This window comes from Glutamicibacter sp. AGC46, from assembly GCF_053543715.1.
Map to the genome: position 1 here is coordinate 298,336 of NZ_JBLVOJ010000024.1, position 55,818 is coordinate 354,153.

A 55,818-nucleotide genomic window follows, 5' to 3' on the forward strand; every position below is an offset into this window, starting at 1 on the left:
GAGCGTTGAGCTGGCCGCTTTGCTGACCAATGATGTAAAAATACCGAGCCTTGGGCATTCCGCTTATTTGATGGCGCCAGCTGTCAGGCCTGCTTTCCAGAAGCGTTGCAGGAACAGGAATAGCAACAGCAACGGAATCACGGAAACCAGTGCTCCAACGACTACCAGCGACATTGGCACCTTGCCATTGGAAGCAAACCAAGCCACCAAACCCACTGTCACGGGCTGCAATGAGGAGTCATTGATGACCATTGCAGGCAACAGATAGTTATTCCAGATTTCTACAAAATTGATCAAGAAGATGGTCACCAGAGCGGGCGTCATCATGCGCACACCCACGCGGAAGAAGATCCCAACCTCACTTACCCCGTCAAGACGCGCTGCTTCAATTACTTCGTCAGGTACGGACTGCGCGGCGAAGACTCGCGAAAGGTATACACCGAAGGGGCTGACGATACTGGGCAGCAGGACAGCCAATGGATTATTGATCAATCCCAGCTCTGAAAACATGAGGTACAGGGGCAAAGTGAAAAGAATCTTGGGAATTAGTACCGCTGCTAGCACCACACTGAAAACTACTTCGCGTCCACGAAAGCGGTATTTGGCCATGGCATAGCCAGCCATCGATACCAGTAACGTCCCAACCAGGGCACCGATCCCGGCATAAAATACGGAATTCATAATCCACCGCAGGAAAATTCCGTCGCGTGCCGCCAACAACTCGGCGATGTTGTTCCCCAGGTGCATTCCGTTGAACCAAAAACCTGGAGCAGCAAACTGCTCGCCCATCGGTTTTGAAGCCGACACCAGTAACCACCATATTGGTGCTAGGAAATAAATCGCAAAGCATCCCAACACGATAGTGACAATCAGCCGACTCAACAACGTAGTTTCACGATTTGATTGAACCGGTTTCACGGATACGAGCTTTCCCAGTCTGGATTTAGCAATCGTCGAGCCCGTCTCAGACTGATTGCGGTCCTGCGCGGTAGAAGTACTTATTTTCGAATCTACATGGACGCTCATGAATCGGATCCTCGACGCGGGCGCTCCGTCGCCAGGTAGGGTAAAGGCTGAGCGGATCCAACCTCTCCCAGCGTACGTCACCTCTTTGAGACAAAGCGCGCCCAGATTCACGGCCTTTGAACTTTGTACATTGTGCGCCTAAAACCAAACACGTTCAAACACCAGCCGTGCCGTAGCTCTGACAGTCCGGTTACACCAAAGTTTCATTCTTCAGTCACCTTGATAGTATGGCTTCAAATGGTTAAACGTCTTTCTCCGGTCATCATGCCAACTGTCCTTATTATCGGGTTGGCCTCTTGCTCGTCGATGCCTGAAGTCGATTGGAATCAGTCACAAAACGAGGCAAGTATGTTCCTGGAGGCAGCCACGTCTGCAAAGGGATCCCTCGGTGGGGGCACCCTGCGCGTTGGCCAAGGTACTCCGGGAGATACTGATTCGGGCATCGTTCTCAACTATGACTCCGGCGCCCGGATCACGGGGATCCGCGTCAGTTGCTTCGGAGAGGGAACGCTTCGACTCGGATTCGCCACCCAGACTGGGTCCAGTTGGAGCGGCAACGATACTGTCGAAGTCATCTGCAATGGCGAGGAGAACAACGTATCGGTTTCAGAGATCCTGTCTACGGCACAGGTCGATGCGGTGCAATTCAACGGCATCCTCGGTGAGGGAACGGGTGGAGTCCTCGCCGTGGCTATCTCCGGGGTGGCGAACTAACGCCCGCTGCAGTTGCAAGTTCGGCATTCGAAATCTCCAAAGGCGAACTTACGGCGCTGATAGGCATGATTCTCAAGCAAGTACGCGCCGTTGCGTTCTCCAACCGTGACTGCGGCAGAAAAAAATTTGCCGTACCAGCAGGATGCCGAACCGGAGACAGCACGCGTCGCCGATCTGTCTCCATTTGACTGTATAGCTGGCCGACGGGCGAAACATGATTTCTACCTACATTTTTCCGCAGAGCATTGATCAATGGAAACTGTACGATCCGCCGTATAGCTGTATCAGACGCATAGTCGTCCGTCACTCCATAATGCTTGTGGCCAGCCGGCGCCAGTGCAGAAAGTCCGCATCCGAACAAATCCTCGGACTATCCAAGCCATAGATGCTGCCCGTGGCCCGATGAGGGCACAGGCAGCATCTTGGTTGTTGTCATCAAGTTAGCCGTTGAAGGTGTCCGGGTTTGGGCCGGTGCGTCCATCGCGATCAAGGGCATCAATGCTTGCCAGTTCGTCGCTGGTCAATTTGAAGCCGAACAAGTTCAAGTTGGCGATGATGCGTGATTCAGTCACAGACTTCGGGATGATCACCCGGCCCTGCTGCAGATGCCAGCGCAGGATGACCTGAGCCGCGGACACCTCATGTGCCCGAGCGATGCCCACGATGGTTTCGTCGGTGAGCATTGCACCCTGAGCCAGCGGGCTCCATGCTTCGGTGACGATACCGTGCTGCGCGTTAGCTGCAACGACTTCGCGGTTCTGCAAAGCTGGGTGGAGCTCCACCTGGTTCACGGCCGGAACGATGGTTCCTTCGGCGACCAGCTGCTCCAGGTGCTCAGGCTGGAAGTTGGAAACTCCGATGGCGCGGATCTTCTTCTCTGCATACAGCTTCTCCAGCGCCTTCCACGTCTCAACGTAGAGATTCTTTTCCGGGGCTGGCCAGTGAATCAAGTACAGGTCCAGGTAGTCCAGGCCCAAGCGCTCAAGACTTGCATCAAAGGCTTCCAGCGCCTGCTCGTAACCCATGTCCGCAATCCAAATCTTGGAGGTGATGAACAGGTCTTCTCGGGCGATGCCGGACTGGGCCAGTGCTGCGCCCACGCCTTCCTCATTGCCGTAGATGGCGGCGGTATCGATGCTGCGGTAGCCGGCCTTGAGCGCTGAACCCACTGCAGCAGTGGTCTCTTCGTTGGGAACCTGGAAGACTCCAAAACCTACCTGAGGCATTTCAACGCCATTGTTCAGCGTGATGGTTGGAATGGGGGTAGTCATGTCTAACTCCTAGAAATTGGTTGGGGACTGAACAAAACTGTGGATTAGCCAGCTGTAACCAGCTGGGGTGATGCTGCCGAAGACTTCTTGGCCAAGCCCATGGCCAGGAGAATAACGACCAGTGCGACGAGGGTGATCAGTGCGCCGATCCAGATCGGCGAGGTGTAGCCCAGGCCTGCCGCAATGCCCAGGCCGCCAGCCCATGCGCCGAGCGCGTTGCCGACATTGAACGCACCGATATTGGCGCCGGATGCCAGGGTCGGTGCATTGCCGGCGTACTGCATGATGCGGCTTTGCAAACCGGGAACGGTTCCGAACCCGAAGCCGCCCATCAGCAGCAAAGCGATAACGGTGGCGATCTGGTTGCTTGCGAAGAATCCGAAGAGGACAAGGACCACCAGCAGTGCCGAGATGAAGATGAGCAGAGTGCGGTCGATGCTCTTGTCAGCCATGCGGCCACCGATCCAGTTGCCGACGAACAGACCCACGCCGAAGAGCATCAGCAGCCATGGAACGCTGGTCTCATTGAATCCGGTGACCTCGGTCAGGGTGTAGGCGATGTATGTGAAGGCGCCGAACATGCCACCGTAGCCAAGGACCGTGACACTTAGGGACAGCCAGACCTGCAGCGAGGTGAAGGCCCCGAGTTCTCTGCGAAGGGAGATGCCTTCGGCTGCGTGCTTGATGGCTGGCACCAGCACGAGGATGCCGATCAGGGCGATAATGCCAATGCCGGAGATGGCCCAGAAAGTCGAGCGCCAGCCGGAATGCTGCCCCAGCAGGGTACCGAAGGGAACACCCAGCACATTGGCCGCGGTCAGCCCGGTGAACATGATGGCAATGGCGCCAGCCTTCTTGTTGGCCGGGACCAGGTCAGCTGCCACGACCGCGCCGATGCCGAAGAAGGCACCGTGGCACAGGGCGGCGATGACGCGGCCGATCATGGCCACTTCGTACGTTGCGGCCATCGCGGTAAGCGAGTTGCCGATGATGAAAAGTACCAGCAACCCGACGAGCACCGGCTTGCGCGGCAAGCGGACGGTGGCTGCGGTCAGGCCGAGGGCGCCGACCACCACGCTCAATGCGTATCCGGAAATGAGCCAGCCAGCTGCGGCCTCGCTGACGCCGAAGTCGGCCGCCACATCCGGCAACAAGCCCATGATGACGAATTCGGTAAGCCCGATGCCGAAGGCACCGATGGCCAACGCAATAAGACCGAGCGGCATAGCGTTACTCCTGATAGACTAGATAAATTAGTTGCACACGCTTGTTATTGCGCGATGAACACTATCGTTGCACACGCAACTAACCAGCGCAAGCAAGTACTTTTGGAGGAACCGATGGGAATCGCAGATGATGCTGTCGAAATTCGGGCAAGAGGGTGGCGCACTTTGGCGTCGTTGCACGGATTAATCGATACTGCACTTGAAAAGGACCTGACGGCGCAAGTGGGGCTCTCTGTGGTCGAGTACACACTTCTGGATGCCCTGAATCGTCAGGATGGCTGGCATATGCGCATGGCGCAGCTGGCCCGCGCCACGGCCCTGAGCCCCAGCGCAACGACGCGACTGGTTACCAGGCTCGAAGACCGCAATCTGCTCTCGCGGGTGCTGTGCGCCGATGACCGCCGCGGCATTTACACCGAGCTCACTGCCACTGGCCACGAGCTGTACCAGAAGGCCAAGCCCATTCACGATGCCACGCTGGAACGCGTGTTGAAGCAGGCAGAAGAGCAACCTGAGCTGGCGCCGCTGGCCCGCATTCTCCACGAGTTCTCTGCCGCGTAGCCAATTGCTGAATCCTTGGAAGGGACCGTCCTTGCTGCATCCGAAATTTTCCGCCGTGCTTTTCGATTGCGATGGCGTCCTGGTGGATTCCGAGTCCATCACCAATTCCGTGCTCCGCCAGATGCTCATAGAGCTGGGCTGGGAGATCAGCCCCGAGCAATGCATCGAGATCTTCATCGGCAAGGCGTTGAAAGACCAGTGGCAACCCATTCTCGACCAGACCGGATTCCGGATCGACGACCAGTGGATTAGCCAGTTCCGCGCACGCCGCGACGAAGCGCTGCGCTCGGAGCTGCAGCCGATCCCCGGAGCGCTGGAAGCAGTCAAGCAGATTTCCTCGGTCTACGGCCAGAACATTGCCTGCGCCACCGGCGCAGACCGGGCCAAGGTCGAAATGCAGCTGGCCCTGGCCGGGTTCACCGAGTACTTCGGAGACCGGGTCTTCAGCGGCATGGAATGCCCACGCAGCAAACCGGCACCGGATGTCTACCTGGCCGCAGCCGCGTCACTGGGCATTGACCCAGCTGGCGCACTGGTTATCGAGGACACTGCCACCGGGGTGGCTGCCGGGATCGCGGCCGGCGCGACGGTGTACGGCTATTCCAACGGCGGACCCACGAGCACTTCGCCCGAGCTGCTGCGCGCAGCTGGCGCAACGCAGGTGTTCACCTCCATGGATAAGCTGCCAGCTTTGGCATCCAAGCAATAAGCCAGAGCCCCGGGGAGCTGGCCGGTTCGCCTAATCTTAGCAGGCTCTGCCTGCTCAGAACGTTGAAGCGACCGCCCAGCTGCACCAAAAATGCCAGCCCCATCGAGGTCAGCTAACGGCCGCCGCCTGCTGGTTGGCAGCGAAATACTCGGCGAGCTGTCCATCGAGCGCTGGAATTTGCAGGGCCTCTCCCTCCGCGCGCATTGAGCGGGCGCCGTAGTCGCCCACGGCCACTGCCGCGCGAGCGGCAACCGGGGAAGTATCGGTCGCTCCCCCTACGCGGGCAAAACGCAGGAACTCTGCGATCAAATTCGGATCTGCGCCGCCATGGCCTTCATCATCGCCATTGACTTCGACCTTCAAATCCGGTTCGGCGAATCCATGGGTGCTGCGGGTGTTCCACACGTGAATGAAGTCCCCGGGACCGTCGCCGAAATTCTCCAACCGCCCGGCGCTGCCGATCACTGTGTAGTTGCGCCAATAGTCAGGGGTGAAATGGCACTGCTGGTAGGAAGCCAGCACCCCGTTATCCAGCTTCATCTGCACCATTGACAAGTCTTCCACGTCCAGTTCTGGGTTCAGTTGCGTCTGCTTGGCCGGGGGCCAGTTCGACAGCGAGAACCAGTCGCGCATGCGCAGATCCGAGTTGTCCCGCCGATCGGTGACGTCCCCGTAGACGGCCAGCGCGCCAACGCCCGAAACCTGGGTGCTGTAGCCTCCGGCCAGCCAGTGAATAACGTCAATGTCATGGGCTCCCTTTTGCAGCAGCAGCGTATTCGCATAGCGCTGCTGGGCATGCCAGTCCTTGAAGTAGTAATCTCCGCCGTTGCCTACGAAGTGGCGGCACCAGACGGCCTTGACCTCGCCGATGGTCCCGGAGTCGATGAGCTGCTTCATCTGCCGAATCACCGGCATATGGCGCATATTGTGTCCAACATACAGCCGGGTGCCTGTGCGCCGAGCGGTATCCAGGATCTCGTCGGCCGCTTCCAAAGTGATATCCAGCGGCTTCTCCACGAAGGTCGGAATACCGGATTTCAAGGTGCGCACCACCACGTTCCGGTGCGTGTAGTCGGGGGTGAGCACCAGCACTGCGTCCAGCTCGAAGTCCAGCAATTCCTGCAAATCCCCGGTGACTACCGCATCAGGAAGCGCCTCAGCGGCATCCTGACGGCCGCGTTCGCTGGTGTCGCAAACAATGGACACGACGCTGCCTTCGTTTGGGCGCTGCAGGTAGCGGTGCAGGGAAGCGCGCAGCCCGAAGCCGATAATGCCAACTTTCAAATCCATGTTTCAGTCTCCTTGGGATAGTTCTGTGCTGATGGGGCCCGGATAGAAGCAGCGGGCGCGGTGGCCATCGGCCACCGGATCCAGCTCCGGCTCGCTAGTTGCGCAGTCCGGCCGGGCGACCGGGCAGCGGGTGTGGAAGCGGCAGCCGGAGGGCGGGTCGATCGGCGAAGGCGGGTCGCCTTGCAGCATGATCAACTGGCGCGCATGCGCCGGATCCTGGCGCAGTTCCGGTGCTGCCGAGAGCAATGCTTGGGTATAGGGATGGGCGCTGGCGTCATAGACCTGGGCGTAGGAGCCGGTCTCGATCACCCGTCCCAGGTACATGGTGGCCACGGAGTCGGAAATATGCCGCACGATCTGCAAGTCGTGGGCGATGAAGACGTAGCTCAGACCCAGTTCGCGCTGCAGCGAATCGAGCAGGTTCACCACTTGGGCGCGCACCGATACGTCCAGGGCCGAGACCGCTTCGTCGCAGATCAGCACCTTCGGATTCAGTGCGATGCCGCGGGCGATGCCGATGCGCTGCTGCTGGCCTCCGGAGAAGTTGTGCGGATAGCGTCCCAAATGATCGGGGTTCAGCCCGACCAATTCCATCATCTCGCCCAGATTAGCTCGGCGGGAGCCGCGCTTGGCGATGTCCGGGTGGATTTCGAAGGGCTCGGAGAGGATCTGCTCAATAGTCATGCGCGGGTTCAGCGACGCGTAGGGGTCTTGGAAGATCAGCTGGATATTCCGGCGCATCTGCGCCCGCTCCGCTCCGCGCAGCGCATTGATGTCGTGGCCCTCGAACAGCACCTGGCCAGCAGTGGGCTTTTCCAGCCCGCTGAGCACGCGGGCCATGGTGGACTTTCCACAGCCGCTTTCCCCGATGATTCCCAGGGTCTTGCCCTGTTGCACCTGCAGGTCCACCCCGTCCAGGGCCTTGACTACTTTGCGCGGCCCGATGGGCAGAGAACGGGCCACCGGGTAGTGGCGGGTAACCCCGCGCATTTCCATCAGCGGGGCGGCATCCGGTGTCGCGGTCTCTGGCAGGGTCTGCGGGCTAAGCATGGGCTAGCACCTCCTGGGAGTTGAAGCAGGCCGTGTGGCGCTGCGCGGCGATTTCGTCTAGTTCCGGGACTTCGGTGGCGCACTGCTGGTTGGCCAGAGGGCAACGCCCAGCGAAGGCGCAGCCAGCCGGCAGGTTCAGCAGGTCCGGCGGGCTGCCCGGGATTGCTGGAAGAAGCTGGCCCTTGAGCTCCTCGCTGGCCACCGATGAGGCCAGACCGCGGGTGTAGGGGTGTGCCGGTTCGGAGAGCACCTGGGCGGTGGGCCCGTTCTCCACGATCCGCCCGGCATACATCACCGCCACCTGGTCGGTGACCTCCCGGACCACCGAGATGTCGTGGGTGATCAGGATCAAGCCCATGTTGTTCTCCACCTGCTGCTCGGTCAGCAGCTCCAGGATCTGGGCCTGGACGGTGACATCCAGCGCGGTGGTCGGCTCGTCGGCGATCAGCAGTTGCGGGTCCAGGGCCAGGGCCATCGCGATCACGATGCGCTGGCGCATGCCCCCGGAGAACTGGTGAGGGTAGTCGTTCACCCGACTGGCTGCAACTGGGATGCGCACCCGGTCCATCATCTGGATGGCCGCTTTCTTGGCCTCTGCCGGGCTGTAGCCGCGGTGCACGCGGTACAGCTCGCCGATCTGGCGGCCCACCGGGTGCACGGGGTTCAAGGCGCTGAGCGCGTCTTGGAACACCATGGCCACGCTGGCCGAGTTCAGCTCCCGGCGGCGCTTGGGGGTCACTGCGAGCAGGTCTTCTCCGTCCAGCAGGATCTGCCCACCGGTGACTTTCGCCGGCGGAGTGTCCAGCAGGCCCATGATGGTTCGCGCGGTCACGGACTTCCCTGAGCCCGATTCACCCAGTATGCCCAGGGCGCGGCCGCGCTGCAGCGAGAGATCCACGCCGTTGATCGCGGTGGCAACTCCCTGCCGGGTGGCGAACTCAACGCGCAGGTCCTTGATCTCCATCAGCGGGTTTGCTGCTTCGTGCGCAGTGCTCATCACTTGCCCTTCGGGTCGAACTCGTCGCGCATGGCTTCGCCAAACAGGACGAAGCCGAGCACGGTAATGGTCAGGAATACGGCTGGGAACAGCAGCAGGTGCGGGGCGGCATCAATATAGTCGCGGGCCGCTGCCAGCTGCAGGCCCCAGGACACCGACGGCGGGGTGAGCCCGATGCCGATGAAGGTCAGGCCGGCCTCGGCAGAGATCATCCCGCCCACACCCAGGGTCTGCAGCACGAGCAGCGGGGTGATTGCATTGGGCACGATGTGCTTTGCGATGATCCGCCCATTGCTGGCGCCCAGCAGCCGGGAGGCCTGCACGTACTCGCGGTTGCGCACTTCCAGCACCGAAGAGCGCATGAAGCGCACGCCCCCGGGCCATGCGAACAGGGACAGCGCGAAGATCACGGTCCACACGTTGCGCTCGCTGAACAGCTGCAGCACCACGATCGCGGCCAGGATGAACGGTAGGCCGAAGGCCATATCGCACACCCGGGAAATCACTGCGTCCACCCAGCCTCCGAAGTATCCGGCGACGGCCCCGACCAGCGCGGCGATGCCAAAGGCGATGGCCGAGACCACGATGCCCACTAGGATCGAGGCGCGCGCCCCATATATGACATTGGTATAGTAGTCGCAGCCCTGGATATCGATGCCGAACAGGTGCGCGGCGCTAGGCGGCTGGTTGGATTTGAGGATGTCGCAGCTCTCCGTGGGCCCGGGACCAAAGCCGGTAAACAGCTGAGGGAACGCGGCCATCAGGATCATCAGCAGCACAATGGACCCGGAGATCGCGAAGCGCGGCTTCAGCCACCAGCGCCGGTGCGCGCCGCGCGACTTCTGCGGGGAGCGGTCCACCGCCTGGGCGCCATCGGCGGGATTGACTGTGCTCATGCTCGAACTCATATTCTCACCCGTGGATCGATCAGGCCGTAGGTCAGGTCAACCAGCAGGTTGAAAACCAAGTACACCAGCACCAGCAAGGTAGCGATGCCAACCACGATTGTGCCTTCCTTGTTGTTGATGGAGCTGACCATCAGTCCCCCAATGCCCGGGATGTTGAAGATGGCCTCGATGATGACCGCGCCGCCGAGCATGCCGGCTAGGCTCAGGCCCAGGTAGGTCACCACCGGGATCATGGCGTTGCGCAGTGCGTGGCCCCAGATGATCCGCCGCGGGGAAAGGCCCTTGGCCTTGGCGGTGCGCAGGTATTCAGCGCGCAGCACTTCCACCAGCGAGGTGCGAGTCAGCCGGGCCAGCCCGGCGGCGGCCTCGAAGGCCATGACCAAGGCGGGCAGAATGAAGGCCATGGGCCAGCCCGCGCGGATGCCGGCCGGGTCCACCCAGCCCAAGTGCACACCGAAGTAGGTCTGTGCGCCCAGAGCGATCACGAAGCCCGGTACACCCATGAACAGCACCGTGAACACCAGTGCGAAGTGGTCTCCCGACTGTCCGCGGCGCAGCCCTCCGTAAACGCCGATAACCAGGCCAATGAACAGCTTGAGCACCCAGGCAGTCAGCGCCAGCGCGAAAGTCACCGGCAAGCGCTCGAGGATCAAATCCAGTACCGGGCGGCCGAAGAAGTCGATGCCGAAGTCCCCGCGGAAGACCCCGAGGATGTAATTGCCGTACTGGACGAAAAACGGGTCATCCAAATGGTAGGCCTGGCGGATCTGCATCACGGTGGCCTCGGGCAGCGGGCGTTCGCCGGTGAGCGCCGAGATCGGGTCGCCCGGCATCAGAAAGGTCAGTGCGTAGATAATGAAGGTGGCGCCCAGTAGCACCGGGATCATCTGCAAGATGCGCCGCACGGTATAACCCAGCATTGGTTACCCCTTAAGAAGAATAGTGTGTACCGGCGGGAGGACCCATGACTCGTTTCATGGCCCGCCCGCCGGAGACTGGTGGTGCTAGCAGCCGTAGCCCGCGCGGTAGTACTGCAGGTCGCCCTGCACGTCGTTGAGCACGGCGCACTTGGACTGCAGGCCGTAGTCGGTCGGGATGAACAGCGGGATGGCTGGCAGATCCTTGATGATCTTCGCCTCGGCATGCTTGAACAGCTCGGTGGACTTCCCATCATCCATCTCGGCGCGGGCCGCGCGTAGCAGCTTGTCCACTTCTGGATTGGAGTAGCCGGTGGCCAGATTGCCGTCGCCACCGGTCTCATACTGGCTCAGGTACTGGTCAGGAGACATGTACGACCAGCCCCACAAGCCGAAGGCTGCGCCTTCGAGCTTCTGGTTGTTGCGGCGCTCGGACAGCTCGGTGCCCAGCATCGGCTTCATCTGCACCTTGATGCCCAGGTTGTCCTGGATCTGCTTGGCAATGGCCTGCACCAGCTGCTGGTCGGAGTTGGAGTTGCTTTCGATAGTCAGCGTGCCTTCAAAGCCGCCGTCATCAGCCAGGATCTCCTTGGCTTCCTTGGGGTCGAAGGTGCATGCTTCGCAGGATCCGGGAACGTAGGATTCCAGCGATGGCGGGACCAATGAGTCAGATGGCTCGGCGTGACCCTTGAGCAGCGAGGTGGCGATCGCTTCGCGGTCAATGGACATGGAGATCGCCTGGCGCAGAGCCGGAGAAGTCAGTTCATCGACGTAGGCAGGGACCTGCAATGTCTGCTGCTTGGAGCCGATTGCGACCTTGTACAGCGCTTCTTCGCCCAGCTGGCTGGAAGCCTTGTCCACCATGGTGGCCGGCACGTTGCGGATCATGTCCAGGTTGCCTGCGGTCATGTCGGTGTAGGCCGGATCCACGGAAGTGTAGATCTTACCAATCAGCTTCTCGGCTCCGCCACTGAAGCCCTCGGCACCCTTGAAACCGTCCCATTTCTCCATCACTACCTGCTGGTTGTGATCCCAGGAGTCGAACTTGTATGGTCCGTTAGAAACTGGTGCCTGGTCGTAACCGGTCTCGTCATCGAATGCGCTTTGCGGCATCGGGCAGGTCGGGTTGGTGCTCAGAATTGCCGGGAAGTCGCGGTTCGGCGCCTTCAGAGTGACTTCCATGTGGGTGTCGTCCACAACCTTGACTCCGGAGAGCTCGCTGGCCTTGGCTTTGCCTCCATCCAGCGGGTTCATTTTGTCATAGCCTTCGAAGGAGACGAAGGTGCCATTGCCCTGCCAGGCGTTGGATCCGGTGGCGGTGGCGTTCCAGGCATCGGCGAAGGATTGTGCCGTTACCGGGGTGCCATCGTGGAAGGTCCATCCGTCTTGCAGCTCGATATCCCAGACCTGGGCATCATCGCTGGTCACCGATTTGGCGGCCAGCGGTTCCAGCTTCTGGGTTTCGGAATTCACTTCCATCAGGTTCGCACACAGCGCCATACCGATCTGGCTTCCGGGATCCTTCTGCGGCACGATGCTCTTTGGCTCGCTGGTCATGAATGACAAGGTTGCCTCACCGGATCCATCACCGACTTGCTCCGCTTGGCTGCTGGCTGATGAGCAGCCGGTTGCGGCGAGCATCAGCGATACGACACAGGCAACGAGCGCAGTTTTCTTCTGTCGTTCCATCTTGTTCCTCCCTGAGCGGCTACCGGCACCTGTGCCGGGCTCGTGGCCGCTGTCACTTTATTTATTTTATGAAATAAAGTAAACATTGCAGAAGGTGTGACTGTCAACACTTTCCGGGGCTTATTCTGCCTCTGTCTCCGCATGCAGCCGATCAATAAAGGCCAGCGGATTGGCCAGCACTTCGTTCACCATCAAGCTGGCTGCGAAGATCGACAGCGACAGCGAATGGTCGCTGGAGTAGACTACGCGGCTTGAGGCCTGGGCGCCCTGCAGGGAATTCTCCGCGACCACCGTTTGGACCAGGGTCCGGGTTTCGGGGCGTTCGGCCGGGGTCCCGGCGATTACTAGCAGCCCCGGGTCCAGCAGGTCGAAGAGCATCGCAGCGGCCCGGGCGACAAAGGTGTCGCGATCAGCGACCAGGGCACGGATCTGTTCATCACCAGCGTCATAAAGCCGATCAATATCGCCATAATGCATCACATCAAGGCGACCGGCCTCATGCGCCCGGCGTACGGTAGCTTCGTCGGTTGCCATGACTTGCAGGCAGCCACTGCGTCCGCAATCGCAAGGGAACCCCTGGTCACTGACTTGAAGATGGGCAATGTTCCCGGCATGCTGCGACCAGCCGGCGCGGATCCGCCCGTCACTGACTAAAACCGCGCCCAAATCCGAGGTGATCACCATGAGTAGGAAATCGCGCTCCGTGGCGCCATGCCCATAGAACAGCTCGGACTGCGCCGCTGCGCGGGCATTGTTGTCCAGAATAATCGGCTGGGGCAATTCTTCGAGCATCTGCACCGCGGGAACCTGTTGCCAACGAGCACCGCGATTCTCCACAATCCGCCCGTTGATCCGGTCGACAATGCCGCCGGTGGCTACCCCGGTCCCCAAGATTGGCCTCCCCTTGGCATGCTCGTCCACCAGCTGTTTCGCTTGGTTAATGACCAGCTTGAAGGACTCTTGGGCGCCCAAGCCATCATGCGGCACGAGAACCGAGGCCTTGGCCACCCCATCCAGCCCGGTAAGCACCACGCCGGTGACTCGCGGTCCCAGGTGGATGCCCATCACCAGATTGGACTTGGTATCAACGTGCAATGGGACCCTGGGCCGCCCCTGCCCCACAGCCATTGGTTCGGCTTCGCTGATTAATGAGCTTTCCAGCAAGCTCGCCGCAATGCCGGTAACCGATGCGGCGCTGATGCCCAGGGCATCGGCGACATCCTTGCGGGAGCCGCCGGGCGAAGAGAAAATCTCCTGGAGCACCATCGAGTAGTTGCGCACCCGGGCCGGGTCGGACTTGCGGGACATGCGGAGAAGGTCCTTTCCATGACAGCAACCTGAAGGGGCTACTTGGCTTATTGTGTCACTGTGCGGGTCAACTTCGGGAACACAGGTGGCATTCAGAGGCCATGATTAAGCAGAATTACGCAGCCCAACCAGCTATTACACCAGGAACGAAGCGGACCGGTTCGTTCTGGCTGGTTCGCCATTTTCTGGGGCCGCAACATCCTTTCGGACCACTTTTCGCTGCCCCATTCGCTGGCTGCGGCATATTCCCCGTCAAGCCGCAAGTACGCCATCAACAACATGTGATGCAAGGACTCTCGCATTTCGCTTCGTTCGGCGCAGCGGGTTTCTTTGTACGGAAAACCGGTTGATCGCGCCCATTCCAACGCGCGCACTTTCAGCGGCAGAAGATCCCGTGTGGGAAGCCGCGAAGCTGGTGGGTAAAGTAGGGCGGACTGCGGGAAACAGCGCGCTTCGGAACTTGAAAAGCAATGTTGTGCCCCGTGTGCTAAACCCGGCGATATGGGATCACCTTGCCGCCGATCCACAACACCATCTGCCAGCCCATAGCCCGGTTGGACGGTGCTGCTGTTCAAGGAGCTCGGTCCCCCGCATTCGACATTTCTGCTGCTGTCGCGTAGAGCGTTCTTCTATCGCTGTGGCCGTAAGAGGCTAGCAAGTCGCTTTCATCAGCCCTCGAACCGAGCAGCTTGAAGCACACTTTTCCAGCTAAGAAATACGTCCGCCTTTGCCGAATCGGCGTGGCTGCAAAGCATGGTTGTGGGAAGGCTCAACCAAGTTCATTTTGGTCTTTACTCCTCTCCGACTGGAACCATATCAAGCGAAACGGGCTTCACTGGATTCAGCCATCGAGCCAGGGTAGTCTACGTCCATGCATACCTCGCGCTATGAAGCCGATATGCATCCAGCAGAAGCTGTCGCCAGGCTGCTGGACTAAACGGGAAACACAGTGACCTCAGTGATTCCTCTGGTTACGAATCGTATGTGCTGGTCCTCAATCCGGTCGAACTTCGAGACGGTTCAACTATCCTCCGGACGGATGTCATGGGCAGGAACGGAGTCAGCCTCGGGCATGGATCCAGTGGCCCGAGCTCGCAGTGAAAAAAGACGCCAAGTAACCGGAGGGTTACTGGCGGGTACCCGACAGGGGAAATCCACCCGCCAGTCTTGCAAGGCAACTGACCAAAACCCTCGATCCAGATCCGAGCACCCACTCTTTCGCTTCCTGGGCCGGGTATGCCATGGATTTCATGAACAGACCACGATGTTTTCTCCGTATCAAAGCGAAATGCTGCTCTACTCCGGAAAATTGACGGATCAGCGCGGAGCTTCCCTCTTGTCCACGACGTCAACGGAGCGTGTGCCGATGTACTGGTGGCCCTCGAATCTTCGCTGGTTCGTCGGTCAGGACATCTACGCGAGAAGTCTCGTAGTCGGATGCGAGCGACGGACCGCGCAAAAGATCCTCCAGGATCCTCTTCTTGATGCTTACCCCATCAACCCTTCAGATACCGTACCCTCAAATGAATATTGACCTGGGCAACATCTCTCAGTTCGACGCGCTTCCGTAACTCTTCACCCGCAAATCATCTAGACAACAGTGATGGAATCTTAGAGTAGAGAAAATAGGCTGAAAGCCCAGCTGACCACCTAAAAAGTATTCGAAGCTCATTCCCATGGCGCATTGTGTTACGGACCCGCCCATCGTTCAATTACCGGCAATCGCCGCTGATTCGGAATCGGTAAGCAGGATTCCCAATGTTTCACGGCCAATGACGCCCAAATGATCATCAGGGCCGAGGTCTGCGGTCAACATTGCATATCTCAGACCCCAGCCTCGACTACGTCGCCATAACGAGCTTCGGGGTTCTGCCCCGTACTGGTCGAATGCCTCCGAAATTGCTGCAGGGCTGAAATGCATCCAGAACATGCCAAGGTCGCTGGCTGGATCACCAATGCAGAGATCTCCGAAATCAACCAACGAAACCGTGGCATCGTCGTTGGCTGAGTCGTTGACAATCGTGTTGTGCGGATGCGGATCACCATGCAACCAAAGTGGTGCGCCTTCATGCGGTGCCGCGGCCACTGCGTCTTCCCAGAGTGCAAGGGCCGGTTCGTGCAATGTAGGGTCCAGCGCCGAAATCTGCTTGCGGGTTTTCTTGTCGAGCGCGGCCAGCGGCACCCCGCGGAATTCACTGTGCGGTCTGGACGCTCCGGCAGGCTGGTGCAGCCGGTACAAGTACTGCGCGAATTCTCCGGCGTAGCCATCGCGCCTGCGGCGGTCCACCGTCGCGGCGCTGCGGCCCGGGACATAGGGGCAAATGGAGAACGTGAAGGGGTACTGCGGTGCGGGCCGTCCAACGAAGACCGGCATGGCGATGGGCAGGCCGGTCTCGGCGGCCAATTGCGGCAGCCAACGCCGTTCCTTGAGTCCAATGGCCTCGCCTAGTTCCCGGCGCGGCAGGCGCACCACCAGCTCAGCACCCAGCCGGTACACCTCGTTATCCCACCCGGTAGCCAGATAGGCAATGTCCTGGTTCGCCCAGTGCGGCGCCTGGCTAACCAGCAGGTGCCTGACCAGCTCCGCGTCAATTTCAACTTCGGCTGGCGGCATTCCCTTATCCGTGGAGACAGAAGAAGTCATTGCTCAATGCTAGTGCACCCCGCATGGCTCACCCTGCCGCGCGAATCGTTCTAGAATCGGTGCATGGACTCCCCTGCACCCGGCGAGCAGATCCTCGCCACGCTCCTGCTGGAGAAATTCGACCAGCTTACCGAAACCTTGGCGAGCATTCCGCAGGAACAGGCCAATAGCGTCCTGCCCGTTCACGGCAGCAATTCGCCGGTGCAGCTGGTGCTGCATTGCTGCGGGATGATGCGCCGCTGGTCTTCCACGGTCAATCTCGGCATCGAGGTCCCCCGCGATCGGGCCGCCGAGTTCACCGCGGTGATGGACAAGGAGACTGCCCTGCAACTGGCGCATGAGGCCAGGAAGGCGTTCGCCAACGACCTGGCGTTCACTGCCATGCATGATGCTCCCGTTGCGGCCCCGCCAGGCAGGGAGGGCGAATACTGGATGTCCACCTGCCAGGGCGTGCTGCTGCATGTGCTCGAAGAGCTCTGCCAGCACTTGGGGCATCTGGAAATCACCCGGGATCACTTGGCCAAAGACGCGTCGTGAAAGGCATCCGGCAGGTCACAGCTGGCCTACCCATGGCCTTTCCCGGGGCCTGAAGAGCGTCCGCGCGCAGAGCCGTCCCAAACGAGCAAGGCTCCTGCAACAGGCAAGAACAAGAGAGCTGGAAGCCACTGGAATGCCATCAATGCCACCATGGCGGCCAGCAGCATGGCCAGCGCCGCGATTCTGGGCCATGCAGCCATGGCTACCCTCCTAGAAGCCTTCTACCGCTCAGCGGTAGTTGATTTGGTGTGATGAAACCCTAGCAGGATCAGTGCGCAGTTGCCAGAGGCGCCAAATCAAATGCCGCAGGACCGCGCGCCGCTCACAGGTCCAGATCTTCCCAATCGAAGCGGGTAGCGGTCCCGGATTCCCAATCCTGGCGCAGGATCGCGTAGGCAACCGAGGCGAGATGGCGCCCGTCGCCGGTGGGCCACGCCATCCGGTAATGCGCCTCCTTGAGGAACCCGGCGCGAAGAAAAGTCTTGCGCATCGCGATGTTGTCTTCCCTGGTTTGGCCTTCGAAGCGCAAGGTGCCGGGGAAATCAGTGAACACCTTGGCAGTCAATTCCCTCAGTACGAGGGTACCCAGGCCTGATCCCCGGTGCTTTTCCGCCAAGCGCAGGTCAAGCATGGGAGTGTCGTCTTCCAGATCTTCGAGTACTGCCATTCCCAAGCATTCTCCCTCGCCAATAATCCAGAATCCTTGGCGCTCGCTGTTCCAATATCTTCCGCTATCGACTAGTCGTCTCAGCTCCGGCTCTGTCCAGTTCCGACGGACATGGAATGGGAAGCTGTTGCTTGATAGAAAAGCGGCGATGGCACTGCTGTCTTCCGGTGCCATTGCTGTGAACGAGATATTCATGGGGCAAGCCTATAGAAGACATGCCGGATCCAGTCAGCGTAAACATGAATCCGGTGGCGACAGCACCCGGCCGAATATCTGCTTCCATGTCAGGCCGCTTTCAATGAATCCAGAATCTCTTGCGTCGAAACCACCAGCGCAAAGCCGTCTCCGTGAAGATTGGTCGCCGTAACCTGCATCAGAGTGGCTGCCGGTATTACCGTGCCGTCAGGTCCTGCCAGATCAAAAGTTCGTGTGGCATCGAGAGGCACAATGACGTCAAATCCCAGATTTCCGCCCATCCGGGCGGTGGTTTCTACACACAAGTTGGTTTGGATTCCGCAAACCACGATCTTTTTGATCTGATTGGACCTCAGCCACTGGCCCAAATCCGGGAAGCCATAAAATGATGAGTTCACTGACTTGGTTACGAACAGATCAGGGGTGACCACTTGCACCGATTCGTGAAGATTATTGCCGGGACTTTCCACGAACAAGGGCGAGTCCGAATTTCGGCTATCGTGCCTGACGATCACTATCGGCAGGTTCTTTTCGGACCACTCCAAGAGAAGCCGGTCAACGTTGTTCTCGCATTGCGGGTAGTTGGTTGTCGGGCCCCATGAGGTGTCGTAGAAACCCTGTTGCATGTCAACCACGATCAATGCGGTCTTTGTACTTGTCATCATGCTTCTACTTCATCAGGGATAGAGCTACCCAACCAGTGGCATAAATGACATGGTTCGATAAGATTGCGCCATGACCATCGTGGGGATTCTAGTTGGGCCGGGCCGTCGAGCATTTGATATCGAAGTTGCACGTGAGGTGTACGACGACCGAACCGACCGTGGTCTCCCCCGGCCCGCAGTTCGAATCCTCGCAGCAACCACGGTCACCGATCTTGACCCGGTTCGCTCAATACGGCGCACACATCCGCTTGCTTCGGTGGAGGAACTCGACATGATGGTGGTTCCAGGAAGCGAGAATCCGCTCGCAGAACCTCACCCGCAGGAAGTTGCAGCAGTTGCACGAGCTGCTTCCGCCGGGGTTCTTGTCGCCTCATTGTGTACCGGCGCATTCACACTCGCTGCTGCAGGACTGCTCGATGGGCGAAGCGCGACGACCCACTGGCGTTTTGCCAATGAACTTGCAAGGCGTTATCCAGAGGTCAACGTCAAGTCGAGGGATTTGTATTGTGGCGAGGACAAAGTATGGACTTCGGCTGGAGTCACCGCAGGAGTTGATCTATTACTCCATCTAGTACGTCTGGACTGGGGAACCAGCGCTGCAGAAACTATCGCGAAGGCCATGGTCACCCCTGTTTTCAGACCGGGAACCCAAGCGCAATACGCGGATACCAGCATTCCTGGGAATTCATCGCCGTCAGTTGAACAACTGCATCTGGCAGTCAGCCAAGATCTTCAACGGCATTGGAACGTCCAGGAACTAGCAGCGGTCTGCGCAATGTCACCACGGACTTTTCACCGGTGGTTCTCAGACGCGGTCGGGACAACACCTATTGCATGGCTCAATGATCTTCGAGTCAGCGAGGCCCAACGCCTACTGGAACAGAGCGACCTGTCGGTTGGCGCCGTTGCCCGTCAGGTTGGCTTTGCTTCTGATGATCTGCTGCGCAAGCATTTCTCGTCGCGATTGGGGATCACGCCGACCGGCCATGCAGCGGCTTTCCGTCGACAACGTCCTTGATGAATTGCGCCTTGCCTCGCGCATAAGCGATCCTGTCATCCCCGACCCTCGTGGCCAAGTCCTGTTTCAGCTCGGCATATGCGGTAGCAATATTGGCGTCTTCCCTCAGTCGATCGCGGAACACCAGATGCTCGCGTTCCCAGACCGAACCGAGTTGGCACACGTGAACATGCACTGTTCGGGGCTCTCCCGCGGGCGGACGAAAGAAGAGATGGCCGGTCTCCCGTTGCCGCAGCACAAGCCCCAGCGTTTCGAGGCCGCTGCGGTACGCGGACTCTTCTGAAATATCCGGAACAGCTAGTTGGAGGTCGAGAACTGGTTTGGCGATGAGGCCCGGTACTGCTGTCGACCCGATATGCTCTGCAGATGCCGCGGCAGGACCAATGGCGTCCTGGATGCGCAGCATCCAATCAGCGGCCTGGTCGGCCCACGACGGATCATGCTCGACAAGATGGACAGGTTCACCACCGGGCTTATCGAACCATTCGCTATTCATCTATCCAGTATGCCTCGATGCCGGAAGCCGGAAGGTGCGATTCCAGGCAGGTTCCACTTCGCCCTATCCAGCCGGCTGGCCGTTTTCACCCAGCACCGCGTCCCCGTCGGTATGCAGCGGGTTTTTCATCGTCGGCATCCACGCGCAGCGCGTCTGCATGCCCGACTCCGCTTGCCCATCCCTGACCAGCACCGTGCCCAGCATCCACTGCCCGTCGTCGGTGACTTCCTCCATGGCTTCCGGTCCGGCCAGGTAGCCCATCATTTCTTGATCGTCCAGAGGCATCTCGCTCTTGGCGTTCGGGGCAGAATAGACGGGGATCGACACGGAAATGGTGTCGCCCTTTGCCTCCGGGTGGCAGTATCCACCGTCGCCTCCAAGAGCGTCCGTGCGCACGAGGTAGTACTGGTCATCGCCGGAATACTGTTTTACGCCTACCGTTCGAACCTGTTCCAGCGGGCCATTTTCCGCGCAGGCAGTATTCTGGAAATCGCTGCGCAGGTACTCAGTGACGTTGACGCCCTGCGTGGCTGGCACCACGCTCGCAACGGTGGATCCGCAATTATGCGAATAAGCGATCTCGCCGGGAACCTGGACTGGCCCCTCCTCCGTCGCAACCCAGGCAACAAAGTGCTCCCAATAGGCATTGCCGGACGTGCTGATGAACGATGCGACGGCATCGTCTACGCCGTCGCCATCCAGATCCGCGTAGACGATCTTGCCCAGCTCATAGCTGTTGAATTCATCGCTGGCTTTCGAATTCTCAAGACGGATCTTCGAGGGTTTGCCATCGAGCGCCATCGGATCCATCCAGGTTGCGTTTCCAAGATCCGCATCTCGCAGGGATTCGATCCCAGGTTCTTCCTTGCTCGGCGAAGGAACTACCGTTGGCGTTGAGGATTCCAGGTCCGGCTCTGGTTCGCTGCACCCAGTGAGCAGCAGCCCAACCGCGGCCACCGTGCTGAAAATTCTTGCTCCACGAGATGCATTGATCATGTTCAGATGATAACTGAATATAAAAACGACTCATAAAAACTTGTGCCATCAAGACCGCTTGCGCGTAATGCTTGTTAAAAAACGCCAGCCTCGGACTTCACGATTGGAAGTCCGAGGCTGGCGCCAGGGTTTGGAGTCCGGGGACTAGAGTCCCAGCTTCTCCATCACGATTTCGCGCACGCGGCCGGCGTCGGCCTGTCCGCGGGTGGCCTTCATGACAGGGCCCATCAGCGCGCCGATGGCCTGCATCTTGCCGCCCTTGATCTTCTCGACCACATCAGGCATGGCAGCCATGGCATCATCCACGGCCTTGCCCAATGCATCATCGTCATTCACCACAGCCAAGCTGCGCTTCTCGACGATTTCGCTTGGGGTGCCTTCGCCGGCGATGGCGAATTCCAGCACCTGGCGGGCGATCTTGTCGTTGATCTTCTTCGCCTCGATCAGCGAGTTCAGCTCAACGATGGTCGCAGCGCTCACGCCCAGATCGGCGATGTCCTTGTCCGCGGCCTTGGCCAGGCGGGCGATCTCGCCCATCCACCACTTGCGTGCGACAGCGGCGCTGGCGCCAGCGGCAATGGTCTGCTCGATCTCGTCGAGCACACCGGCGTTGACCACGTCGCGGAATTCCTTGTCCGCGTAGCCCCACTCGGCCTTCAGGCGCTTGCGGCGCTCGGCTGGCGGTTCCGGCAGGCGGCCGCGCAGCTCTTCTACCCATTCGGCGGTGGTGACGATAGGCACCAGGTCCGGCTCCGGGAAGTAGCGGTAGTCATCGGCATCCGACTTCGGGCGGCCCGAGGTGGTCGAACGGGTGTCCTCATGCCAGTGGCGGGTTTCCTGGACGATCTTCGCCCCGGAATCCAGCACCGCCGCGTGCCGCTCGATCTCGAAGTGCACGGCGTGCTCCACCGCGCGCAAGGAGTTCACGTTCTTGGTTTCGGTACGGGTGCCGAACTTCTGGGCGCCCTTGGGCATCAGCGAGACGTTGGCATCGCAACGCACGTTGCCGCGTTCCATCTTGGCATCCGAAACGCCCAGGTTCTTCACGATTTCGCGCACGGCGGCCACGTAGGCTTTGGCCAGCTCGGGAGCGCGCTTGCCGGCACCCGTAATTGGCTTGGTCACGATCTCCACCAGCGGAACACCAGCACGGTTGTAGTCAACCAGCGAGTAGTCCGCACCCTGGATGCGTCCGGCAGCGCCACCCATGTGGGTCAGCTTGCCGGCATCTTCTTCCATGTGGGCGCGTTCGATCTCGACGCGGAAGACTTCGCCGTCTTCCAGCTCGATGTCCAGGTAGCCGTCGAAGGCAATTGGATCATCGTACTGGGAGGTCTGGAAGTTCTTCGGGGTATCCGGGTAGAAGTAGTTCTTGCGGGCGAAGCCGCACTTCTGCGCGATCTGGCAGTTCAGTGCCAGGCCGATCAGGATGGAGTACTCCACGGCGGTCTTGTTGACCACCGGCAGCACGCCGGGCAGGCCCAGGTCTACCGGGGTGACGTTGGTGTTCGGGGCATCGCCAAAAGCGTTCGGCGCGTCGGAGAACATCTTGGTCTTGGTGTTCAGCTCAACGTGGACCTCGAAGCCCAGGACCGGGTCGTAGCGATCCAGTGCCGTATCGAAGTCGACCAGTTCATCGGTGTAGTTGCTCATGGTGCCTAGGCCTCCTGCGCGATCGAAGCGGTGTCAATGGCTGGTGCCTGCGAGATCAGCGAGTGGCCCCACTGCTTCTCGAGCAGGGTTTCCAGTGCTGCGCCGGCACGGTACAAGCGGGCATCCTCGTAGGCCGGGGCCAGGAACTGGATGCCTACCGGCAGGTTCTCGGACAGGCCGCCCGGGACGGTGATGCCCGGAACGCCAGCGAGGTTGGCCGGGATGGTGGCCACGTCGTTGAGGTACATGGCCAGCGGGTCGTTGTCGTTCGCGCCCAGCTCGAAAGCAACGGTCGGCGCGGTGGGGGAAACCAGCACGTCGGCCTGCTCGAAAGCGGCCTCGAAGTCGCGCTGGATCAGCGTGCGGACCTTCTGCGCCGAGCCGTAGTAGGCGTCGTAGTAGCCGGCGGACAGGGCGTAGGTGCCCAGGATGATGCGGCGCTTGACCTCGTCGCCGAAGCCGGCGGCACGGGTGGAGCCCATGACGCGCTCGATGGTCATCGGGCCCTCTTCCGGAAGCACGCGGTGGCCGTAGCGCACACCATCGAACTTGGCCAGGTTGGAGGAAACTTCCGACGGCATGATCAGGTAGTAGGCGCCCAGCGCGTACTTGAAGTTCGGGCAGGAAACCTCGACGATTTCTGCACCGGCGGCCTTGAGCAGTTCCAGCGACTCGTTGAAGCGTGCTTGGACACCTTCCTGGTAGCCTTCGCCGGTCAGTTCCCTGATGACACCAATGCGCAGGCCCTTGATATCCCCGGTGGCGCCGGATTCAGCGGCGGCGACCAGGCCTTCGAGCGGGTTGGGCAGCGAGGTGGAATCCTTGGGATCGTGCCCGCCGATCAGTTCCTGCAGGTAGGCCGAGTCCAGCACGGTACGGGAGACCGGGCCGATCTGGTCCAGCGAGGAGGCCATGGCGATCGCGCCGTAGCGCGAGACAGCACCGTAGGTCGGCTTCACGCCGACGGTACCGGTGACGGCGCCTGGCTGGCGGATGGAGCCGCCGGTGTCGGTGCCCAGTGCCAGCGGAGCTTCGAAGGAGGCCACTGCTGCGGCCGAGCCGCCGCCGGACCCGCCCGGAATGCGGTTCAGGTTCCACGGGTTGCGGGTCACGCCGTAGGCGGAGTGCTCGGTGGAGGAACCCATGGCGAATTCATCCAGGTTGGTCTTGCCCAGCATCGGCAGCTTGGCAGCGCGGATCTTCTCGATCACGGTCGCGTCGTAGGGGCTCATCCAGCCTTCGAGCATCTTCGATGCCGCGGTGGGCGGCTGGCCCTTGGTGACGATCAGGTCCTTGATCGCGATGGGCACGCCGGCCAGCGGGTGCAGGGCTTCGGCCTGCGCGCCGCCGGCGGCACGGATGGCGTCAACTTCGGCTGCGACGGCGAGCGCTTCTTCGGCGTTCACGTGCAGGAAGGCATTCAGTGCGCCGTCAACCTCGGCGATGCGGTCCAGGTGGGCCTGGACTGCTTGAACGGAGGTGGCTTCGCCGGCGCGCAGCTTGGCGGCCAGCTCGGTGGCGGAAAGCTTAATCAGTTCGTTCACTTGGATTATTCACCATCCAGAATAGCCGGGACCTTGAAGCGGTCCGAGTCCGAATCAGGCGCGTTGAGCAGAACTTCTTCAATGCTCAGCGTCTGCCCCACCGTATCTTCGCGCAACACGTTGGTCAGCGGGATCGGGTGGCTGGTGGCTGGGACGTCGGAGGCGGCGACTTCGCTGACGGACGCGATGGCACCGACGATAGCGTCGAGTTCACCGGTCATTTTGTCCAGCTCTGCGTCGCTCATCTCGATGTGGGCAAGGTGTGCCAGATGCACAACGTCCTCACGGCTGATGGCAGACATGTATCTCCCTAGAATGGCGGTTGGGTTTCATAGACAAGTCTATCCCTTACGCGCCTGCCCCAATGCCTATATGCGGGGCATTAGTTATGCTGTGCGCAATACCAAACCACTCAGGTCCTGGCCGAGGGCGTTCTCCCAGATCCCGATAACACCGGCTTCGGCGGGATCGCCGGCTACCGGTTTGCGGATGATCACCGCGTCTTTGCCCCGGGTCTCGCCGCGGACCAGGATCCGCGGATCCGCGGTAAAGGACTCGGACCGGTGCTGCGGCGTGGCATTCCCGGCCAGCAGTTCACGCGCCTGGGCGATGAAAATGGGGTCGCCGGCGGCGTCATAGACAAAGCGGGTGCCCAGAATCGCGTGCTCGCTCGTTCCCAGGAGGTAGCGTTCCGCGCCGTCAACCGGGGCATCCCGATAGGTCAGCGGGACGTGGTAAATCACGTCAGAGGTATCGCTGTGGTCTGCGTAGAAGCTCAACTCGATACCGACTTCACCCTGCGGGTCTTCCAGGCGGAATCCGCCAACACTTTCAAGTTTCGGCGCGCCCTGGCCGGTGTAGAACTCCTGCTTGGCCAGCCAGGCTGCCACCAACTCGGTCTTGGTTGGAGACATGGTGGTGTTGTAGACGATTCCCATGAGCTTAGTCTGTCAATTGCTGGTATTAGGCACAAGTGTTGGCGCAATGGTTCTTTGGCCAGCCGATAGCTCCTACGATGGTTTCATGCACACACATGAGCCGTGGGATGAAGTTCAGCAGGCGCAGCAGTACGGGCAGAACCTGCTGCGAGATGCCGCCATTGAACTGCGCGAGTCCGAGCACGAGGACTTCTCGGTCATGGCCGGGTGGTGGAACGATCCGGCCTGGGCGGTGCTCCAGCAACGAACCATCAAACCGCGTCCCGGGACTCCGCTCGTGGAAATGTTCGCACAGTGGAGCGAGAACAAGCCCTCTTCCGGCGATGCCGGCTTCAGCATCTTCGAGCGCGGCAGCGGAACCTTCATCGGGCACATCACGCTGCATGGCGGCCAGTTGCCCCATCGCGCCGCTGAAATGGCGGTGATGATCGGCCCGGACTTCGTCGGCCAGGGTTTCGGCACCCGTGCCACCGCGTTGATGTCCGGCTATGGTTTCCGCGAGTTGGGACTGCACCGGATTAGCCTGTGCGTTGCCGCCTTCAACCAGCGGGCCATCCGGGCTTATGAGAAAGCCGGGTATACCCAGGAGGGGCGCCAACGCGAGGTGTACTTCCACAATGGCGTATTCCACGACCAGGTGCAGCTGAGCCTGCTCGCCGGCGAATACTTCGCCCAGCAGGGCTGAGCAGCACCCCGCGGTACTATTTGGCTGCTTCCTCCAGCATGGACTTCACCAGCGGTCCCGCCGTCTGGGCTCCGCCGTCTCCATCCTCGACGAACGCGGCAACCGCCAGATCGCCTTGGGCGGCGATGGCCCAGGCATGCGCGTTCTTTTCGCCGTCGTATTCGGCGGTGCCGCTCTTGCCGATGATCTTTCCGCTGCCTACTGCCTTCAGGTCCTCCAGGGTTCCGTGGTCCACGACCTCGGCCATCATGGTGGACAGCTGCCCTGCTTCCTCTTCGTTCAGCGTGGAAGCCGGCTTGGCAGGTGCCTGGGGTTCTGGCGCCAGGATCAGCTTGGGCTGCACCGTGGACTTCGCCTGGATCGATGCCATCACGGTGGCCATGCCCAGTGGCGATGCTTCCACCACGCCCTGGCCAATCATGTTCGCGGCCTGGGTGGTGCCTTCAGAATCTTCGGGCACCGAACCGAACACTGCGCCGGCACCGGTTCCGTCCTCTGCCAGCAAGCCGAGAGCAGCCGCGGCTTCAGCCAGGTTCTTGCCGCCAATTTCCGTTCCCTGATTCACAAAGACCGTGTTGCAGGACTGCGCGATTGCTTCGGATAGCGGGATGGTGCCTACGGCGGCAGCAGGATAGCCGTCATAGTTCTTGAAGCTCTTGCCATCCACCACCGTGGTTGCCGGGCACTTGACCTCGGTGCCCGGTGTCGCTCCGTCACGCAGCATCGCCAAGGCGCTCACGACCTTGAAGGAAGAACCCGGTGCATAGGAAGCTTGCAAGGAGGTGTTCAGCCCGGAAGAAACCGGGCCCGAGGAGGCCGCGAGGACGCTGCCGTCAGAGGGCCGAATGACCACGATGGCAGAGTTCGATTCGGCTTCGGCCAGCAGTTCATCCGCGGTTTCCTGCAGTCCGGTGTCCAGAGTGGTCTTCAGGTCCTTGCCTGCTACCGGGGCTGTGGTGATCAGTTCCGCCACCGCTTCATCTTCAGCGTTGTACTGCGATACCGAGACTCCTGCAGTTCCCGCGAGGGTGTCATTGTAGGCGGCTTGCAATCCTGATTGGCCTACCTGGTCACCGGCCTTGACCTTGCCTTCAGACTTCTCGATATTCTCGGCAGTGGCCTTGCCAACGCTGCCTAGCAGCGGGCGGGCGAAGGAGCGAGTGGGTGCCAAGGGCAGCTCGTCGTTGTGGAAGCCGGCACCCGGAATGCCCTTGATTTCCTCGTCGGTGACTTCCCGCGTTGCGTCATCGCGCAAGACAATAGCTTCCACCCAAGCTTTGTCGCCAGCGGCCATCACTCGTTGCGCATAGGCCTGTTCATCGATGTCCACGAGCTTGGCCAGTTTCTTCGCCGAGCTTTCCCAGTTTTCTTTTCCGGTGTGGGTCTTATCCATGCCAACACGAATCACCGGCCGATTGGAGACAATGCTTTCGCCTTCAGCATCGGTGATGCTGCCTCGTGCTGCAGGGTCGAAGGCCGCTTTGAGGTAGTCGCCGGTTTCGAACTCAGGGGCAAGAATTGACGGGTCAAAGCGCAGTTTCCAGGAATCGGATTCCTTGTCGAATTCCCACACAGCCTGGGTGTCGTAGCTCAGATCCGTGTCCGACTTGTCGATATCCCATACCGTGGTGATGCTCGCGGTAGCTGTCTTGACCCCATCTTGCTCTTCTTCGTCTTCGGCCACCGAACGAACGGTGCTCGTGTGCTTGATTTCGCCCATGGTGCCTAAGGCGGTTTCCTGGGCTTTCGCTGCATCTTCTGGGCTGGTCCCAGCGAATTGCACTGAGCCGAAATCGCCGCTATTCATGGCGGATACCAGTGCATCGGCCGAAGGCGCCGGGTCTGGCGCGCCAGCGCTGCAGGCACTTAGTGCGCCCATGGCCAGGGACGCAACGGACAGGGCGGCAACACTTCGGCGAATAGCACTCATGGCGCCATTCTATTCACGCGCTCGGACAGACCACAACGTGTGTCCGCCGAAGTCATGGGCGGTTCACCTGGATCCAGGCTGAATCCATCTTGGCTGCAGGCTATAGGCGTAGACAACCAATTCGATATCCGTGTTCGGCACAAACCAGTCGCGTTCGGGATAGTGGACAAATCCGAGGGATTCATACAGTCCCCGGGCAGAATCCCAGCTGCTGCCGGTAGTCAGGGAGACGGCATTGATTCCGGGAATGAGCCGGGCGCGCTCGATGGCGGCCTGCACCATGCTCCGGCCAACACCCCTGCGCTGCGCGGCCGGATCAACGCTGAGCATGCGGATTTCCAGCTCGTCCGCTCTGGCAATGTCCGCATAGTCGCTGCCCGCCCGGATCAAGGTCATGGAACCGATAATCTCTTCTTCCCGGCGCACCACGTAGATTTCGGTCTGGGCTGCACGCTCGGCCACCTTGCGCACGAAGTCCAGGTACTCGTTATCCGGGCTGTCGAAATGCCCAGCGGCAAAATAGGACTCTGCGGTCACCTCCCCCACACGCTGGTAGTGCTCGGGAGCAGCCAGTTCAATCGACAAGTCGCCAATGCTGGTTGAAAAAGTTTGCGCGTCAGTCATGATGCTCCAAGTGTGCCACGAGCTCAGATGGTTTTCTGCACGTCACCGAACCCAAGGCAAATGATGCTCTGGCTGAAATTTTTGCGGAGCAATTCTTCTCTGATCTGCAGTGATTCGCGGTGGGAATTAGCGCCTTGCGAATAACGGGGAGAAAAACTTGCCCGCAAGTTTGTTAATGGAGTTAACTAACCCTGTGACTTCCCCACGCAAGGACTGGAATGTGCTGTCGCACGGCAGCGCTATTTTGCCCTCCCATGGGAGGGAGAACAACCTCTCTCTGGTTCTGCAAACACTTTCGGACCAAGGCGCTTCGAGCCGTGCCGATCTGGCACGCGCTACCGGCCTGACACGTGTCACCGTCTCGGAACTGGTCGCGGAATTGATCAATCGCTCGCACGTCATTGAGACCGGGCAGCAAGAGCAAAAACGCCCCGGCAAGCCCTCCACCCTCGTCGATTTGAATCGCCCGGGGCTCAGGATCATCGGCGTGGACTTATCCGGCGTTGTCCCGTTCCGGGCGGCCATCATGGACCTGGATGGCGCCATCCTCAAGAAGTTTTCTGCCCAGGCACGCGAAGCAACCGGTGAAGCCGCGACGGTCCAGCTCCTGGAGCTGCTCGACACCGCACTAGCCGAATGCGACGCACCGGTTCTGGGCGTGGGCATTGGCTCGCCCGGTGTAGTGACCGATCGGGGAATTGTCGTCGCAGCCGAAAAGTTCGGATGGCGCGACTACGACCTGCGATCTGCGGTCGAGCAGGCTACCGGCCTGGCCGCTCATGTCCTCAATGACGCCGACTGCGCCATCCTTTCCGAGCACACGTTCGGCCAAGGCAGCGACCACATGATCTTGCTGCGCCTGGGGCGCGGTGTAGGCTGCGGCGTCATCACCCACAACACCCTGGTGCGCGGCTCGGATTTCGCCGCCGGCGAGCTGGGCCATGTCCGCCAGCGTGCGCAGGACACTGTCTTATGCAGCTGCGGGCAAATCGGCTGCCTGGAAGCCTATGCTTCCGTTCCTGCAATCTGGAAGTCCCTGGCCGAGGGGGAACCAAAGGAACAGCTGGATCAGCGGATCGCCGCGTATCTTGCTGGCGCACTTGCCCCGCTTCTTTCGGTACTCGACATTCGCGATGTCATTTTCACCGGGACCCCGGAAGTCGTGGATCAGCCTCTCGCGCAAGCGCTACGCGAAGCACTGGCCCTGCGCTCGCATACGGCACGCGCCGAGAACTTCCGGCTTTCGCTGAGCGAAGATCCAGAGCATCTGGTGCTCCGAGGTTGCGCGGTCAACGTGCTATTCCATGAACTGGGGATCACCTAGCGGGGCCGCCCGGTTTCTCCATACCTGTATTCCACTAATCATCACTGCCAAGATCGGAGAGTGCCCACCATGCGAGTGCTCATTGGTTCATCCCCTGAAGAAGTTGCACGCATCGCTGCCGACAACGTGTTGGCCGGCCTGGCCCACCACAGCGCTGGAGCCCCCTCGAATTTGGGGCTTGCCACAGGTTCGTCTCCGTTGGGCCTGTACCGTGAACTTTCCCGTGCGGTCCAGGAAGGCCGTGCCGATTTCACCGATACCCAGGGTTTCGCCTTGGATGAGTACATCGGGATCCCGGACACCCACGAACAGTCCTACCGCCAGACGCTGATCAACGAGGTCTGCAATGTCATCGGCTTGCCTGCCCGCTGCCTGCATGTACCGCAGGGCATGGCCGCATCCGTGGAAGCCATCGAGACGGCGGCCCGGGCGTACGATGCCTCCATCGCCCAGGCCGGTGGCATCCACGTACAGATTCTGGGTATCGGATCCAATGGGCATCTGGGCTTCAACGAACCAGGCAGCGCGCTGCGAAGCCGCACCCGCATCAAGCGCCTCGCGGCCAATACCCGTGACGACAACGCCCGGTTCTTCGACGGCATCGAGCACGTTCCCACCCACTGCGTCACCCAGGGACTAGGTACTATTCTTGACGCCGGCCGCTTGGTCCTGGTGGCTGTAGGCGCGGGCAAGGCCCAAGCCATTGCCGCTGCCGTAGAAGGGCCGCTGTCAGCTTCCTGCCCGGCATCCGTCCTGCAGCTGCACCAGGATGCAGTGGTAGTAGTTGATGAAGCGGCAGCCAAGGGGCTGAAACTGCGTGAATACTACGATGACGCGGCTGAGGAACTGACCGTCGTAGACCTCGTGGTCAGCTAAACCGCCCAGCCAATGGCATACTGAAGCCATGGCCGTCTACTTTGAATGCGTTACGCTTTGCGGTGCTTCACGTGCCGACCTCTTCGAGAAATCGCTCAGCATCGACGCGCACGCCGGTTCAATGGCCAATTCGCAGGAAAAGGCCGTGGCGGGGGTTACCAGCGGCGCTATCGGATTAGGCGAGCAGGTCACCTGGCGTGCCAAGCATTTCGGCATCCCCTTCCGGATGACCTCGAGGATTTCCGACCTGGATGCCCCGCACACGTTCACCGACCAGCAGGAGCGAGGGCCTTTCAAGTCCTTCCACCACGTCCATGAATTCTACGAGTCGGACCAGGGGACGTTGATGGTGGACAAGATCCGCTTCAGAGCTCCATTGGGTCCCTTGGGCTGGCTAGCCGAGCGGCTCGTGCTTGGCTGGTACCTGCCCAAGCTCATCCGGATCCGCAACGACTACCTGGTCAACGCGCAAGGCTAATCCTGCTCGCTAGCGGTCCTGTGGCTCGATGACCACAGCCCACTGGCGCACCGCGCAGGAGTCGGATTCCCCGCATTCTCCGGTCTGCGGCTGCGCCTGGACGATGACGGCCATCGGGCTGGGCAATTCACTGGCATCCACCGGAAGCACGTGGGTGAACGAACCGTCGGCGTTAACCGAGATTTTCAGATCCGGGCCTTGATCCAATATGGCTTCGCCCCGCTCCAAGATGACGGAGTACACGGTTGCAGTGCGGGACTGGAAGTTGGATCCGAGGGCTCATCGCCGTCGGCCTGCGAGGGGAATTATTGACGGCTCCACGTGTACAGTGGATTAGTCGCCACGACGGCAGTAAACCGCTACCCCTATCAAGGCCAATGACCCCGATGCAGCAGACCTCGACAGCCAGCTCACCTCTTGCGGTGCGAAAAATCGCCTTAGTGGTTTCGCACGTGCTCTCCCCCATTATCCTGGCCACCGTGTTGCTGTTGGCAACGCCATGGCGGGATTCCTCAGTGCGCTGGACCGAGTCGATTGTTGCCGCCTTGTTCACCACGATTATTCCGTGGCTGATCCTGGCCGGGGCGAAACTGCGCGGCAAAGTCACCGATATGCACGTGACCGTCCGGCGTCAGCGGCATGGGATCTATGCCTATACCGCAGGATTGATCCTGTGCGGCCTGCTCGTGCTGCGGGTCATGGATGCCGGTTCCGGGATCTTCCTCGAAGTGCTCAGCATCCTGCTTGGATTGGCGCTTGTTGCCGTGATCAATTTGTGGTGGAAGGTCTCGGTGCACCTGGCTGTGGGCACCTACGTTGTTTTGCAGGTGGCGGGACAGCAGGCCGAGCTGATGCCGCTAGTGGTGTTCTTCCTTGCGGTGCTTTCCTGGGCCCGGATCCGCAGCTACCAGCACACCGCCACACAGGTGTGCGGCGGTGTAGCTGTGGGCATCGCCATCCATTACGCGCATCAGTGGATAGCAGCTTTGCTTCCCTAGGCGCTAGGCTCCGCGAGCTTGGCTGGATCCACCAATCCGGCGTACTGCCAGCCCTGGTTGCTGCTGGGCCGGCCTACCTGGCATCCGGCTTCCTCCGCAATCAGCGCGCCTGCAGCCCAGTCATACTCCTGGGTGCCATATTCGGCGTAGGCGTCCAAAGACCCCTCGGCCACCAGGCACAGGTCCAGCGCGGCCGAGCCGAGTCGGCGCACATTGACGTAGTCCTGGAGCATCTGCCCGAGCACTTGGGCTTGGAACTGGCGGCGCTGGGAATCATAGCCGAAGCCAGTTGCCAGGATCCTGGTCTCGGATTCGGCCGGCCCGGTGAGCTGTGTGAGCTTCCCGGATCGCAGATCAAGCTTCCATGCACCCAATCCCTTTCCGGCGAAGTATTCCACCTGCAATGCAGGGGCGACGATGGCCGCGGCTACCCAGGTCTCGCTGCCATCCTCGTTGCGTTGGCAGACGCCCACCGAGGAGCAGTAATAGGCGATGTTGCGCACGAAGTTCGTGGTGCCATCCAGCGGATCAATGCTCCAGCGCAAGCCGCTCGGGTTCGCAGGCTTGGCACTTGGATATTCCTCGCCGGTCAGTTCGTCGTTGGGCCGGGAGGTCAGGATGGCCGCGCGAATTGCTTCCTCGGCGGCACGGTCGAAGTCGGTCACCCAGTCCCCGGCCGCCGATTTGTCGGTGAGGTTGAACTGCGATTCATCGCGGCGGTTGAGTACTTCGGCGCCGGCGGCGGCGGCCCGGCGGGCAACCATTACCAGCGGATCATGAGTCACTGCGCGGTCCATTTCTAGCCTTCCGTTAGTGCGGCGAGGGCTACCTCGCGCGCTGCGTCTGGGCCCTGTTCAAGCAGGACGCCGAATCCGGTTTCGTCCAGTACCGGAACACCCAGGGACTGGGCTTTGTCCAGCTTTGACCCTGCGGCTTCGCCGGCCACGAGGAAGTCCGTCTTCTTCGAAACGCTGCCGGTGGCCTTGCCGCCACGGACAATGATCGCTTCCTTGGCGGTATCGCGGGAATAGTGTTCCAAGGTACCGGTCACCACAATGGCCAAGCCTTCGAGGTTCTTGGTGATGTTCGCATCTTGCTCGTCTTCCATCTTCACCCCAGCGGCCTGCCAGGAGGAGACAATTTCACGGTGCCAATCCACCTTGAACCAGTCCACCAGCGCGTCGGCAATGATTGATCCGACGGAATCGATTTCGCTCAGTTCAGCCTCGGCGTTGCCCGAGTCAAGGACCTCGAGCAGGGCATCCATGGAGCCGTAGCGGGTGGCAATGGCCCGCGAAGCGTTCGGGCCAACGTGGCGGATGGACAGTGCCACCAGCACGCGCCACAGCGGGTTGCCCTTGGCCTTTTCCAACTCATCGAGCAGCTTCATGGTGCTCTTCGTTGGTTCTGACGGCTTCTTGGCGGTGGCCTTGGAGTAGAAGTACGGGACGAGCTCGAAAATGCCGGTGCCTTCCCCCTTGGAACGCTTTTCCCGCCATACCTTCACCTCGCCAAGCTCGTCGAGCATGTCCTTGAGGTTGAACAGTTCGGCTTCGTTTTTCAGCGGGCCGGGGCCAGCAGGCAGAATGATGCCGCCCTGGGTGGCAGGGTCCTCGCCCGGACCGCTGGTCAGGGCCGCCGCTGCTTCGTAGCCCAGTGCCTCGATATCAAGGGCGCTGCGTCCGCCGAGGTAGGCCACGCGTTCGGTGAGCTGGGCCGGGCAGGATTCAGCGTTGAGGCAACGAATGTCCACATCGCCTTCCTTGGCCGGCGCCAGTGGCTGCCCGCAGGATGGGCATTCGACAGGCATGACGAAATCACGCAGGTCATCGTTGCCGTCACGCAGTGGCAGCACCGGGCCAACAATTTCAGGGATGACGTCTCCCGCCTTGCGCAGGATAATGGTGTCGCCAATCTTGACGTTCTTCGCCTTGACGACTTCCTGGTTGTGCAGGGTCGCGCGGGCAACGGTGGAGCCAGCGACGAGGACCGGTTCCATCACGCCGAAAGGCGTCACGCGGCCGGTGCGCCCCACCTGGACCTGGATGTCCAGCAGCCTGGTGTGCACTTCTTCTGGCGGGTACTTGTAGGCGACAGCCCAGCGTGGAACACGCGAGGTGTAGCCCAGCTGTTCCTGGGTGGCCAGGTCATCGACCTTGATGACGATGCCATCGATGTCATGGATCAAGTCGTGGCGCTTCTCGCCGTGCTCGGCAATGTAGTCCTTGGCTTCCTGGCGGCTGCCGACAACGCGGCCGTAGGGCGAAACCGGAAGACCCCAGTTGCGCATCAGCTCGTAAGCCTGGGACTGTTCAGCAAGGTTGAAATCGCGGCTGCGGCCCAGTCCGTGCACGAACATGCGCAGCGGGCGCTTAGCAGTCTGTTCCGGGTCTTTCTGGCGCAAGGACCCGGCGGCCGCGTTGCGCGGGTTGGCCAGGGGCGCCTTGCCCTGGGCAATCAACGCTTCGTTGAACTTGTTGAAGTCATCGGTGGCAATGAAAACTTCGCCGCGGACTTCGAATTCTTCGGGCCAGCCGGTGCCGGACAACTCCTGCGGGATGTCGCCGATGGTCAGCGCATTGTGGGTAACGTCTTCACCGGTGGTGCCGTCGCCGCGGGTAGCTGCACGCACCAGCTTGCCCTGGCGGTAGGTCAGGTTCAGTGCCAGGCCATCGATTTTGACTTCGCACAGCCACTTGACCGGGGTTTGCGGGTGCAGGCGTTCGGCATTGACCTGGGCACGTTCGAGCCACGCTTCGAGTTCATCAAGTGAGAAAACGTCTTCCAGCGAGTACATGCGGCTTGCGTGGGTGACCGATGCGAAGGCGGCGGAAACTTCGCCGCCGACTTCCTGCGTGGGCGAATCCTGTCCAGCCAGGATGGGATAGGTTGCCTCGAGCAGCTGGAGCTCATGGAACAACGCATCGTATTGCGCGTCGGAGACCAGAGGAGCATCGTTTTGGTAGTACGCCTCGCGGTGGGCACGGATCTGCTCGACCAGCTGTTCATAGCGGGACTTGTCAGCTTCTGGCGGAACGTTGGTGGCCTCAACTGGTGTTACGTCTTTTTCACTCACGTATTCAATTGTGCCCCACCAGCGGACAGTTTAGCTGGCTTGGAGCCCTAGTTCCCAGGTGCGTCAATTTGCGCGGACTCGGCTGCCAGCACATCAAGGACAATCACCGCGATGTTGTCCCGGCCGCCAGCTTCCAGTGCGGCCCCGGTGAGAATCCGGGCCGCTTCGGTGCGGTCCTTGTAGTTCACCAGCAAGGTCTGCAAGATGTCTTCGGTCAGTTCGCCCGAGAGCCCGTCGCTGCACAGCATGTAGCGGTCGCCGATGCGCGGCTGCAAGACGGTGAGATCCGGCTGGCTTTCGGCGCCGGCGCCAAGCGCACGGGTAATCAGATTCCGGTGCGGATGATTGCGGGCTTCCAACTCGGTGATCTGCCCGGCATCCACCATTTCCTGCACGGCCGAGTGGTCACGGGTCAGCTGCTGCAGGGCGCCATCACGCAGCCGGTATCCGCGCGAGTCCCCCACGTTGACCAGCAACAGGCTCGGGATTTCATCGGCGACCACCGGAATCGGCTCGGTAGCTGGAGCCAAACTGGCGCGGTGGTTCTCCAGCATTTGCGGAGTGATCTTGGAGATGACATCAGTGTTCTGGGTCATCGCGAAACTTGAAGTCCAGGGCGGCACCGCGGCCAGTGGAGCGGTCACATTGTCCCGGCCTTTGCCCGGGGTCTTGATCTGCACCAATGCGCACAAGGTAGTGCCGCCACGTGATTCAAGCGCTTCGCGAATGCGGTCATCAGCCAGCTGCACCTGGCGCTGGACATCCGGCACGGATGGCAGTTTCCGAACCGACGTCTTATTGGCGAAGGTGCAGATTTCCTGCATGGTTTCCACCGCAAGCTGGCTGGCCACCTCGCCAGCTTCGTGACCGCCCATGCCGTCGGCTACCGCATACACGATGTCGTGAATCAGGATGCGGTCCTGGTTTTGCGTTCGTTTCCGGCCCACGTCCGTCAGCCCTGCCGCGGCGAGGATGAACGGTACCGGTGCTGGTTCTTTAGCCATTAGTCGATCACCAGTCCTGCTCCCTCGCCTGCGGAGAGCTCATAGGGTTGAATGTCTCCAAAGCCGCGCACCGCGGTGATTTCCTGGGCGGTGAGCACAAAGCGTGCGTCATTGCGCAGGGTGTTTGCGGTAATCGCGTCGGTCAGCACGGTGCCCGGTTCCGCCAGCGAGGTCAGCCGAGCCGCCATGTTCACCGTAGGACCATAGATATCGCCCAGGCGTGAGAGCAGCCGGCCCCAGACCACCGCGCCGCGGGTTTGCGGGAAGAGCTCGTCCTTGGCCAGCTCGCGCGACAGGGACAGCGCAATCTCGGCGCCGGCCTGCGGGGTTTCGGCCACGTAGAGCACTTCATCGCCAATGGTCTTGACCAGGCGGCCACCGCCCACGGAAATGACTTCGGCGCATTTGGCTTCGAAGCGCTGCACCAGCTGGGCCAGGGTGCGCTCGTTCATGCGGCGCGACAGCGAAGTGTAGGAGACCAGGTCGGCAAAGCCCACCGCACGGGCCAGCGGCAGCGGGGTGCCGCCATCTTCGTCGCCACGGTCTTGGTTGTAGGCAGCCACTCCGGTTTCCACCCGCAATGCCATGCGGTGCACGGCAGAGTTCAGCTGGCGGCGCCATGAGTAGAGCAGCAGGTCTTCAATCGCTGGAATGATTTCGGGCAGCAGGCCGAAAAGCTGGCGGCGCGCCTGGCGATCCGACATGTTCTGGTTGGCGATCATGTCCTCAACCAGGGCTTCGATCTGCCATACCACCATGCGGTCAGTCATCTGGCCAACCGAACGCATCAGGGAAATGGCGGTTTCTTCGGTCAGCTTGCCTTCGCGGACCATCCCCACCATGGTGCCCAGGGCTTCCTTGTCGGCCTGGGTGAAGAACACTTCATCATCGCTGAGTTCAGGGAAGCCGATGGCGCGCCAGAGCTTGCGCGCGGAGTGCAGGGAAACACCGGCCTCGGAAGCGACCTCGCGGCGACGGAATTCGCGTTGGCCGCCGATGAGCCGCCTTTCCAGTGAAGCGACGGTGTCGCGGACAGCGTCGGGGGTGTGGGCCGGAATGCGCAAGGGGCCTTCCATGGCCTGCGCAAGTTCGAAAATTGGATCCGACTCGGCCGGTGTGGCCACAGGGGGGTGCTGGCGGGCGCCGCGGACAGCCTCGGCGGCGGACTGCGGAGAGTCTGCTCGGGGTGTGTTGGTGTGCTCGGTGCTCATGCCCCCATGCCCTCACTGTTCGTCGTTTCGGTGTGCGCCGCATTCTGGTTGCTGCGCAGGTTCGCCATCGCCTCCATTGCCAGGGATCGGAAATACGGTACCGAGGGGACATGTGAGAGTCTCACGTATCCCTGGTTCAGCACGATATCCAAGGTTCCCGCACGCGTCATGGTGTTCTTCGCCTTGCTGTGCGCGACGAGGTCGCGAACTGTAAATAATCCTACAGATTGCAGCTTGCCATCGTTGTATGTGGGCCGGAACATGATCCGCTCGGTGGTCAAGACGATTTGGCTGCGTAGCCAGCGGGCCCAGGGAATCACGCTCCAGATCAGCACCAGTGCGGCCCAGAGAACCACCGAAACAACCATCCACACATTCGCATTGCCAGCTAGCCAGTCCGAGAGATCTTCCCGGGAGAGATAGCCCAACGAGAAGGTGCACAGGGCAGTCAATACGAGGAAGGCTCCCACGGGCTGGCGCAGCACTCGGGAATGTTCACGAGTTTTGATAATCACTCGTTCCCTTTCATGCAGCGGCAACTTCATCGTGTTGTTCCTCGCCCCTCCTGTTCTCGACTCCGTGCTTCGGTCATCATCTCCAATAATAGTCCCGGGCCAAGACCCAAGTCTGGTTAGGCATACTTTCCGTCGGCGCGCCGTACGTGGTGCACGTCCCCTGCCATCACGTGCTTTCGCTGCCCGGTTCCATATTCCAGAACCAGTGAGCCGTCTGCGCCCAACTCGACCGCGTTGCCAACCAGCGTGGATCCATCGGGGAATTCCACACGCACTTCATGTCCCAGTGTGGCCAGCTTGTCGCTGACGAGCTGGCGCAAAGATTTTCCATTATTTCCCGGCAGCGGCATCTGCGCAAAGCCGCCGACCCGGCGGAAACCCTGATCCAGTGCTGCGAATTGCTTCAGGTACTCAGCCAGCAGTTCGGTGCGGTCCAAGTTCTGGGCGCCAGCCAAACGCAGGGAGGTCGCGGTGGGCACCGGAAGCTCGTCCCGGTTCTGGTTCACGTTGATTCCGGTGCCAACCACTACCCCGTAGCCGTTGCCAGTTGGAACCATTTGCGCCAGTATGCCGCAGACTTTCTGCTCTCCGGCCAACAAATCGTTGGGCCATTTGATGCCCAAGGGAACGCCGCCGATATTCTCGGCGGCCCGGCTCCAAGCCAGGGCCGCAAGCATGGTGTACCAAGACAGGGATTCGGCAGGGAAGCTGGGACCGGGCACCGCCAAGACACTGACGGTCAGGGAGGACCCTGCCGGAGTTACCCATTCACGGCCCAAACGCCCTTTGCCTGCCTGCTGGTGATCCGTGAAGTACACGCTGAGGTGGCCGGCATCCCCATTGCCAGCCAGTTGCGCCAACTCGGTATTGGTTGAACCGGAGGTTGGCTTGATATTAACCAGCCCCAATCCCAGCTGCGCGGTGAGCTCGGTGAAGAGCCGGGAATCGAGAACTGCGCGGTCGGTGCCATGCGGGTTTTCCATACCTCCAACCCTATGGCACCGGCCGATGATTACGCTTAGTCCTGCCTCGTCATCTGCCTAGAGGAAGATGTCTTCAACCAGCGGGACTTCTGGGTTCAAGGTGTACTTCTCCAGGTCCGTCTCGCCAGCCAGCGTCAGCACCTGTCCATCCGTGAAGAAGTTTCCGCTGACTCCGGCTGGCGGGCTGGCAAGAATGGCCATGGCGGCATCTGCCACGACCGAAGCATCGCGCGCTCCCTGAACCATTTCCTGTCCGCCCGGCAGGTTCCGGATGGCTGCGGTATCGATCAGGGTTTCCGGCCAGAGCGAGTTCACGCCGACGCCATCTTCCTTCAGCTCTTCGGCCAGGCCAAGGGTGGTCAGCGACATGCCGTATTTGGCCATGGTGTAGGCCAAATGCCGTCCAGCCCACTTCGGTTCCAGGTTCAATGGCGGGGAGAGGGTGAGTACATGGGCATGCTCGGAGGCGCGCAGGTACGGGAGCGCGGACTTTGAGAGCAGGAAGGTGCCGCGGACGTTGATGTCCTGCATCAGGTCGTAGCGCTTCATATCAAGCTGATCGGTCTTGGCCAGGTTGATGGCCGAGGCGTTGTTGACCACAATGTCGATGCCGCCGAACTTTGCCACGGCCTCTTCCACCGCGCGCTGCACATCGGCGTCCACGCGGACATCGCCAACTACGGCCAGGCCCTTGCCACCTGCTTCTTCGATTTGCGCAACGGCGGTGTGGATGGTCCCTTCCAGTGCCGGATGCGGCGTATCGGTCTTGGACAGCAGGACCACATTGGCCCCATGCTTGGCTGCGGCCAGGGCGATAGCCAGGCCGATGCCGCGGCTACCGCCGCTCATCAGGATGGTGCGGTTTTCCAGGTTCCCGGGAACAGGTGCGATAAGAGTGCGCGATTCACTAGTCATGTGATATAGATTACGCGATAGTCCGCCACTAAGCTACTGTTCAGTAACTTATTCTGGCGTGCCACGCACCAGATATCGGGCCATTTTGTAAGATTCCTACAAACAAATGAGCTGTTTGCCCAGCTAGACTGGCTTAGTTGGCATTTTTCTTGTGCCATTCCTACACATTGAAGACAACTCGAGGGAGTCGAAGGCATGACGCAGGGCAGAACCGAGGCAGCCGAGTCAATCGACCTGTCCACCACCGCCGGAAAGCTTGCTGAGTTCCGCCGCCGCCAGAAGCTCTCTAAAGCGCCAAGTGGCGAAGCAGCGATTGAAAAGCAGCACTCCCGCGGCAAGCACACTGCCCGCGAACGCATTGAAATGCTCATGGACGAGGATTCCTTCGTTGAGTTCGACGCCCTCGCAGTCCACCGCTCCACCGCCTTCGGCATGGAGAAGAAGAAGCCATTAGGCGATGGCCTGGTCTCCGGCTACGGCACCGTCGATGGCCGCCTGGTGGCTGTCTACTCCCAGGACTTCACCGTCTACGGCGGCTCCCTGTCCCAGGTCAACGGCGAGAAAATCGTCAAGGTCCAGGAATTTGCGCTGCGCAACGGCTGCCCAGTTGTCGGCATCCTGGATGGCGGAGGTGCCCGCATCCAAGAAGGCGTCGCTTCCCTGGCCATGTTCGCCGACATCTTCCGCAACAATGTCCATACCTCGGGCGTTGTCCCGCAGATCTCGCTGATCATGGGCCCATCGGCCGGTGGTGCAGCGTACTCCCCTGCACTGACCGACTACGTGATCATGGTCGACAAGACCAGCCACATGTTCATCACCGGTCCGGACGTCATCAAGACGGTTACCGGCGAGGAAATCGACATGGAAACCCTGGGCGGCGCCCGCCAGCACAACGCCAATACCGGTACCGCCACCTATCTTGCGTCCGATGAAGAAGACGCCGTGGAGTTCTGCAAGGAACTGCTCGATTTCCTCCCGTCGTCCAACCTCTCGGATCCGCTGGTTGCCGAATTCGATGAAGAACTGGATATCACTGCCGAGGACCTGGAGCTCGATACGCTCATCCCGGACTCCGCCAACCAGCCTTATGACATGCGCACGGTCATCGAGTCGGTTGTCGACGACGAGCATTTCTTTGAAATGCAGTCGCTGTACGCACCGAACGTGATGATTGGCTACGCCCGCATCGAAGGGCGCACCGTGGGCATCGTCGCCAACCAGCCAATGCAGTTCGCTGGCACCTTGGATATCGCCGCCTCGGAAAAAGCTGCCCGCTTCGTGCGCAACTGCGACGCCTTCAACATCCCGATCCTCACCTTCGTGGACGTGCCAGGCTTCCTGCCGGGCAAGGACCAGGAATTCCAGGGCATCATCCGCCGCGGTGCGAAGCTGCTCTACGCCTACGCCGAGGCCACGGTGCCGAAGCTGACCGTGATTACCCGCAAGGCCTACGGCGGAGCGTACATCGTGATGGGTTCGAAGAAGCTGGGCGCGGACCTGAACCTAGCTTGGCCTACCGCGCAAATCGGCGTGATGGGTGCCCAGGGCGCAGTGAACATCCTCTACCGCCGCGATCTGGCCGCAGTGGAAGCCGAAGGCGGAGACGTCGAGGCCCGCCGCAAGCAGATTATCGACGACTACGAGGCCGAACTGCTCAACCCCTATCAGGCGGCGGAGCTGGGCTACGTGGATGCGGTCATCGCCCCGAGCGAGACCCGCTTCCAGCTGGTTCGCGGCCTGCGCGCACTGCGCGAGAAGCACGTTAGCCTGCCGCCGAAGAAGCACGGCAACATCCCGCTGTAAGCAGCAGTGCCTGCCCGCCTAGTACCAGCTAAAACCAATAAGGAGCACTCCCATGGAACAGAACGCTGCGTTGCCTGTTGCCCCGCAGATCCGCGTCACCAAGGGAAACCCCAGTGACGAGGAAGTGGCGGTAGTTACCGCGCTGCTCGCTGCCATGGGCAATACTCCGGCTCCTGCACCAGAAGCCGCAGAGCCCAAGAAGCGTGTAGCCCGGATCCGCAGGCGCCGGGCGCTGGCCCCGCGTTTGGGCTGGACTATTGGCCGGCGCTAAGGCCTGCTGAAAGCGATGGCCCGGAACGTTCCCTAGCGGAATTTTCCGGGCCATTGCTCTGTGCGGCGCCGCTGGCAACCTAGTCTTCGTCGGGAACTTCGAAGTCCAAGATGGCTAGGTCTGCACGAGTCACCAGATGCGAACTCACAGCGTGTTCCACCAGTCGCGCCCTGCGGTTGGTGGCCAATTTTCCAGGCCCCCCGCGCAGCCCGGCCACGCCGGCCTTGTCCAATTTGTCGCAGACGTTATCGAGTTTGCGATTGAACTTCGTAATTCCCCACCCCAGCCGGGCGGCGGCAGCGGCACTTGTGGGAATTGAACTCAAGCCAGTGCCTTCACGGCGCAGCATCGGCTCAGCCAGGACAACGACCAAGGCCCGCTGGGCACTGGTCAGCAGCACCGGGCCAATGGTGGTCTCGCCCGAAGCGTCGTAGTCCATGTAGGCCTGCCGGAATGCCGGCTGCGCAACATGAATCGATAGCTCGTAGGTGGTGGGACCGGCGGTGAAAACCACACCCACCCGGTTCAGCACCAGGGGCAGGCTCGATTCCGGCGAGAGCCAGGCCTGCAGTCCGCCGGTACGGTCAGCAATCGTCGCGGTCAGCCGGCTACCGACATTATTAAGCCACCACAGCCCGCTTTGCTTGGTAATCGTCAAGAAGTGCCGGTGCAAGTAGGGATTGTCGTCGATGGCCAGGTCGCCTTCTCGGCCGATGGTGAAGGGCTTGGCATCGTGGACAGGATAGTACTGTCCGCAGTACTCGATAGTTACTTCACTCATCTCTCTTGCCTACTTTCCTGAACCTGCGGCGGTGCAGAACCGTGCTCCATCCGAGATACGTCCATCATCGCGCACGAGCTTGACCTCGATACAGGTTTGTCCGCCTTTCCCGATCTCGGTAGTGGCGCTTGGGGACATCGTCTGCTTGTATTCTCCCGTTTCCGTGGCGGTAATTGGAGCCCACCGGTAATGGTCTGCCTTATTCGGTTCTGGGTTGGACCAACGGAAAGTTACAGTTTCTCCGACCGTGGAGTACGCAAAATTATCCACCTTCGGCACAGTGCCGCCAACCAATGCATCCTTGGGCCCGTCCGTCGCTGTAATAGGCGGGCCAGAACGCTGTGCAGCATTTTGGTCCGGCAAGTACATGTTGGCAATGACAGCGCCGCCAACCAGGAGAAATAGCACAAGGCCCACTGCGATGAAGACCTTCGGCAGGCCCTGGCGCGGCTTCGGTTCTGCCGGCGCGTCCACCGGCGTTCCTGATTCGCCTGGAGCTGCGCTCTGCTGGCCCGGAGCCGAAATGGAATCCTTCGGCATTTCCAGCCGCGGTATTGGAACTGACGGTCCTGCCTGCCGCAGCCGTTGCCCGGGAACGGAGGAAATCATCGGTGGGGCAGGCAGCGGACGCTGCGCATCGCTAATCGAAGTAACATTGCGAACGCGAGTGCTCTCGCCGTGATCTTCGTCAACCGCTTCTGCAGGTTCTTCAAGTACTTCAAAGGGCGTGACCGAGAAGCCCAGCTCGATCTGGATTCGTTGCATCGAGCGGGCCAGTTCGGCAGCCGAGCCGAATCGCGACGCCGGGTTCTTCGCCATGGCTACCGCCAGCGCCTGGCTCAATGATTCAGGAACATCAAGCCGTTCCAACGGCACCAACGGCGTATTGCAAATCCGCTCAATGAGTACTGCCTGCGAATTATCCTGTCCAGGACGGACGAATGGCGAATGCCCGGCCAAGATCGTATAGATCGTGGCACCGAGCGAGTACACATCCATGCGCACACCCGGAGGCATGCCATCGCCGAAGGCTTCCGGTGCGGACCATGGCACCGAAAGCCCAGCGGTGTGTGAACCGATAGTTCCCGAGATGCCGAAGTCGGTCAGCGCCGGCCTGTTGTAGTCGGTGGTCAGCACGTTTCCCGGCTTGATATCGCGATGCACAATGCCAGCAAGATGCGCAGTATGCACCGCTGAACACAACTGGATCGCCAGGGACAGCGTTTCATCAATGCTCAGGACGCCACGACGGTATCGGACGTCCAAAGAAGGCCGGGAACAATACTCCATGGCCAAATAGGAACGTCCGTCTTCGGTGATCTCCGCTTGGTAGATCGTGACAATATACGGATGAGTGGACAGCTGGGCCATCAAGTTGGCTTCCGCCTCGAATCGCTGGCGAGCTTCCTCATCGCTGACATCCGCCAGCAGCACCTTCACCGCCACCTTGCGGTTGGGCCGGTGCTGCTCGTACAGATAGACATCGGAAAATCCACCCGTGCCCAGCGGCTTGACGTAGGTGAATCCCGGGATCTGCGGCGCCGGAGCTGGCGCGCGCCGCAGGCTCACGGCAGATCCTCGAAACGTATGCTCACGCCATCACCCAGATCAGCGACATCGCCCTTGATCAGCATGATCTCCTGGTGCCGGGACAGGCGCCGTGGCCGCTGCCCTTCGCGCAAGAGCACGGTGCCATTGGTCGCGCCCAGGTCAACCAGCTGCACATGCCATCCTTCCACTCGCACATGCAGGTGCGAGCGGGAGATGTCACCGCTTGGGCTTTCCACCTTCAGCAGGCGGGGTTCGGTGTCGGATTTGATGGCTGCTGCGCTTGGCTGGCGCCCCAGGATCACCGAGCGGTTCAGTTCATGGGCGTATTCGCGGGCGCCACCGTGATCGCTGACAATCATGCGCCCCATGGCCGGTTTGCGAACTTGCTGCGCTTGGCCGGTGAGGCGCTCGCCGCATTCCCGGCAGGTCGAGGCAGTTGGAGGGTTGGGATGCCGCTTGGAGCAAGAGCGGGCCAAGATGAATTCATTCAGCGACACCGAATTTTCGGTGCCGTCCTTGGCGTCCAAACCTGAAGCGGCGCTGGATTTCGGAACACTGGAGCCGCGGATGATCGTGTGCTCGTCGTCGGCTGGTTCAACCGGCCGCGCCGAAGAGGCAGGACTTCCCGGGCGCGGTTTGATAATCGTGTCCAGATCATCGCCCTGGCCGGTATCGTAGACGGTCTCTGCTGCACCTCTGGCGCCCAGCAGCTGTCCGCCCAGCGATAGTTCCTCCGAGTAGGCTTCCTGCTCGTATTGTGCTGGATCCTGAGTTTCTTCCGAGACTTCGGTCGGCGGCAGCGCATAACTCGTTGCCGTGCCATCTGTCTGCTCATCCCCGGCACCCTGTGCAGATACCTTGGCCGCGTCGGCTGCCTTGGCTGCTCGTGCCAACACAGCTGCGGGGCCCTTGGGATCTCCTGCTTCTTTGGACGGCGCGGCGGCGCCCGGGTCGGATGCCGGCTTGGCGGCAGTTGGCGATGGTTCTTTCGCTGCCGCTGGGGCCTTTGCCGGCGCGGGCGCAGCAGCAGGCTTGGCCGCGGTTGCTGCGGGGGTCTTTGCCTGCGCGGGGGCCGCCGCAGGCTTAGCCGCAGCTGGCGCTGGCTCTTTCGCTGCCGCTGGAGCTTTTGCCGGAGCAGCCGCCGGCTTGGCAACAGCGGGGGCCGCCGCAGGCTTAGCCGCAGCTGGCGCTGGCTCTTTCGCTGCCGCTGGAGCTTTTGCCGGAGCAGCCGCCGGCTTGGCAACAGCGGGGGCCGCCGCAGGCTTAGCCGCAGCTGGCGCTGGCTCTTTCGCTGCCGCTGGAGCTTTTGCCGGAGCAGCCGCCGGCTTGGCAACAGCGGGGGCCGCCGCAGGCTTAGCCGCAGCTGGCGCTGGCTCTTTCGCTGCCGCTGGAGCTTTTGCCGGAGCAGCCGCCGGCTTGGCAACAGCGGGGGCCGCCGCAGGCTTAGCCGCAGCTGGCGCTGGCTCTTTCGCTGCCGCTGGAGCTTTTGCCGGAGCAGCCGCCGGCTTGGCAACAGCGGGGGCCGCCGCAGGCTTAGCCGCAGCTGGCGCTGGCTCTTTCGCTGCCGCTGGAGCTTTTGCCGGAGCAGCCGCCGGCTTGGCAACAGCGGGGGCCGCCGCAGGCTTAGCCGCAGCTGGCGCTGGCTCTTTCGCTGCCGCTGGAGCTTTTGCCGGAGCATCCGTCGGCTTGGCAACAGCGGGGGCCGCCGCAGGCTTAGCCGCCGTTGCTGCGGGGGCCTTTGCCTGCGCGGGCGCAGCAGCAGGCTTAGCCGCAGTTGGCGCTGGCGCCTTTGCCGGAGCCGCAGCAGGCTTGGCCACAGCGGCGGCCGCCATCAGGCTTGGAGCTGCTTTGGCCGGAGCAGAAGGGGTGGCAGGTGATTTGGATGCGGCACCGGCGGGCGCACCAGCAGCCGCATCCCCTTCGGTGCCCCACTCAAGGCTTGATACTCGAACAATGCCTTCGCTAATTGGCAGCGCGAACGCAGCTTCAGGATTCGCCGAACCGGTGCTCAAAGTCCATGACTTCGACTCGCCAAGTTTGCGTTCGGTCCAGGTCGCAATGCCGGCACCGCTGACCAGCTCGTCACCGGCAGCTGTCCGTGCGGTAAATTCTGGGGCTCCCCGCAAGACCAGATGCGGTGCCCTGTCCCGGGAAACCAAAGCGAAGTTCGGCAGCTCGGCAATGTTCATCTGGTAAAGCGGCAACAGCTCTGAGAGCAGTGCTTCCACCGTCGTCTTCCCAACGAGGTTGGACCACAAAACGTTGACCTGTTCGGCGCTGGCGCTGGCAGGAAGCAGGACGATGTGCTGGTTATTCACCAGGGCGTACCAGTCGCCGGGAATGTAACTCAGGCCGTTCATGATTTCTCCTCTTGGTGGCTCGTGGTCGATATGCGTGGGATTGTTATGCCAACATCATCGGGGTGCCCATACTGCACGTCGGCGACGATCACGCTGATATTATCGCGTCCTCCGGCGTCGATGGCCGCTTGGACCAGTTCCTCGGACGCCTGCTGCGGATCCGGGAAACGCGAGAGGATCTCCTGGATTGCGGCGTCGCCGACTTCGCTGCTCAGCCCATCTGAGCAGACCAGAATGCGTTCGTGCCCTGCTAGTGGCACCAGCCAGTAATCGGGTTGGCTGTTGGCGTTGATCCCCAATGCGCGGGTGATGACGTGCCGGCGCGGATGGGTGGCCGCTTGCGCGGCGTCCAGCTGGCCGATATCCATCAGCTCCTGCACTTCGGAGTGATCGATGCTGACCTGTTGCAGCAATCCTTGGGCCCACAGGTAGGTGCGCGAGTCGCCCACGTTGAAGACCAGCAGTTCGGGTTGTTCTTCCTGCCCGCTGGAGGTCCTTGCATCAATCAGCACGGCCCCGGTGAGTGTGGTTCCGGCTCGGCCGGAGCCTGCCTCCACAATGCTGCGGTCAGCTTCAAGCAGCAGCGCGTCCAGGGTTTCCGGATCGAGATTGGTGCCGGCGTCTTGGAATCCTGCACCCAGGATCTTGAGGCACAGGGCGCTAGCTATTTCACCTGCCTCATGCCCGCCCATGCCATCGGCAATGGCCAGCAACCGTTCCGAGGCCAGCAAGCTGTCCTCGTTCAGGGCGCGGCGCAGTCCACGGTCAGTTGCCTGGCCGTGGCTGAATCTGAGGCTGGCTGCCGGGCTAGTATCTGTCATGGACGTTCCACCTGGAAGTAGCGGTCACCGAAGTACACCGTACGGCCAATCATTGCCTGTTCCGGCTTGCCCGGGACAAGTTCGCGCACGTTTCCATCTTCATCGACAATGGATGAGCCGTTGCCCGAATCCCGGTCCGTAACCCAGACACTGCCTACTCCCGGCTCGATCAGCAGATGCGTTTTGGAGACGGTGCGTTCCGGATCATCCACGGCGACCAGGTGAACACCTGCATCGCCCTCTGCGTAGGAAGGGTTGCGTCCGATCAAGATGCTGCCAGCAAGGTCAAGGCACCGGCTATCGTCAAAGAGCAGATGCAAGGCATCAGGCGATTGCGAACGAATCTGCGTGTGACCGAGATCTGCATCCGGGTCACCACCGGACTTGGACGAAGGGACTTCAACGATCTTCGCCTCCGGCTTAGGCTGCGAGGCAGGACGGGGACGAGCTGCTTTCTGCGCCTCAGGCGCATTGGCGCGCACGGCGCCTGGCACCGAATCGATGACTCCCGAGGACTTGCCGGGCTCTTCTTCTGGTTCGCCCACGAAGCGACGGCCCGGAGCATACTGCTGCTCAGGCGCGAAAGACCCCGGTCCCCCGGTACCACCGGTAGTCAGCGGATCCCGTCCAGCCTTGATATCCAGTACCAGCGTCCCGGCCGCCTTATCGTGCCATCCCTGCTTCTTGCCGTTCGCGTCGAATTGGTTGGAGATCACCATCAGCACCGGTCCCAGGATCGGAACGATACCCGCGACGGCTATCAGCAAACGGCGAATAATGGTCTTGCCCCAGCCCGGGCGCTCGCCTGACACAGTAGCGGTGCGTAACCCGAGGAGCACATTGCCAAGACTCTTGCCTGCAGCAGCTTCCCACCACCACAAGAACACCGTGTAGGCCAGAGCCAGGACGCCGTACAGGATGTACGTTCCGGCGATCTCGCCCATGATCTGCGGCGCATCCAGCGAGTTCACCATCCTGGATCCGATCATCGGCAGGAAAATAGCCGAGAGGACCAGTACTGGCAGGAAGTCGACGAGCCACGAAAGCAGCCGCTGCGCAGTTCGGGCATCTACCAGGTCCATTTTTACCGCCATGGCTTGCTCCTGTTTTTCCGTTGCAATGTTCGTGCCGTGGTAACCGTTTTAGCCGCCAACTCGTGTATCAGAGAGCGTGGAGAGTATTTCACCCGCATCTTGCCGAAGAAGCCCAGCGGCTCCTGCATCTTCTGGGTCTGCGCAATGACATCCTCCCAGTACTTCCGCACTTGCTCTTCGGTCGGTTCTTCATGCGCGAAGTTCGCCGCATCCGCACGCTGCGCCAGCGACTGCACCGGGCTGGACAGCGCCGGGAAACCGTCGGCCAGCACGCCGGCACTTTCCCGCCGGGTCGCACCGCTGGCAGTCGCGATTCGGTGGTCAGTGGCATGGCTGAGCAATTCCTGCCAGCCACCGCTCACGCGGTCACCGGCGCTGCCGGTTTGAGAACGCTTCTGCCTGCGGCGCAGCTTCAGCAAGGCAACCAGCAGCAGCGGCGAGAGCACAAGCAGCACCGAACCCAGCGAAATGCCGGCGACAATGATGACCTGGCCCCAGCGTTCCCAGAAGGTTTTCGGTTCCTCTTCGACTTCCTGCGGCTCCGGTGCAGTTTGCGGAGGCAAATCCGCTTCTTCCTGCGCCGGTGGTGGCGGTTGCAGCACCTGCGGCTGCGGCACAGCCTTGGGTTCCTGTTCCGGAGGAGTGGGCTGCTCGTCTTCATTCGGCGTCGGGTTGAAAGCAACCCAGCCTATTTCCTCGAAAGCGATCTCCACCCAGGCATGAACATCGGACCCCTTGATTTCAACGGCCTTCCCCGGCGCGGATTACTCCGGGTAGAAACCCATGACTACGCGCGCAGGGATCCCTTGCTCGCGGGCCATCAGCGCCATCGCGACAGCATACTGCTCGTCATCGCCGATCATCTGCTCGGCATCGAGCAGGCTGGTGATACGTCCCGCTCCGTGCCCGGAGAGCGAGGGAACCTGGCCCTCGGTGCCGTTGGAGAAGAATCCGGTTCCGGAAAGCATGGCTTCAATGCTCCGCACGCGCTGCAGGTCGCCGCGTGCCGTACCGGTGAATTCGGCGGCCTTGGCTCCCGCCGTGGCTGGCACATTGGCCAGCTCTGGCATGCGGAACTGCGCCAAATCCAGTTCATTGAGCTGGTCATCGCTCGGCTTGGCGGGGAAGAGCACCTTAGCCGTGTAGGCATCGCCCTTCTCCAGGCCAATGGAGCTCAGCGCGCTTTCAGAGGTATCGCTGTAGAACAGGGAACGGGCCAGTTCATCTTCACGACCGCCGGCCAGATCCAAGCCCATGAGCTTGCCTCCGGAAGGAACCCACACCCCTTCATAGTCCTGGATCGAGATTTCAAGTTCAGCCGCTTCGCGGCCTTCCAGCGTCTGGGCAGAACGAATATCGCTGGCATCACCCACGGGGGCAAAACTGCCACCAGCGGAAGGATCCACGTTGATGACCATGCCGTTGTAGGAATCCAATGCGGCCAAGCGGATGCGCTCGTCCTTTGGCAAGCCCTTGACGGTCAGCAGGGTGTCGTCAGCCATTGTCTTCACATATTTGCGGAAACTCGTCAGCGGGCTTGGATAATCGTAGAGATCCACAGGCGGTTCCAACGCATCGCGTAACACCTGGCGCGGGGTTTCGGGGGCCAGCAGCGGAGTGGCCGCGGCGGTCGCTACGCCGGCTCCGGCCAGCACCAGGGCTCCGGCGATGATGCGGCGCAGCAACATCTGCTGGCCGCCATGGGAATCAAGCTGCTCGTGGTTCACCGAACTGAATCCGCCGGAAATGCGCGTGTCCATGAAGCGCCGCCAGGCAAGCCAACCGACCAATACCGCAATCAAGGCGACGCCACGGGCGATCGGCATCGGCACGTCGCGGGTGCCGAAAACAATACCCAGCACGAACATCGCCAGCAGCGGCAGCAAAGTCCAATACGGCGAGCGCAAATGCCAGGCCGCCAATCCGGCCAGCAGTGCGGTGAGCAGCGCGGAAAGGAAGGCCACGATCAGTACGCCGCCGTAGGAGCCTACCGGTGGCGCCACGGTGAGCATGTCTTTCCAGCTGAAGACCAGGCCGGTCAGCAAGGTGCGCAGGGATTGCCCGGTGGGCAAGATTCCGAAGGCAGCCTCGCGTGGAGTGGCCAACGGCGTGCCCAGCACGAGGTACAGCAGTGCGAACAGGGCCATGGTCCGCCACGTGCCCAGCTTGAAGTGCACATTGGCCCAGGCCAAAGCAAGACCGGCAACAATTCCGCCCACGGCAGCCAGGATGAAGTTCAAGCTCGCGCCGTAGGCGTCCAGGAGACCCAGGGCACCAAGGACCAGGGCCAATCCCAGGCAGGCCGCGTCAACGCCGAAGCGCCAGAGGGGCAAAGTCTGTTTCATGCCACGGCCTTTCGCAGCATCAAGCCGAGTTCTTCCAGCTTGCCCAGGCTCAGTACCGTCAGCTCGCCAATGTTCGAGCGCGTCGGCTCCATGCCGGTCTCGCACCTGATAGCGATGGCGCGCACTCCGGCAGGCACATGCATCCAGGCTTCGCGCAGCGACTTTGCACTGGTCCTGGTGCCGGTGAGGAAGAAAAGCACCGACGCTCCGGGCACGATATCGGCGGTGTGGCGAACCACCTGCACCAGGTTCTCGCGCTGGCCAGCGGCTGCTTCGATGCGGGTCAGCGAGTCCATCATCATGCGGCCGCTGTCGGTGCGCACCGGACCTTGCTGGGTCACGATGGCCAGCTTGCGCTGTTCCGCCACTGCCTGCTGCCCGATGGAGGCAGCGACCGAAATAGCCAGTTCGAAATCTTCCTCTGCGTGCGCCTCGCAGTACTCGTCCAGATTGGTGCTCAGGCTCAGTGCCAGGTGCGAACGCCGGGTCTCTTCGAACTGGCGGACCATCAATTCACCGGTACGCGCCGTTGACTTCCAGTGGATATGGCGGCGGTCGTCTCCTGCCTGGTATTCGCGCAGGGCGTGGAAGGACACATCGGAGTTCGAGAGATCCGAAGTGGGCATGCCTTCGAGGTCGCGGATGAAACCAGCAGAGGAGCCATCGAGCGCGGTGGTGCGCGGATGGATGAACAGCTCGTAGCGGTCGGTCCATTTCACCTGCCGGCGCAGAATGGCGAAGGGGTCCTGGCGGACCGAGCGGACCGGCCCCACCTCCAGCACCTGGCGGCGCTGGGTCGGGATGGTGAACAGGTCTTCGTGCGTTCCTTGCGGCTCCAGGCGCGGGATCCGGAACTGGGCGGCACCATGGCCTACCGGAAGTTCCATCATCACCGGCGCTGCGCTGCGCGAGGCCTGGTTGGCCACCTGCAGGGCGCCAACGGCGCGGTCCCCCACAGCGACACGGGTGCGGTGCAGGTCCAGGTCCACGCTGAAATCATTGCGGCCCAGGATGAATCCCACGGAAGCCAGCAGCAGCAAGGTGGCCATGAAGGCGCCGAGCAGGGCCTCCTGCCAGCCGAAACTGGCGCCCAGGATCCACAGGAGAATCGCTGTACCCAGCAGCACGAAGCCCAGCGGCGAAATGACCGTGGTGACCGGTGCGAGGAAACGGGTGCTGAATTCCTTGACCCGCGATGTTGCAGGGCGCAGGTATTCGCGCAGCACCTGCATTGCTTCGCTGGCCATGGTCAGCGACATTTCGGCCCTGCGATTCAGCCTGGTGCTCCGTGCAGAACGCTTAGCTCGTCTGCTCATTAATGCTCGTCCTGGTCCTTGCCGGCGGCCGGAGCGGAGTCTTCATTGCCACGGCGGGTGGGGGCCGGGACCTTGCGCAGCACCGAGGTGATGACCTGGGCGGAGGTGGTGCCGGTGAATTCCGCTTCCGGGTCCAGCACCAGGCGATGGGTGAAGATATAGGGCGCCAATTCCTTGATGTCATCCGGCAGCACGTAGTTCCGTCCCTGGCTGGCAGCCCACACCTTGGCCGCGCGCACCATCGCCAGGGCTCCGCGGACCGAAACTCCCAAACGGGTTTCCGGAACTTCGCGGGTCGCTTCGCACAGCGCCGCGACGTACTCCAGCACGGCGGTGTCCACATGCACGGTGGTTGCCAGCTCGGCCATTTCCACCACTGCTTCGGTAGTGATGATGGCGCTCAGCGCGGTCGAGCGGTCACGCTGGGTGCTGCCCGAAAGCAGCGCCACGGTGGCTTCCCGGTCCGGATACCCGATGGAGGTCTTGATCAGGAAACGGTCCAGCTGGGCTTCGGGCAGCCGGTAGGTACCGGCCTGCTCGATCGGGTTCTGGGTGGCAATCACCATGAACGGGCGAGCCTGCGGGTAGGTGGTGCCATCGACGGTGACCCGCCCTTCTTCCATGACTTCCAGCAACGCCGACTGGGTCTTTGGAGACGCGCGGTTGATCTCATCGGCCAGCACGAGGTTGGCGAAGATCGGTCCATGGTGGAAGTCGAACTGCCCGCTGCGCTGGTCGTAGATGGTGATGCCGGTGACGTCCGAGGGCAACAGATCCGGGGTGAATTGGATGCGCGAGTTGCTGCCCCGCACCGTGGCGGCCAGCGAGCGGGCCAGCATGGTCTTGCCGGTGCCCGGTGCGTCTTCGAGCAGCACGTGCCCTTCGGTGAGCATGGCAGTTAGCACCAGCTTGATGGCCTGGTCCTTGCCCAGCACGGACAGTCCGACATTGGACACCAATTTGGCGAAGGTATCGCAGAACCAGTTGGCCTGCTCGGTGCTCATGGTCATGGCAGTGTTTGTTCTTTCTGTACGTTTTGATGCTCGGCCGATGCCGCGCTTATCTGAAATTAACCCGGTCGGATTCCGTGCCGTCGATTTTCGCGAAGTACGGCTGGGCATATCCCGATTCGATCACGCATGGCAAGTCCTTGGAGGCCCGGCCATTGCCGTCGACGTTGAAGGTCACGTAATTATCCGAGAACATTCCCTTGGAGTGGTAGCACTGCGCCAGGTAGGTGTGGGTGCCCGGGTCGAAGTCGTAGAGCTCCACGTGGTACTTGTAGCAGTTCGGCGGGCAGGTGGAGTTCGCGTAGCCGTTGTACAACGGTCCTTCGGACAGCTTCACCGAACGGGCCGGCTTAGGATTGGTCTGATCCGTTTTGGACCAGGACTTGCTCTGGCCTTCGGTATCCGTTGCCACGATCTTAAGGGTGCGGCTGGTGGAGTAGCCCAGGTTGCTGACCTTCTCCGTACCGTCGTTAGCTGTGTTAGACCCGTCAATGGCTACCGTCTGGGTGACCTTGCGTCCGTTGGATTCGCCGGCGGCTGTATTCCAGCTGAAGGAAATCCAGTTATCGCCATGCGACGAGGAAATCTTCGCGTTATCGCGCAGCGGACCGTAGGCGCTGGTCTGGTTGCTGGCCGGGCTGGGGTCTCCCGGGCCGGCAGCATTCAAGGCACGCACGCGCCAGGTATGCGCGGTGCCGTTGGAACCGGTGTCGATCACCGAGCCGGGGCCGCCGAAGGACTGCCACCCTCCGCCATCGGCGGAGTACTGGTATCCGGTGATCTTCGAGCCGTTGGCCGCAGGAGCCTGGAAGCCCAGTTGCACCATGCGATTGGCGCCGGTGGCCTTGGCGCTCACGCTGGACACGGCCTTTGGACGCCCGTACGGGGTCACCGCCACCGAATTCGAGCTCTGTTCCGAGCTGCCCTTGCGGTTGGTTGCCGCGATGGTGAAGGTGTAGGAACCCGAGGTGCTCAGGCCGGTGACCGACTGGCTGGTCTGGTTGGCCGCAATGGAGCCAATGGTCTTCTCCAGGGTTCCGGACTCGTAGACGCGCAGGGCATAGCCGGTGATCGGTGCGCCATTGGTGCCCGGTGCGTTCCAGGCGACGTTGACCACGCCGCCATCCACCGCGGATTCCTTGCGGGCCGCGGGGGGGGCGGACGGCTTGAACGGCTTGCCAGCCGGGGTCACGGCTGCCGAGTAGGCGCTGAAGGCCGATGGCTTGGATGCCTTGTTCACCGCACGCACGCGGACCTGGTAATCGGTGCCGTTCTTCAGGCCCTTCCAGGTATAGGAAGTGCCGGTAATGCCGGTGACCTGGGTGACGCCGTTGGCCGGTGCCGGGGAGATCTCCAAGGTGTAGCTCTGGATGGCCGAACCCCGGCTGGCGGGGGCAGTCCACTTGAAGGCCGCCTGCTGGTCGCCGTCGGTGCCGGTCGGGGCGGCAGGCTGTTCGGGTTCCACGTCCGGTCGGGCATCGGCTGACGGCGCCGAGGCCGGGGACTGGCCGATCTCGTTGGCGGCGGTCACCGTGAAGTTGTATACGGTGTCGTTGGCCAGCGGGGTGATGGTGCAGGTGGTGGTGGCGCACCGCTGGGTGTGCCCGCCGCCGGTCACGGTGTAGTGGGTGATCTGCGAGCCGTTGTTGGCCGGTGGGTCCCACTGCAGCACAGCCTTCTCATCCCCGGTGGACTGGACGCGTGGCAGGCCCGGGGCTTCCGGGGCGCCCTTGACGTTCAGCGTCACGGTACCGATGACGTTGCGTGCCACGTCTTCGGTGACATCGCCAATGGTGTATTCCACCCGCATGGTGCCCACGAAGTTGTCCTTCGGGGTGATGGATACCTTGTCGCCGCTCGTTTCCACTTCCCCGGCGTCTTCCAGGGCGCGGGCGTTGATCAGGCGCAGCGGGCCTTCATCCGCGTACGGGTTGTGGTCGTTGGCCAGCACATCGACCACTTCGGTCTTGCCCTGGGCCGCATCAGCCACGTTATCGGCCACAGCTACCGGCAGCTCGCGGACCGAGCCGGTCACGGTGATGTTCATGGCGGCCGGAACCGGCGGGTTCACACCGTCGCTGACCGTGACGGTGACGGTACCGGTGGTGCCCTTCGGGGTCGAAGCTCCGGCGCTGACCTTCAGGTTATGCTCTTCGACCAGTTCGGCCTGGACACCTTGGATATCCACCGAAGAGATGGCGAACTTCAACTTCGGAACGTCGTCTTCATTGGCATCGTTGGCGGCCATGCGCAGGTCCAGGAAGGCTGGCTCCTCGCCCTGGCCCACGGCCAAGGCATTGGCCTGCAGGGTCGGAGCGAAGTTCTCCTCCTGCGGCTGCTCTTCTTCCTCTTCCTCTGGCTCTTCCTCCTCCGGCTGGCCTTCTTCGTTCTGGTTCTGGCGCTCGTCGGGATCATCCTGGCGTGGAGCCGGGGTGACATTGATTGGCAGGGTCAGCTTGGACTTCAGGCCCATTTCATCGTCGGGGCCGGTGCCGTCGGTGACTTCGAAGCTGACGGTAGCCGAGCCGTCGAAATCGACCGGTGCACGGAAGGAAAGCTCGGTGGCGGACTTGACCAGCTCGCCGTCGTTTTGCGGCATCGAGGCCACCGACTCTTCGGTGGTCAAGCGCGGGGTGCGTCCCTCGCGGACGAGGACCAGGTCATCCAGGTTCAGTGGCAGGACCTGTCCCGCCTCGACCTGCAGATTCAGCCCGCTGCGCAGGATTGGCCGTGCTCCAGCGGTGCCTGGCACATGGACGAAGGCAGTAGAAGCCAGTTCGTCGGGGTCGGTCAGGGTGTAGGCAATGATCTGCGCGTCCTCGGTG

At 61.4% G+C, this 55,818-nt stretch carries 53 protein-coding genes (1 of these 53 only partly in view); 13 read left to right on the plus strand and 40 right to left on the minus strand.

The features are described 5' to 3' along the window. Window positions 1–63 precede the first annotated feature (63 nt). Window positions 64–1,026 (minus strand): carbohydrate ABC transporter permease, encoded by a 963-nt coding sequence (locus tag ACNPM8_RS13455; protein ID WP_105661761.1) that lies wholly within the window; start codon window positions 1,024–1,026, stop codon window positions 64–66. Window positions 1,027–1,263: 237 nt separating this feature from the next. Between ACNPM8_RS13455 and ACNPM8_RS13460 the strand changes: the two genes are divergently transcribed. Next, window positions 1,264–1,740, plus strand: coding sequence for a hypothetical protein (locus ACNPM8_RS13460; RefSeq protein ID WP_146112254.1), 477 nt, complete (start codon window positions 1,264–1,266; stop codon window positions 1,738–1,740). A gap of 440 nt (window positions 1,741–2,180) precedes the next feature. On the opposite strand, the gene ACNPM8_RS13465 is transcribed toward ACNPM8_RS13460, so the two are convergent. Further along, entirely contained in the window at window positions 2,181–3,011 is an 831-nt protein-coding gene (locus ACNPM8_RS13465; RefSeq protein ID WP_105657171.1) for an aldo/keto reductase, read from the minus strand. 44 nt (window positions 3,012–3,055) lie between these two features. Then, window positions 3,056–4,237 (minus strand): MFS transporter, encoded by a 1,182-nt coding sequence (locus ACNPM8_RS13470; RefSeq protein WP_448940005.1) that lies wholly within the window; start codon window positions 4,235–4,237, stop codon window positions 3,056–3,058. A 114-nt stretch (window positions 4,238–4,351) separates the two neighbouring features. On the opposite strand from ACNPM8_RS13470, the gene ACNPM8_RS13475 reads away from it, so the two are divergent. Both ACNPM8_RS13475 and ACNPM8_RS13480 read left to right on the plus strand, forming a co-directional pair. Beyond that, entirely contained in the window at window positions 4,352–4,798 is a 447-nt protein-coding gene (locus tag ACNPM8_RS13475) for a MarR family winged helix-turn-helix transcriptional regulator (RefSeq protein WP_332503593.1), read from the plus strand. A gap of 55 nt (window positions 4,799–4,853) precedes the next feature. Beyond that, window positions 4,854–5,507 (plus strand): HAD family hydrolase, encoded by a 654-nt coding sequence (locus ACNPM8_RS13480; protein WP_388024072.1) that lies wholly within the window; start codon window positions 4,854–4,856, stop codon window positions 5,505–5,507. A gap of 108 nt (window positions 5,508–5,615) precedes the next feature. On the opposite strand, the gene ACNPM8_RS13485 is transcribed toward ACNPM8_RS13480, so the two are convergent. The 7 genes from ACNPM8_RS13485 to ACNPM8_RS13515 form a co-directional block, all read right to left on the minus strand. Beyond that, window positions 5,616–6,797, minus strand: a complete 1,182-nt coding sequence (locus tag ACNPM8_RS13485; protein ID WP_388024074.1) for a Gfo/Idh/MocA family protein — start codon at window positions 6,795–6,797, stop codon at window positions 5,616–5,618. Between the two features lie 3 nt (window positions 6,798–6,800). Beyond that, on the minus strand, window positions 6,801–7,847 hold the full coding sequence (locus ACNPM8_RS13490; protein ID WP_105657167.1) for an ABC transporter ATP-binding protein: 1,047 nt from the start codon (window positions 7,845–7,847) through the stop codon (window positions 6,801–6,803). Next, entirely contained in the window at window positions 7,840–8,844 is a 1,005-nt protein-coding gene (locus tag ACNPM8_RS13495; RefSeq protein WP_448940006.1) for an ABC transporter ATP-binding protein, read from the minus strand. Before ACNPM8_RS13495 ends, ACNPM8_RS13490 begins: the two co-directional genes overlap by 8 nt. Beyond that, window positions 8,844–9,740, minus strand: a complete 897-nt coding sequence (locus tag ACNPM8_RS13500; RefSeq protein WP_105657165.1) for an ABC transporter permease — start codon at window positions 9,738–9,740, stop codon at window positions 8,844–8,846. Before ACNPM8_RS13500 ends, ACNPM8_RS13495 begins: the two co-directional genes overlap by 1 nt. Window positions 9,741–9,748: 8 nt before the next feature. Further along, window positions 9,749–10,672, minus strand: coding sequence for an ABC transporter permease (locus ACNPM8_RS13505; protein ID WP_105657164.1), 924 nt, complete (start codon window positions 10,670–10,672; stop codon window positions 9,749–9,751). 84 nt (window positions 10,673–10,756) lie between these two features. Then, window positions 10,757–12,358 carry a peptide ABC transporter substrate-binding protein gene (locus tag ACNPM8_RS13510; RefSeq protein ID WP_105657163.1) on the minus strand — a complete coding sequence of 534 codons (1,602 nt, stop codon included), beginning with the start codon at window positions 12,356–12,358 and terminating at the stop codon, window positions 10,757–10,759. Between the two features lie 120 nt (window positions 12,359–12,478). Then, entirely contained in the window at window positions 12,479–13,666 is a 1,188-nt protein-coding gene (locus ACNPM8_RS13515; protein ID WP_105657162.1) for an ROK family protein, read from the minus strand. A gap of 101 nt (window positions 13,667–13,767) precedes the next feature. Between ACNPM8_RS13515 and ACNPM8_RS13520 the strand changes: the two genes are divergently transcribed. Beyond that, the gene (locus ACNPM8_RS13520) at window positions 13,768–14,016 is read left to right on the plus strand and encodes a hypothetical protein (protein WP_448940007.1); all 249 of its coding nucleotides are present in this window, start codon (window positions 13,768–13,770) and stop codon (window positions 14,014–14,016) included. Window positions 14,017–15,374: 1,358 nt separating this feature from the next. On the opposite strand, the gene ACNPM8_RS13525 is transcribed toward ACNPM8_RS13520, so the two are convergent. Next, window positions 15,375–16,310 carry an aminoglycoside phosphotransferase family protein gene (locus tag ACNPM8_RS13525; RefSeq protein ID WP_448940008.1) on the minus strand — a complete coding sequence of 312 codons (936 nt, stop codon included), beginning with the start codon at window positions 16,308–16,310 and terminating at the stop codon, window positions 15,375–15,377. A 63-nt stretch (window positions 16,311–16,373) separates the two neighbouring features. On the opposite strand from ACNPM8_RS13525, the gene ACNPM8_RS13530 reads away from it, so the two are divergent. Beyond that, complete coding sequence (locus ACNPM8_RS13530; protein WP_332727279.1) at window positions 16,374–16,847, plus strand: mycothiol transferase; 474 nt, start codon at window positions 16,374–16,376, stop codon at window positions 16,845–16,847. 26 nt (window positions 16,848–16,873) lie between these two features. Here ACNPM8_RS13530 and ACNPM8_RS13535 read toward each other — a convergent pair whose 3' ends face one another. From ACNPM8_RS13535 to ACNPM8_RS13545, 3 genes are all read right to left on the minus strand, one after another. Then, window positions 16,874–17,047, minus strand: a complete 174-nt coding sequence (locus ACNPM8_RS13535; RefSeq protein ID WP_388024080.1) for a hypothetical protein — start codon at window positions 17,045–17,047, stop codon at window positions 16,874–16,876. 122 nt (window positions 17,048–17,169) lie between these two features. Beyond that, a complete protein-coding gene (locus ACNPM8_RS13540) occupies window positions 17,170–17,709 on the minus strand; it encodes a GNAT family N-acetyltransferase (protein WP_448940009.1) in 540 nt (179 codons plus the stop codon). A gap of 89 nt (window positions 17,710–17,798) precedes the next feature. Further along, on the minus strand, window positions 17,799–18,374 hold the full coding sequence (locus ACNPM8_RS13545) for a cysteine hydrolase family protein (protein ID WP_448940010.1): 576 nt from the start codon (window positions 18,372–18,374) through the stop codon (window positions 17,799–17,801). Between the two features lie 70 nt (window positions 18,375–18,444). Here ACNPM8_RS13545 and ACNPM8_RS13550 point away from each other — a divergent pair, with 70 nt between their 5' ends. Further along, a complete protein-coding gene (locus tag ACNPM8_RS13550) occupies window positions 18,445–19,392 on the plus strand; it encodes a GlxA family transcriptional regulator (RefSeq protein ID WP_388024085.1) in 948 nt (315 codons plus the stop codon). On the opposite strand, the gene ACNPM8_RS13555 is transcribed toward ACNPM8_RS13550, so the two are convergent. The 6 genes from ACNPM8_RS13555 to ACNPM8_RS13580 form a co-directional block, all read right to left on the minus strand. Beyond that, window positions 19,346–19,888, minus strand: coding sequence for a GrpB family protein (locus ACNPM8_RS13555; RefSeq protein WP_388024087.1), 543 nt, complete (start codon window positions 19,886–19,888; stop codon window positions 19,346–19,348). The two genes, ACNPM8_RS13550 and ACNPM8_RS13555, sit on opposite strands and share 47 nt — an antisense overlap. Before the next feature lie 63 nt (window positions 19,889–19,951). Further along, on the minus strand, window positions 19,952–20,884 hold the full coding sequence (locus tag ACNPM8_RS13560; RefSeq protein WP_448940011.1) for a hypothetical protein: 933 nt from the start codon (window positions 20,882–20,884) through the stop codon (window positions 19,952–19,954). Between the two features lie 144 nt (window positions 20,885–21,028). Beyond that, on the minus strand, window positions 21,029–22,537 hold the full coding sequence (gene gatB / locus ACNPM8_RS13565; RefSeq protein WP_332594776.1) for an Asp-tRNA(Asn)/Glu-tRNA(Gln) amidotransferase subunit GatB: 1,509 nt from the start codon (window positions 22,535–22,537) through the stop codon (window positions 21,029–21,031). Window positions 22,538–22,542: 5 nt separating this feature from the next. Further along, entirely contained in the window at window positions 22,543–24,081 is a 1,539-nt protein-coding gene (gene gatA, locus ACNPM8_RS13570; RefSeq protein WP_448940012.1) for an Asp-tRNA(Asn)/Glu-tRNA(Gln) amidotransferase subunit GatA, read from the minus strand. 5 nt (window positions 24,082–24,086) lie between these two features. Further along, the gene (gatC, locus tag ACNPM8_RS13575) at window positions 24,087–24,383 is read right to left on the minus strand and encodes an Asp-tRNA(Asn)/Glu-tRNA(Gln) amidotransferase subunit GatC (protein WP_038989805.1); all 297 of its coding nucleotides are present in this window, start codon (window positions 24,381–24,383) and stop codon (window positions 24,087–24,089) included. A gap of 84 nt (window positions 24,384–24,467) precedes the next feature. After that, window positions 24,468–25,019 carry a maltokinase N-terminal cap-like domain-containing protein gene (locus ACNPM8_RS13580; protein ID WP_448940013.1) on the minus strand — a complete coding sequence of 184 codons (552 nt, stop codon included), beginning with the start codon at window positions 25,017–25,019 and terminating at the stop codon, window positions 24,468–24,470. An 85-nt stretch (window positions 25,020–25,104) separates the two neighbouring features. On the opposite strand from ACNPM8_RS13580, the gene ACNPM8_RS13585 reads away from it, so the two are divergent. Beyond that, the gene (locus ACNPM8_RS13585) at window positions 25,105–25,704 is read left to right on the plus strand and encodes a GNAT family N-acetyltransferase (protein ID WP_448940014.1); all 600 of its coding nucleotides are present in this window, start codon (window positions 25,105–25,107) and stop codon (window positions 25,702–25,704) included. A gap of 16 nt (window positions 25,705–25,720) precedes the next feature. On the opposite strand, the gene ACNPM8_RS13590 is transcribed toward ACNPM8_RS13585, so the two are convergent. Then, window positions 25,721–27,634 carry a penicillin-binding transpeptidase domain-containing protein gene (locus ACNPM8_RS13590; RefSeq protein ID WP_448940015.1) on the minus strand — a complete coding sequence of 638 codons (1,914 nt, stop codon included), beginning with the start codon at window positions 27,632–27,634 and terminating at the stop codon, window positions 25,721–25,723. A gap of 63 nt (window positions 27,635–27,697) precedes the next feature. Next, window positions 27,698–28,258: a GNAT family N-acetyltransferase gene (locus ACNPM8_RS13595; RefSeq protein WP_448940016.1), complete on the minus strand. Its 561-nt coding sequence runs from the start codon at window positions 28,256–28,258 to the stop codon at window positions 27,698–27,700. Window positions 28,259–28,451: 193 nt separating this feature from the next. On the opposite strand from ACNPM8_RS13595, the gene ACNPM8_RS13600 reads away from it, so the two are divergent. The 3 genes from ACNPM8_RS13600 (at window position 28,452) to ACNPM8_RS13610 (ending at window position 30,936) form a co-directional block, all read left to right on the plus strand. Continuing rightward, window positions 28,452–29,582, plus strand: coding sequence for an ROK family transcriptional regulator (locus tag ACNPM8_RS13600; protein WP_448940017.1), 1,131 nt, complete (start codon window positions 28,452–28,454; stop codon window positions 29,580–29,582). 69 nt (window positions 29,583–29,651) lie between these two features. Further along, window positions 29,652–30,458 carry a glucosamine-6-phosphate deaminase gene (locus tag ACNPM8_RS13605; protein WP_388024194.1) on the plus strand — a complete coding sequence of 269 codons (807 nt, stop codon included), beginning with the start codon at window positions 29,652–29,654 and terminating at the stop codon, window positions 30,456–30,458. A 28-nt stretch (window positions 30,459–30,486) separates the two neighbouring features. Then, on the plus strand, window positions 30,487–30,936 hold the full coding sequence (locus ACNPM8_RS13610; protein ID WP_388024102.1) for an SRPBCC family protein: 450 nt from the start codon (window positions 30,487–30,489) through the stop codon (window positions 30,934–30,936). A 9-nt stretch (window positions 30,937–30,945) separates the two neighbouring features. Here ACNPM8_RS13610 and ACNPM8_RS13615 read toward each other — a convergent pair whose 3' ends face one another. Continuing rightward, window positions 30,946–31,179, minus strand: a complete 234-nt coding sequence (locus tag ACNPM8_RS13615; RefSeq protein WP_388024104.1) for a hypothetical protein — start codon at window positions 31,177–31,179, stop codon at window positions 30,946–30,948. Between the two features lie 197 nt (window positions 31,180–31,376). On the opposite strand from ACNPM8_RS13615, the gene ACNPM8_RS13620 reads away from it, so the two are divergent. After that, window positions 31,377–31,934 (plus strand): hypothetical protein, encoded by a 558-nt coding sequence (locus tag ACNPM8_RS13620; RefSeq protein WP_332487793.1) that lies wholly within the window; start codon window positions 31,377–31,379, stop codon window positions 31,932–31,934. On the opposite strand, the gene ACNPM8_RS13625 is transcribed toward ACNPM8_RS13620, so the two are convergent. The 7 genes from ACNPM8_RS13625 to ACNPM8_RS13655 all read right to left on the minus strand — a co-directional run bounded on the left by ACNPM8_RS13625 (window position 31,931) and on the right by ACNPM8_RS13655 (window position 39,638). After that, window positions 31,931–32,731, minus strand: a complete 801-nt coding sequence (locus ACNPM8_RS13625; RefSeq protein ID WP_448937517.1) for an inositol monophosphatase family protein — start codon at window positions 32,729–32,731, stop codon at window positions 31,931–31,933. The genes ACNPM8_RS13620 and ACNPM8_RS13625 overlap by 4 nt on opposite strands. 2 nt (window positions 32,732–32,733) lie before the next feature. Continuing rightward, window positions 32,734–35,010, minus strand: a complete 2,277-nt coding sequence (gene ligA / locus ACNPM8_RS13630) for an NAD-dependent DNA ligase LigA (RefSeq protein WP_448940018.1) — start codon at window positions 35,008–35,010, stop codon at window positions 32,734–32,736. A gap of 47 nt (window positions 35,011–35,057) precedes the next feature. Next, entirely contained in the window at window positions 35,058–36,014 is a 957-nt protein-coding gene (locus tag ACNPM8_RS13635) for a PP2C family protein-serine/threonine phosphatase (RefSeq protein WP_133833026.1), read from the minus strand. Next, on the minus strand, window positions 36,014–37,225 hold the full coding sequence (locus ACNPM8_RS13640; protein WP_105657141.1) for an adenylate/guanylate cyclase domain-containing protein: 1,212 nt from the start codon (window positions 37,223–37,225) through the stop codon (window positions 36,014–36,016). The genes ACNPM8_RS13635 and ACNPM8_RS13640 overlap by 1 nt, the downstream gene beginning before the upstream one ends. Beyond that, a complete protein-coding gene (locus ACNPM8_RS13645; RefSeq protein ID WP_388024110.1) occupies window positions 37,222–37,770 on the minus strand; it encodes a hypothetical protein in 549 nt (182 codons plus the stop codon). The genes ACNPM8_RS13640 and ACNPM8_RS13645 overlap by 4 nt, the downstream gene beginning before the upstream one ends. A gap of 86 nt (window positions 37,771–37,856) precedes the next feature. Next, entirely contained in the window at window positions 37,857–38,723 is an 867-nt protein-coding gene (locus tag ACNPM8_RS13650; RefSeq protein WP_388024112.1) for a biotin--[acetyl-CoA-carboxylase] ligase, read from the minus strand. 57 nt (window positions 38,724–38,780) lie between these two features. Then, window positions 38,781–39,638: an SDR family oxidoreductase gene (locus tag ACNPM8_RS13655; RefSeq protein ID WP_448940019.1), complete on the minus strand. Its 858-nt coding sequence runs from the start codon at window positions 39,636–39,638 to the stop codon at window positions 38,781–38,783. Window positions 39,639–39,833: 195 nt separating this feature from the next. Between ACNPM8_RS13655 and ACNPM8_RS13660 the strand changes: the two genes are divergently transcribed. Together ACNPM8_RS13660 and ACNPM8_RS13665 are read left to right on the plus strand one after the other, a co-directional pair. Continuing rightward, entirely contained in the window at window positions 39,834–41,444 is a 1,611-nt protein-coding gene (locus ACNPM8_RS13660) for an acyl-CoA carboxylase subunit beta (RefSeq protein ID WP_388024113.1), read from the plus strand. A 52-nt stretch (window positions 41,445–41,496) separates the two neighbouring features. Then, window positions 41,497–41,715: an acyl-CoA carboxylase subunit epsilon gene (locus ACNPM8_RS13665; RefSeq protein ID WP_105657136.1), complete on the plus strand. Its 219-nt coding sequence runs from the start codon at window positions 41,497–41,499 to the stop codon at window positions 41,713–41,715. 79 nt (window positions 41,716–41,794) lie between these two features. Here ACNPM8_RS13665 and ACNPM8_RS13670 read toward each other — a convergent pair whose 3' ends face one another. The 10 genes in view from ACNPM8_RS13670 to ACNPM8_RS13715 are tightly spaced (at most 51 nt apart) and all read right to left on the minus strand, a layout consistent with a single transcriptional unit that may run on beyond the window. After that, window positions 41,795–42,496 carry a hypothetical protein gene (locus tag ACNPM8_RS13670; RefSeq protein WP_332503534.1) on the minus strand — a complete coding sequence of 234 codons (702 nt, stop codon included), beginning with the start codon at window positions 42,494–42,496 and terminating at the stop codon, window positions 41,795–41,797. Window positions 42,497–42,505: 9 nt separating this feature from the next. Then, window positions 42,506–44,065, minus strand: coding sequence for a serine/threonine-protein kinase (locus tag ACNPM8_RS13675; RefSeq protein WP_332503532.1), 1,560 nt, complete (start codon window positions 44,063–44,065; stop codon window positions 42,506–42,508). Then, complete coding sequence (locus ACNPM8_RS13680) at window positions 44,062–46,407, minus strand: FHA domain-containing protein (protein ID WP_448940020.1); 2,346 nt, start codon at window positions 46,405–46,407, stop codon at window positions 44,062–44,064. Before ACNPM8_RS13680 ends, ACNPM8_RS13675 begins: the two co-directional genes overlap by 4 nt. Further along, window positions 46,404–47,228 carry a PP2C family protein-serine/threonine phosphatase gene (locus ACNPM8_RS13685; protein WP_332487810.1) on the minus strand — a complete coding sequence of 275 codons (825 nt, stop codon included), beginning with the start codon at window positions 47,226–47,228 and terminating at the stop codon, window positions 46,404–46,406. The genes ACNPM8_RS13680 and ACNPM8_RS13685 overlap by 4 nt, the downstream gene beginning before the upstream one ends. Further along, window positions 47,225–48,322, minus strand: a complete 1,098-nt coding sequence (locus ACNPM8_RS13690) for an RDD family protein (protein WP_448940021.1) — start codon at window positions 48,320–48,322, stop codon at window positions 47,225–47,227. The genes ACNPM8_RS13685 and ACNPM8_RS13690 overlap by 4 nt, the downstream gene beginning before the upstream one ends. Next, entirely contained in the window at window positions 48,313–49,035 is a 723-nt protein-coding gene (locus tag ACNPM8_RS13695) for a DUF4129 domain-containing protein (protein WP_448940022.1), read from the minus strand. The genes ACNPM8_RS13690 and ACNPM8_RS13695 overlap by 10 nt, the downstream gene beginning before the upstream one ends. Before the next feature lie 51 nt (window positions 49,036–49,086). Further along, the gene (locus ACNPM8_RS13700; protein WP_448940023.1) at window positions 49,087–50,667 is read right to left on the minus strand and encodes a transglutaminase-like domain-containing protein; all 1,581 of its coding nucleotides are present in this window, start codon (window positions 50,665–50,667) and stop codon (window positions 49,087–49,089) included. Then, a complete protein-coding gene (locus ACNPM8_RS13705) occupies window positions 50,664–51,983 on the minus strand; it encodes a DUF58 domain-containing protein (RefSeq protein WP_402735509.1) in 1,320 nt (439 codons plus the stop codon). The genes ACNPM8_RS13700 and ACNPM8_RS13705 overlap by 4 nt, the downstream gene beginning before the upstream one ends. After that, window positions 51,983–52,993, minus strand: a complete 1,011-nt coding sequence (locus tag ACNPM8_RS13710; protein ID WP_105661752.1) for an AAA family ATPase — start codon at window positions 52,991–52,993, stop codon at window positions 51,983–51,985. Before ACNPM8_RS13710 ends, ACNPM8_RS13705 begins: the two co-directional genes overlap by 1 nt. A gap of 49 nt (window positions 52,994–53,042) precedes the next feature. After that, window positions 53,043–55,818 carry the end of an Ig-like domain-containing protein gene (locus tag ACNPM8_RS13715; RefSeq protein ID WP_448940024.1) on the minus strand. 3,419 nt of this gene lie beyond the right edge of the window, so the window shows 2,776 of its 6,195 coding nt (coding positions 3,420–6,195); its start codon lies off the right edge, out of view; it ends in the stop codon at window positions 53,043–53,045.

Excerpts from the sequence above, each read along its gene's own strand:
- ACNPM8_RS13455 (WP_105661761.1), bottom strand. The coding sequence starts at position 1,026 with ATGAGCGTCCATGTAGATTCGAAAATAAGTACTTCTACCGCGCAGGAC.
- ACNPM8_RS13460 (WP_146112254.1), top strand. The coding sequence starts at position 1,264 with ATGGTTAAACGTCTTTCTCCGGTCATCATGCCAACTGTCCTTATTATC.
- ACNPM8_RS13465 (WP_105657171.1), bottom strand. The coding sequence starts at position 3,011 with ATGACTACCCCCATTCCAACCATCACGCTGAACAATGGCGTTGAAATG.
- ACNPM8_RS13470 (WP_448940005.1), bottom strand. The coding sequence starts at position 4,237 with ATGCCGCTCGGTCTTATTGCGTTGGCCATCGGTGCCTTCGGCATCGGG.
- ACNPM8_RS13475 (WP_332503593.1), top strand. The coding sequence starts at position 4,352 with ATGGGAATCGCAGATGATGCTGTCGAAATTCGGGCAAGAGGGTGGCGC.
- ACNPM8_RS13485 (WP_388024074.1), bottom strand. The coding sequence starts at position 6,797 with ATGGATTTGAAAGTTGGCATTATCGGCTTCGGGCTGCGCGCTTCCCTG.
- ACNPM8_RS13490 (WP_105657167.1), bottom strand. The coding sequence starts at position 7,847 with ATGCTTAGCCCGCAGACCCTGCCAGAGACCGCGACACCGGATGCCGCC.
- ACNPM8_RS13495 (WP_448940006.1), bottom strand. The coding sequence starts at position 8,844 with ATGAGCACTGCGCACGAAGCAGCAAACCCGCTGATGGAGATCAAGGAC.
- ACNPM8_RS13500 (WP_105657165.1), bottom strand. The coding sequence starts at position 9,740 with ATGAGCACAGTCAATCCCGCCGATGGCGCCCAGGCGGTGGACCGCTCC.
- ACNPM8_RS13505 (WP_105657164.1), bottom strand. The coding sequence starts at position 10,672 with ATGCTGGGTTATACCGTGCGGCGCATCTTGCAGATGATCCCGGTGCTA.
- ACNPM8_RS13510 (WP_105657163.1), bottom strand. The coding sequence starts at position 12,358 with ATGGAACGACAGAAGAAAACTGCGCTCGTTGCCTGTGTCGTATCGCTG.
- ACNPM8_RS13515 (WP_105657162.1), bottom strand. The coding sequence starts at position 13,666 with ATGTCCCGCAAGTCCGACCCGGCCCGGGTGCGCAACTACTCGATGGTG.
- ACNPM8_RS13520 (WP_448940007.1), top strand. The coding sequence starts at position 13,768 with ATGATTAAGCAGAATTACGCAGCCCAACCAGCTATTACACCAGGAACG.
- ACNPM8_RS13525 (WP_448940008.1), bottom strand. The coding sequence starts at position 16,310 with ATGACTTCTTCTGTCTCCACGGATAAGGGAATGCCGCCAGCCGAAGTT.
- ACNPM8_RS13530 (WP_332727279.1), top strand. The coding sequence starts at position 16,374 with ATGGACTCCCCTGCACCCGGCGAGCAGATCCTCGCCACGCTCCTGCTG.
- ACNPM8_RS13535 (WP_388024080.1), bottom strand. The coding sequence starts at position 17,047 with ATGGCTGCATGGCCCAGAATCGCGGCGCTGGCCATGCTGCTGGCCGCC.
- ACNPM8_RS13540 (WP_448940009.1), bottom strand. The coding sequence starts at position 17,709 with ATGAATATCTCGTTCACAGCAATGGCACCGGAAGACAGCAGTGCCATC.
- ACNPM8_RS13545 (WP_448940010.1), bottom strand. The coding sequence starts at position 18,374 with ATGATGACAAGTACAAAGACCGCATTGATCGTGGTTGACATGCAACAG.
- ACNPM8_RS13550 (WP_388024085.1), top strand. The coding sequence starts at position 18,445 with ATGACCATCGTGGGGATTCTAGTTGGGCCGGGCCGTCGAGCATTTGAT.
- ACNPM8_RS13555 (WP_388024087.1), bottom strand. The coding sequence starts at position 19,888 with ATGAATAGCGAATGGTTCGATAAGCCCGGTGGTGAACCTGTCCATCTT.
- ACNPM8_RS13560 (WP_448940011.1), bottom strand. The coding sequence starts at position 20,884 with ATGATCAATGCATCTCGTGGAGCAAGAATTTTCAGCACGGTGGCCGCG.
- gatB (WP_332594776.1), bottom strand. The coding sequence starts at position 22,537 with ATGAGCAACTACACCGATGAACTGGTCGACTTCGATACGGCACTGGAT.
- gatC (WP_038989805.1), bottom strand. The coding sequence starts at position 24,383 with ATGTCTGCCATCAGCCGTGAGGACGTTGTGCATCTGGCACACCTTGCC.
- ACNPM8_RS13580 (WP_448940013.1), bottom strand. The coding sequence starts at position 25,019 with ATGGGAATCGTCTACAACACCACCATGTCTCCAACCAAGACCGAGTTG.
- ACNPM8_RS13585 (WP_448940014.1), top strand. The coding sequence starts at position 25,105 with ATGCACACACATGAGCCGTGGGATGAAGTTCAGCAGGCGCAGCAGTAC.
- ACNPM8_RS13590 (WP_448940015.1), bottom strand. The coding sequence starts at position 27,634 with ATGAGTGCTATTCGCCGAAGTGTTGCCGCCCTGTCCGTTGCGTCCCTG.
- ACNPM8_RS13595 (WP_448940016.1), bottom strand. The coding sequence starts at position 28,258 with ATGACTGACGCGCAAACTTTTTCAACCAGCATTGGCGACTTGTCGATT.
- ACNPM8_RS13605 (WP_388024194.1), top strand. The coding sequence starts at position 29,652 with ATGCGAGTGCTCATTGGTTCATCCCCTGAAGAAGTTGCACGCATCGCT.
- ACNPM8_RS13610 (WP_388024102.1), top strand. The coding sequence starts at position 30,487 with ATGGCCGTCTACTTTGAATGCGTTACGCTTTGCGGTGCTTCACGTGCC.
- ACNPM8_RS13625 (WP_448937517.1), bottom strand. The coding sequence starts at position 32,731 with ATGGACCGCGCAGTGACTCATGATCCGCTGGTAATGGTTGCCCGCCGG.
- ACNPM8_RS13635 (WP_133833026.1), bottom strand. The coding sequence starts at position 36,014 with ATGGCTAAAGAACCAGCACCGGTACCGTTCATCCTCGCCGCGGCAGGG.
- ACNPM8_RS13640 (WP_105657141.1), bottom strand. The coding sequence starts at position 37,225 with ATGAGCACCGAGCACACCAACACACCCCGAGCAGACTCTCCGCAGTCC.
- ACNPM8_RS13645 (WP_388024110.1), bottom strand. The coding sequence starts at position 37,770 with ATGAAGTTGCCGCTGCATGAAAGGGAACGAGTGATTATCAAAACTCGT.
- ACNPM8_RS13650 (WP_388024112.1), bottom strand. The coding sequence starts at position 38,723 with ATGGAAAACCCGCATGGCACCGACCGCGCAGTTCTCGATTCCCGGCTC.
- ACNPM8_RS13655 (WP_448940019.1), bottom strand. The coding sequence starts at position 39,638 with ATGACTAGTGAATCGCGCACTCTTATCGCACCTGTTCCCGGGAACCTG.
- ACNPM8_RS13660 (WP_388024113.1), top strand. The coding sequence starts at position 39,834 with ATGACGCAGGGCAGAACCGAGGCAGCCGAGTCAATCGACCTGTCCACC.
- ACNPM8_RS13665 (WP_105657136.1), top strand. The coding sequence starts at position 41,497 with ATGGAACAGAACGCTGCGTTGCCTGTTGCCCCGCAGATCCGCGTCACC.
- ACNPM8_RS13670 (WP_332503534.1), bottom strand. The coding sequence starts at position 42,496 with ATGAGTGAAGTAACTATCGAGTACTGCGGACAGTACTATCCTGTCCAC.
- ACNPM8_RS13680 (WP_448940020.1), bottom strand. The coding sequence starts at position 46,407 with ATGAACGGCCTGAGTTACATTCCCGGCGACTGGTACGCCCTGGTGAAT.
- ACNPM8_RS13685 (WP_332487810.1), bottom strand. The coding sequence starts at position 47,228 with ATGACAGATACTAGCCCGGCAGCCAGCCTCAGATTCAGCCACGGCCAG.
- ACNPM8_RS13690 (WP_448940021.1), bottom strand. The coding sequence starts at position 48,322 with ATGGCGGTAAAAATGGACCTGGTAGATGCCCGAACTGCGCAGCGGCTG.
- ACNPM8_RS13700 (WP_448940023.1), bottom strand. The coding sequence starts at position 50,667 with ATGAAACAGACTTTGCCCCTCTGGCGCTTCGGCGTTGACGCGGCCTGC.
- ACNPM8_RS13705 (WP_402735509.1), bottom strand. The coding sequence starts at position 51,983 with ATGAGCAGACGAGCTAAGCGTTCTGCACGGAGCACCAGGCTGAATCGC.
- ACNPM8_RS13710 (WP_105661752.1), bottom strand. The coding sequence starts at position 52,993 with ATGACCATGAGCACCGAGCAGGCCAACTGGTTCTGCGATACCTTCGCC.